At 35.3% G+C, this 57,671-nt stretch carries 44 protein-coding genes (2 of these 44 cut by a window edge); 38 read left to right on the top strand and 6 right to left on the bottom strand.

Translation table 11 applies throughout. The features are described from left to right. From HMPREF1252_RS08445 to HMPREF1252_RS08420, 6 genes are all read left to right on the top strand, one after another. Window positions 1–5,469, top strand: the 3' portion of a protein-coding gene (locus HMPREF1252_RS08445; protein ID WP_023060101.1) for an Ig-like domain-containing protein. The gene continues 1,986 nt to the left of window position 1, outside the view; 5,469 of the gene's 7,455 nt are visible here — the last part of the coding sequence; its start codon lies beyond the left edge, outside the window; its stop codon occupies window positions 5,467–5,469. 61 nt (window positions 5,470–5,530) lie between these two features. Next, window positions 5,531–10,426 carry an S-layer homology domain-containing protein gene (locus HMPREF1252_RS09380; protein WP_023060126.1) on the top strand — a complete coding sequence of 1,632 codons (4,896 nt, stop codon included), beginning with the start codon at window positions 5,531–5,533 and terminating at the stop codon, window positions 10,424–10,426. A gap of 667 nt (window positions 10,427–11,093) precedes the next feature. Next, the gene (dnaX, locus tag HMPREF1252_RS09375) at window positions 11,094–12,863 is read left to right on the top strand and encodes a DNA polymerase III subunit gamma/tau (protein WP_023060209.1); all 1,770 of its coding nucleotides are present in this window, start codon (window positions 11,094–11,096) and stop codon (window positions 12,861–12,863) included. A 13-nt stretch (window positions 12,864–12,876) separates the two neighbouring features. Next, the gene (locus HMPREF1252_RS08430) at window positions 12,877–13,209 is read left to right on the top strand and encodes a YbaB/EbfC family nucleoid-associated protein (RefSeq protein ID WP_008902583.1); all 333 of its coding nucleotides are present in this window, start codon (window positions 12,877–12,879) and stop codon (window positions 13,207–13,209) included. 1 nt (window position 13,210) lies between these two features. After that, window positions 13,211–13,801 (top strand): recombination mediator RecR, encoded by a 591-nt coding sequence (gene recR, locus HMPREF1252_RS08425; RefSeq protein WP_023060216.1) that lies wholly within the window; start codon window positions 13,211–13,213, stop codon window positions 13,799–13,801. Window positions 13,802–15,508: 1,707 nt separating this feature from the next. Next, complete coding sequence (locus tag HMPREF1252_RS08420; protein ID WP_023060113.1) at window positions 15,509–21,682, top strand: S8 family serine peptidase; 6,174 nt, start codon at window positions 15,509–15,511, stop codon at window positions 21,680–21,682. A 965-nt stretch (window positions 21,683–22,647) separates the two neighbouring features. Here HMPREF1252_RS08420 and HMPREF1252_RS08415 read toward each other — a convergent pair. Continuing rightward, window positions 22,648–22,890 (bottom strand): glutaredoxin family protein, encoded by a 243-nt coding sequence (locus HMPREF1252_RS08415; protein WP_023060104.1) that lies wholly within the window; start codon window positions 22,888–22,890, stop codon window positions 22,648–22,650. A gap of 84 nt (window positions 22,891–22,974) precedes the next feature. Here HMPREF1252_RS08415 and HMPREF1252_RS08410 point away from each other — a divergent pair, with 84 nt between their 5' ends. Genes HMPREF1252_RS08410 through smpB form a run of 6 tightly spaced genes read left to right on the top strand, consistent with a single transcriptional unit; the run spans window position 22,975 to window position 29,377 of the window. Then, a complete protein-coding gene (locus HMPREF1252_RS08410; protein ID WP_023060165.1) occupies window positions 22,975–23,370 on the top strand; it encodes a hypothetical protein in 396 nt (131 codons plus the stop codon). After that, window positions 23,367–24,137, top strand: coding sequence for an alpha/beta fold hydrolase (locus tag HMPREF1252_RS08405; RefSeq protein ID WP_023060125.1), 771 nt, complete (start codon window positions 23,367–23,369; stop codon window positions 24,135–24,137). The genes HMPREF1252_RS08410 and HMPREF1252_RS08405 overlap by 4 nt, the downstream gene beginning before the upstream one ends. After that, on the top strand, window positions 24,130–25,662 hold the full coding sequence (locus HMPREF1252_RS08400; RefSeq protein WP_023060208.1) for a UDP-N-acetylmuramoyl-tripeptide--D-alanyl-D-alanine ligase: 1,533 nt from the start codon (window positions 24,130–24,132) through the stop codon (window positions 25,660–25,662). Before HMPREF1252_RS08405 ends, HMPREF1252_RS08400 begins: the two co-directional genes overlap by 8 nt. A gap of 1 nt (window position 25,663) precedes the next feature. Then, entirely contained in the window at window positions 25,664–26,839 is a 1,176-nt protein-coding gene (locus HMPREF1252_RS08395; protein ID WP_023060172.1) for a D-alanine--D-alanine ligase family protein, read from the top strand. Further along, window positions 26,836–28,953: a ribonuclease R gene (gene rnr, locus HMPREF1252_RS08390; protein WP_023060108.1), complete on the top strand. Its 2,118-nt coding sequence runs from the start codon at window positions 26,836–26,838 to the stop codon at window positions 28,951–28,953. Before HMPREF1252_RS08395 ends, rnr begins: the two co-directional genes overlap by 4 nt. Next, window positions 28,925–29,377, top strand: a complete 453-nt coding sequence (gene smpB / locus HMPREF1252_RS08385) for an SsrA-binding protein SmpB (protein WP_023060106.1) — start codon at window positions 28,925–28,927, stop codon at window positions 29,375–29,377. Before rnr ends, smpB begins: the two co-directional genes overlap by 29 nt. Window positions 29,378–29,541: 164 nt before the next feature. On the opposite strand, the gene HMPREF1252_RS08380 is transcribed toward smpB, so the two are convergent. After that, window positions 29,542–30,066, bottom strand: a complete 525-nt coding sequence (locus tag HMPREF1252_RS08380; RefSeq protein ID WP_023060187.1) for a hypothetical protein — start codon at window positions 30,064–30,066, stop codon at window positions 29,542–29,544. Between the two features lie 180 nt (window positions 30,067–30,246). Between HMPREF1252_RS08380 and HMPREF1252_RS08375 the strand changes: the two genes are divergently transcribed. From HMPREF1252_RS08375 to HMPREF1252_RS08355, 5 genes are read left to right on the top strand one after another with little or no spacing between them, the layout of a single operon-like run. Continuing rightward, a complete protein-coding gene (locus HMPREF1252_RS08375; protein WP_023060198.1) occupies window positions 30,247–30,510 on the top strand; it encodes a Veg family protein in 264 nt (87 codons plus the stop codon). 44 nt (window positions 30,511–30,554) lie between these two features. After that, entirely contained in the window at window positions 30,555–31,391 is an 837-nt protein-coding gene (gene ispE, locus HMPREF1252_RS08370) for a 4-(cytidine 5'-diphospho)-2-C-methyl-D-erythritol kinase (RefSeq protein WP_023060223.1), read from the top strand. Beyond that, entirely contained in the window at window positions 31,384–32,061 is a 678-nt protein-coding gene (locus HMPREF1252_RS08365) for a hypothetical protein (protein WP_023060150.1), read from the top strand. The genes ispE and HMPREF1252_RS08365 overlap by 8 nt, the downstream gene beginning before the upstream one ends. Window positions 32,062–32,113: 52 nt before the next feature. Then, window positions 32,114–32,752, top strand: a complete 639-nt coding sequence (pcp, locus tag HMPREF1252_RS08360) for a pyroglutamyl-peptidase I (RefSeq protein WP_023060201.1) — start codon at window positions 32,114–32,116, stop codon at window positions 32,750–32,752. After that, a complete protein-coding gene (locus tag HMPREF1252_RS08355) occupies window positions 32,752–33,069 on the top strand; it encodes a rhodanese-like domain-containing protein (protein WP_023060154.1) in 318 nt (105 codons plus the stop codon). Before pcp ends, HMPREF1252_RS08355 begins: the two co-directional genes overlap by 1 nt. Window positions 33,070–33,596: 527 nt before the next feature. Here the strand turns inward: HMPREF1252_RS08355 and HMPREF1252_RS08350 are convergent. After that, window positions 33,597–36,479, bottom strand: a complete 2,883-nt coding sequence (locus HMPREF1252_RS08350) for an insulinase family protein (protein ID WP_023060182.1) — start codon at window positions 36,477–36,479, stop codon at window positions 33,597–33,599. Between the two features lie 90 nt (window positions 36,480–36,569). On the opposite strand from HMPREF1252_RS08350, the gene HMPREF1252_RS08345 reads away from it, so the two are divergent. The 10 genes from HMPREF1252_RS08345 to HMPREF1252_RS08300 all read left to right on the top strand — a co-directional run bounded on the left by HMPREF1252_RS08345 (window position 36,570) and on the right by HMPREF1252_RS08300 (window position 47,274). Then, the gene (locus tag HMPREF1252_RS08345) at window positions 36,570–36,836 is read left to right on the top strand and encodes a hypothetical protein (RefSeq protein ID WP_023060162.1); all 267 of its coding nucleotides are present in this window, start codon (window positions 36,570–36,572) and stop codon (window positions 36,834–36,836) included. After that, the gene (locus HMPREF1252_RS08340; RefSeq protein WP_023060227.1) at window positions 36,833–37,888 is read left to right on the top strand and encodes a Xaa-Pro peptidase family protein; all 1,056 of its coding nucleotides are present in this window, start codon (window positions 36,833–36,835) and stop codon (window positions 37,886–37,888) included. The genes HMPREF1252_RS08345 and HMPREF1252_RS08340 overlap by 4 nt, the downstream gene beginning before the upstream one ends. 2 nt (window positions 37,889–37,890) lie before the next feature. After that, complete coding sequence (gene cls / locus HMPREF1252_RS08335; RefSeq protein ID WP_023060140.1) at window positions 37,891–39,483, top strand: cardiolipin synthase; 1,593 nt, start codon at window positions 37,891–37,893, stop codon at window positions 39,481–39,483. 479 nt (window positions 39,484–39,962) lie between these two features. Continuing rightward, on the top strand, window positions 39,963–42,491 hold the full coding sequence (gene mgtA, locus HMPREF1252_RS08330; RefSeq protein WP_023060143.1) for a magnesium-translocating P-type ATPase: 2,529 nt from the start codon (window positions 39,963–39,965) through the stop codon (window positions 42,489–42,491). 208 nt (window positions 42,492–42,699) lie between these two features. After that, window positions 42,700–43,431, top strand: a complete 732-nt coding sequence (locus HMPREF1252_RS08325; RefSeq protein ID WP_023060188.1) for a TraX family protein — start codon at window positions 42,700–42,702, stop codon at window positions 43,429–43,431. Between the two features lie 105 nt (window positions 43,432–43,536). Beyond that, a complete protein-coding gene (locus HMPREF1252_RS08320) occupies window positions 43,537–44,202 on the top strand; it encodes an ABC transporter ATP-binding protein (RefSeq protein ID WP_023060131.1) in 666 nt (221 codons plus the stop codon). Then, window positions 44,199–44,912, top strand: coding sequence for a hypothetical protein (locus tag HMPREF1252_RS08315; protein ID WP_023060095.1), 714 nt, complete (start codon window positions 44,199–44,201; stop codon window positions 44,910–44,912). The genes HMPREF1252_RS08320 and HMPREF1252_RS08315 overlap by 4 nt, the downstream gene beginning before the upstream one ends. Further along, entirely contained in the window at window positions 44,903–45,544 is a 642-nt protein-coding gene (locus HMPREF1252_RS08310; protein WP_023060155.1) for a hypothetical protein, read from the top strand. The genes HMPREF1252_RS08315 and HMPREF1252_RS08310 overlap by 10 nt, the downstream gene beginning before the upstream one ends. Before the next feature lie 64 nt (window positions 45,545–45,608). After that, on the top strand, window positions 45,609–46,712 hold the full coding sequence (locus tag HMPREF1252_RS08305) for a hypothetical protein (RefSeq protein WP_023060134.1): 1,104 nt from the start codon (window positions 45,609–45,611) through the stop codon (window positions 46,710–46,712). After that, window positions 46,684–47,274, top strand: coding sequence for a response regulator transcription factor (locus HMPREF1252_RS08300; protein WP_023060211.1), 591 nt, complete (start codon window positions 46,684–46,686; stop codon window positions 47,272–47,274). Before HMPREF1252_RS08305 ends, HMPREF1252_RS08300 begins: the two co-directional genes overlap by 29 nt. Before the next feature lie 25 nt (window positions 47,275–47,299). Here the strand turns inward: HMPREF1252_RS08300 and yaaA are convergent, their stop codons facing one another. Continuing rightward, a complete protein-coding gene (gene yaaA, locus HMPREF1252_RS08295) occupies window positions 47,300–48,019 on the bottom strand; it encodes a peroxide stress protein YaaA (RefSeq protein ID WP_023060195.1) in 720 nt (239 codons plus the stop codon). Between the two features lie 66 nt (window positions 48,020–48,085). Here yaaA and HMPREF1252_RS08290 point away from each other — a divergent pair, with 66 nt between their 5' ends. The 3 genes from HMPREF1252_RS08290 to HMPREF1252_RS08280 all read left to right on the top strand — a co-directional run bounded on the left by HMPREF1252_RS08290 (window position 48,086) and on the right by HMPREF1252_RS08280 (window position 49,879). Next, the gene (locus tag HMPREF1252_RS08290; protein WP_023060121.1) at window positions 48,086–48,526 is read left to right on the top strand and encodes a hypothetical protein; all 441 of its coding nucleotides are present in this window, start codon (window positions 48,086–48,088) and stop codon (window positions 48,524–48,526) included. Between the two features lie 707 nt (window positions 48,527–49,233). Continuing rightward, complete coding sequence (locus HMPREF1252_RS08285; RefSeq protein ID WP_023060176.1) at window positions 49,234–49,638, top strand: GNAT family N-acetyltransferase; 405 nt, start codon at window positions 49,234–49,236, stop codon at window positions 49,636–49,638. A gap of 10 nt (window positions 49,639–49,648) precedes the next feature. Then, the gene (locus HMPREF1252_RS08280) at window positions 49,649–49,879 is read left to right on the top strand and encodes a PF20097 family protein (protein WP_023060105.1); all 231 of its coding nucleotides are present in this window, start codon (window positions 49,649–49,651) and stop codon (window positions 49,877–49,879) included. Between the two features lie 53 nt (window positions 49,880–49,932). Here HMPREF1252_RS08280 and HMPREF1252_RS08275 read toward each other — a convergent pair whose 3' ends face one another. Further along, complete coding sequence (locus HMPREF1252_RS08275; RefSeq protein ID WP_023060235.1) at window positions 49,933–50,787, bottom strand: DUF4300 family protein; 855 nt, start codon at window positions 50,785–50,787, stop codon at window positions 49,933–49,935. Between the two features lie 176 nt (window positions 50,788–50,963). Between HMPREF1252_RS08275 and msrB the strand changes: the two genes are divergently transcribed. After that, on the top strand, window positions 50,964–52,097 hold the full coding sequence (msrB, locus tag HMPREF1252_RS08270; protein WP_023060146.1) for a peptide-methionine (R)-S-oxide reductase MsrB: 1,134 nt from the start codon (window positions 50,964–50,966) through the stop codon (window positions 52,095–52,097). 40 nt (window positions 52,098–52,137) lie between these two features. On the opposite strand, the gene HMPREF1252_RS08265 is transcribed toward msrB, so the two are convergent. Next, window positions 52,138–53,193, bottom strand: coding sequence for an enoyl-CoA hydratase/isomerase family protein (locus HMPREF1252_RS08265; protein WP_023060145.1), 1,056 nt, complete (start codon window positions 53,191–53,193; stop codon window positions 52,138–52,140). Window positions 53,194–53,295: 102 nt separating this feature from the next. Between HMPREF1252_RS08265 and HMPREF1252_RS08260 the strand changes: the two genes are divergently transcribed. The 7 genes from HMPREF1252_RS08260 to HMPREF1252_RS08230 form a co-directional block, all read left to right on the top strand. Next, the gene (locus HMPREF1252_RS08260) at window positions 53,296–53,697 is read left to right on the top strand and encodes a NusG domain II-containing protein (RefSeq protein ID WP_008901890.1); all 402 of its coding nucleotides are present in this window, start codon (window positions 53,296–53,298) and stop codon (window positions 53,695–53,697) included. Continuing rightward, window positions 53,694–54,212 carry a Gx transporter family protein gene (locus HMPREF1252_RS08255; protein ID WP_023060183.1) on the top strand — a complete coding sequence of 173 codons (519 nt, stop codon included), beginning with the start codon at window positions 53,694–53,696 and terminating at the stop codon, window positions 54,210–54,212. Before HMPREF1252_RS08260 ends, HMPREF1252_RS08255 begins: the two co-directional genes overlap by 4 nt. After that, entirely contained in the window at window positions 54,200–54,781 is a 582-nt protein-coding gene (locus HMPREF1252_RS08250; RefSeq protein ID WP_023060124.1) for a nucleoside triphosphate pyrophosphatase, read from the top strand. Before HMPREF1252_RS08255 ends, HMPREF1252_RS08250 begins: the two co-directional genes overlap by 13 nt. Further along, window positions 54,771–55,508: a DNA repair protein RadC gene (gene radC / locus HMPREF1252_RS08245; RefSeq protein WP_023060147.1), complete on the top strand. Its 738-nt coding sequence runs from the start codon at window positions 54,771–54,773 to the stop codon at window positions 55,506–55,508. Before HMPREF1252_RS08250 ends, radC begins: the two co-directional genes overlap by 11 nt. Then, window positions 55,505–56,542, top strand: coding sequence for a ribonuclease E/G (locus tag HMPREF1252_RS08240; RefSeq protein ID WP_023060107.1), 1,038 nt, complete (start codon window positions 55,505–55,507; stop codon window positions 56,540–56,542). The genes radC and HMPREF1252_RS08240 overlap by 4 nt, the downstream gene beginning before the upstream one ends. Continuing rightward, entirely contained in the window at window positions 56,532–57,590 is a 1,059-nt protein-coding gene (gene sfsA, locus HMPREF1252_RS09370) for a DNA/RNA nuclease SfsA (protein ID WP_023060171.1), read from the top strand. Before HMPREF1252_RS08240 ends, sfsA begins: the two co-directional genes overlap by 11 nt. A gap of 76 nt (window positions 57,591–57,666) precedes the next feature. Further along, window positions 57,667–57,671, top strand: partial view of a TetR/AcrR family transcriptional regulator gene (locus tag HMPREF1252_RS08230; RefSeq protein WP_023060212.1) — the beginning only. 565 nt of this gene lie beyond the right edge of the window; the window shows 5 of its 570 coding nt (coding positions 1–5); it begins with the start codon at window positions 57,667–57,669; its stop codon lies off the right edge, out of view.

The raw sequence follows: 57,671 nt of genomic DNA, 5'->3' as shown, positions 1-57,671 counted from the left end.
TTCCCTGTAAGCTTAGACGGCGCACTTGTAACCATTAAAAAAGGCAACGATGTATTAAGCAGAACACTTGCTAACGCAGATGGTTCCTTTGTAGCAGGGGTAAAAAACCCACTAATTGCAGGCGAAGACATCAGCGTAGTAGTAACCCTACCTAAATCAAAAACAGAATCAGCTCCAGTTACTGAAAAAGTTCAGCTAAACCCAGACAAGCTTAACGAAATAATTCCAACAGGAAAAGAAGTGTTTAAGAACTTTGACGGTAAAAAAGGCGTTAACCAAGATTTAGTAAAGAAATTAAAAGCTGCTCTTGATGAAGCTGATAATTTATTTGATGATAAAGGAAAGGTTATATCAACTGTAACAGTTGATGCAAATGGCCAAGGCAAACTAAATACAGCCTATGAAAACATCAAGAAAGCTATCGAAGCACTAACAGGCAACACTGCACCTAAAGTTGAAGGCACTACAAGCCACAAAGAAATCTTTAAAGACGATACCCTTAACTTAGAAGAAGGCATCACAGTTACAGATGCTGATGGCGAAACTGATATTGCAAAGGATGGCGAAAAAGCCTTCACTTATACAGTTCAAAAAGTTGATGCTAAAGGAAATAAAACAAAAGTTACAGATACTTCTACTATTAATCAAACAGCAGGCACTTACGAAGTAACTTATACTGCAAAAGATAAATCTGGAGCAGAAGGAACCTTCGTTATGACTCTAGTTGTTAAAGAACCGGTTGTAGAAATAAAAGATAACTTCCCAGAAGTTATTCCAGAAGGCTATGTAAAAGTAGAATTCAAAGAGGGCGATCACGGTAAACTTGAAGGAACGACGAAATTCTTAGTTAAAGATGGTTCTGCAAAGACTGTACTAAACGCTCCAACAATTAAACCGAATGCAAACTACGAAGCTAAAAAGGATGCAAACTGGGATCCAGCTATTCCTGAAACATTTACAGGAACAGAAGAAAACAACAAGAGCTTCACATTCACAGCTCAATACACTTATATTGGCAAGGACGTTGTTGAACAAAAACCTGGCGACAAAAAACCAGATGTACCAGACAACTTTGTAAAAGTTGAATTCAAGAAGGGTGACCATGGCGTAATCTCTTCAGAAGAAACAACTATTTACTGGGTAAATCCAGATAAAAACAAGACATTAGCTGATATCCAAAAACCAGCAGTAACAGCATTAGAAGGATATAAGTTCACAGGTTGGGACAAAGATGATACAACAGCTATAGGAAAAGAAGGACTAACAGTAACAGCTCAATATAAAGCAAAAGTTGTAACGGAAGATCCTCGCGATGCAGAAAACTACGCAAAAGTAGAATTCTTACCAGGCGATCAAGGTAAATTTGAACAAATCGATGGTAAAGATCAAGTAAATACTTTCTGGGTATGGAAGGGCGAAGAAGTAAACTTCAACGCACCGAAAGTAACTGCTAATGATGGCTTTGTATTTAACGGATGGGATCCAGCTGTTCAAACAAAATACGCTGATAATCAAACTCATACTGCTAAGTATGAACCTAAGTCAGATATTTCAGATAAACCTGTAGCAGGCTTCCAAGAAGTTAAATTCATGGCAGGGTCTGACGGAAACTTCGGTAAAAATGGTGAAACTCCTATTACTGAAAAATCAGTATGGGTTAGACCTAATGTACAAGTTGACCTTACAACAAAGGCACCAAAGGTAATAGCTAATGAAGGTAAAGTTCACACAGGATGGAAACCTTCACTAATAGGAACATTTACTAAGTCAGACACAGCTACAGAAATCACGGCTCAATACAAAACTGACGCTGATAACAATGGTATCGCTGATGAAGACGAAAAGACACCAGCACCAACAGCTAAAGCACTTAACGTTGGCAAAGATCCAAAATCAACAACTATTACAGGTAAAGCAGTACCAGGAGCAAAAGTTGTAGCAAAGGTTGGCGAAACAGTAGTTGGAGAAACAATAGCAAATCCAACAACAGGCGAATATACTATTGAAGCAACTAAGAATGGCAAGACTGGTCAAGAAAGCGCTGGAGCTCTTGATATAGATACAAAAGTAAATGTAACTGCAAAAGATGGAGAAAAACAAGAGTCAAAACCAACAGAAGCTATAGTTAAAGAAGATAAAGACGGCAACGGTGTAGAGGATGACAAAGAAAAATTCAACATCAAGAAAGCTACAAAAGTTGAAATAATCAAGAATCCAGACAAGATGGATTACTTGGTTAAAACAACAGATGGAAAAGCTAAGTTCGAAACAAAGGGTTTAGTAGTTAAATTTACTGACGACTCTGGAAAATCTGCAACATACACAGCAGAAGAATTAGCTAAGATGAATGATGTAACTATCAAACCAGCTAACAATGAAGAAATTGGCTTGACACCTGAAGGCAAAACTAATAAAATGGACTTAACAGTTACAGTTACAGGAGCAGAAGCTACTGACAAACCAACTGTTAAGGCAGATAAACAAGTAGTGGTTCAACTTGACGCTGACGGAAACAAAACTGCTGACGAAGACGAATTCTCAGCCACACCTGAAAATGTTAAGGCTATGAATCAAAACACTGAAGAAGGTGATCCTAAGAAAGTTACTGACAAAGAAAAAACAACAACTACAGTGACTGGTAAAGTAAAACCAGGTGCAACAGTTAAGATTACTTCAGCAGATGGTAAGACAGACTTAACACCAGCGGGTGGAGTAATAGTTGATCAAGATGGCAATTTCACAGCTGAAATTACTAAGCAAGCAGTTGAAACTGAAATCAAAGTTACAGCTACAGAAGAAGGTAAGAAAGAATCTAAACCAGCAACAGCTAAAGTATTTAGAGATTCTGATAACGATGGAGAAGACGACAGCAAAGCAGGTCAAACAGAAAGACCGGCAGCTATCGCATCAAACGTAGGTAGCAAACCAACATTTACAACTATTAAAGGTAAAACTGAAAAGGGTGCAGTAATCACAGTTACTATAAAAGTAAATGGTGAAGAAAAACCAGTTACAGTTGAAAACTTGAAAGTAAATGATGACGGAACTTACACTCTTGAAGCTAAATACAACAATAAACCATTAGACAATGGTGCAGAAATCTTAGTCTATGCAACAAACGCACCTAAGACAATATCTAAACCACAAACCACAACAGTATTCAACGACTTCAACAACGACGGCAAACCAGACGGTGGCAAGGTTGATTTAACAGATGTTAAAGATATCCAAGTTATCGCACCTGAAAAAATGTCTTACACTCAAGGAGAAACACTAGTTGGAACAGGTCTAAAAGCTGTTGTAAGGGACAACAAGGGTGGCATCGAAATCTTTGACTACGACAATGAAACAGGCAAATTCAAAAATGCAGATAATGAAGAAGTTGCAGACATCAAAGCAACAGTTGATGGAAAAGCTATTAAAGATCTTGAACTAACAGAAAAAGATCACGATGGCAAGGCTATCGATGTAAAAGTTGGAGAAAAAATCGGTTCAACAAATCAAAAACTTGAAGTTAAAGAGCTTCAAACACCAACTCCAACAATCGACTTTGCAGCTAACCAAAACACTGTGGGTTCAACTGGACAAGCAACACAAACTGCAAAGAATAAGACAACTGTTAAATTCACAGTTAAGAACAAGCCGACAACAGTTTATGTAAAATATACTGTAAATGGTGAAACAAAAGAAGAAACTTTTGAAATCGGAGCAGGTGATGACGCTACTAAGACTGTAGACCTAAAGGTTAAGCTTCCAGTTGGAGCAGATGTTGAAGTCAAAGCAAAAGATGCTGACAAGACTCTATCAGAAGCAGCGACTGCAAAAGTAGTAAGAGATGCTGATAACAACGGCACAGCTGACGACAAAACTGAAGTTGGCAAGGCTATAATCGACTCTATAAAAGCTGAATCTAAAAACATTACAGTTAAACCAGCAGACAATGCTACAGAGCTTGTAATCACAGAAACTGACAAGAGTGGCAACACTCCAGAAGGTTCAACACCAATTACTGTTAAAAAAGATAGCAACGGTAACTGGACTATTGATGGAAAACCAGTTGAAAAAGATGAAGAAACTGGAAAACTTACAATTCCAACAGAAGGTAAGTTAAAACTTGACGAATACAATGTTGTTGAAGTTGAATCTAAGGGTGACCCAGATACAACTACACCATCAACAGCTAAAGAAGTAGTTGGTCAAGCAGCAGATACAGAAGCACCAGCAAAACCAAAAGTTGATCAACCAGTTGACGGCGACAAAGACATCAAGGTTAAGACACCTACTGAAAAAGACGCTAAGACAATAACAGTTGAAGTTGAAGTACTAGCTAAACCTGGCGAACAACCTACAAAGAAAACTGTAGTTGTTGAAAAAGATAGCGATGGTAAGTGGAAGACTACTGATGGAAAAGAAGTTACTGAAGAAAATGGAAAACTAGTTATCCCTGTTGACCCAGCTGTTAAGACTGGAGATATGGTAACAGTAGAAGTTAAAGACGAATCAGGTAACGGAAGCAAGTCAGACCCACAAACAGTTGTAGAAAGACAAAAATTACCAGAGCCAACTATCAATCCAATTAAGATTGGTGAAAAAACTGTAGCTGGTACAGCAGAAAATGCTTCAACAGTTGACATATATAAGAAGAATGCTCAAGGTGGATACGACCTTATCAAGGAAGGCGTAGGAGTAAACTCTGACGGAACTTATAACTATCTAGGTACAACAGAATTCAAAGACGGCGATGTAATTAGAGTCGTAGCTAAGAAGCCAGGTTGGACTTCTAATAATGCTGAAACCACAGTAGGAGTAGACACTTCTGGTTTAGATAAAGCAATCCAAGATGGTAAAGACGCATTGGATAAGACAAATGACGGAACACCAGAAGATAAAGCCTTAGAAAAAGCAATTCAAGATGCAGAAAATCTTAAGAAGAGAACTGATCCTACACCACCAACACAAGAAGAGTTAAACAATGCTCAAAAAGAAATCGAAAAAGCTATTGAAAATAAGAGAAAGACAGACGAAGAAAGACAAAAGCTTAAAGATATTATTAAAGAAGCAGAAGAAGAAACTCAAAAAGAAGGTTACAAGGATAAACCAGGTAAGGACAGAAGAGAGCTAGAAAAAGCTATCAAGGAAGGAAAAGAAAACCTAAAGAATAATACTAAGATTACTGAGTCTACAACTAAAATTGAAAAAGCCTTAGAAAGAATAAGGAAAGAAACTATAAAAGTTGGTCTTAAAGACCCTAGAGTTGGTGATCAAAGGATAACTATTACGACATACCCAAGTTATTGTGATGTTGAAATATTTATTAATGATATATCAATAGATACTATTAAAACAAATGGTTTTGGAACATACAGTTATAGATTGGGAGAAAAAATAAAACCAGGAACTACCATTGAGTTAAAGGCTACAAAGAAAGGTGAATTTAACGAAGGAAAGTTCTGGGTTAAGATTAATTAAACCTTATATATTAGGGGGATTCTGTCCCCCTAATATATAATAATTGAAAGGAAAATAGATAATGAATAAAAGAATAATATCTTTTTTACTTGCTTTAGTAATGATGATTGGAGTTGTAATTAATCCAGCTTCTGCAAATTCTAATACATTGACTGTAAATAAAGAGGTAAAGTACACAACAAAAGACATAGACGGTAGAACATATAAGGTCTACAATGTTTCTGATTTAGGATTAAAACATCCTGAAAAACTTATAACACCTAAATATAGACTTAGAGCAGCTGGGGATCCATTAGAAGATTGGATTAAAGTAAAAGTAGAGGCAGCATTAGTTGATATGACTCTAGATAATGACTGGGACATTGATGTTTATGTAGCTTTGAGAGAAAATGATCTCAAAATTGGTCATGCAAAGATTACAGGAGAGGGTGTTTTTACATTTGTTGAAACAGAAAATTATGATGAAACCAACCCAGATCATAAAGACCCGGATAAATGGCAATTAATAGTTTCACCTTCGTTTCAATATGATATAAGGATAGAATATGGACAACAAGGTTCTTTTGATGCAGAAAATGTTACAATAGTAGTCGCTCAAAGAGCAAATCCACTATATAAAGCAGTATGGTTTACAAATAAAAGTAATAGACCAGAAGTTACTGCTAGATTTAATGATATAAATGATAGAGATAATTTTGTTACATTAAATACAGAAGATTATCCTGAAAATGAATATAAATCTATTTCTGCAGTAGGTGGACATCTTTATATAAATGGTAAACTAGTAGAAGTTAAAGATAAAAATAAAGGAACATTGCCGAAGGATTATTTTCTTATTAGTGATATGAAAGGTGCAGTAACTTGGTATCTAGAAATTGTTCAAGATGGATCTCGTAAAACTAAGGGTACTATCGAAGATGGAGATACTAAATATCACTACAATATAACAGGAGACTTTAAAAATCCTTTCATTGCTACAATGAGAGAAGAACTAAAAGTTAAATTTGATCCAAATGGAGCTACATTTGACCAAGCAGTTAAGACTGAACAAGCAATTGGACACTCTATGAAAATTGGAGAATCTTTTGGAGATTTAGCAGCTGTTACAGTTCCTACTAAAGATCAAATCTCAAACATTCCAAAAAAAGACAACAAAGATCAAAAATTTGTTGGTTGGGTCGATGATGTAGAAAATAAATCCTTGGATTATAGTAACAATCAAAATCAAGATAAACTTGTAGATCCAAATGGATATGAAGTTAAGAAAAATGTAACTTTCTATGCAGTTTACGCGCCAGAAGCACAAGGTAGAGTTGCAGTTCAATATGTAGATGCAGAAGGTACTGCTATTTTAGACAAGTACAAAATTAAAGATGAAAAGTATCCTGATCATGCCGAAGGTAACAAAGGTAAACCAGTAGAAGCATCTAAGATTAAAGAGCCTAAATTTATTGGCTACAAGAGAACTGCAGACACAATAGCAGATGCTGTAAAAAATAAGACTTATGAAACAGAACATATTCAAACTGTTGAAGTTAAGTATGAAAAACTTCCTGACATTATTCCAGAAAAGAAGAATGGTCAAGACAATCCAGATGTAACTCCAGAGGTTAAAGAACATTACGCTAAAGTAACTTTCCAAGTTGCTGCAGCTGATGCCGAAAAAGCTAAGCTACAACTTGATAATGCTGATGCAACATCACCACTTGTTTACTATGTAAATCCATTAGAAGGAAAAACAATTGCAGACGTTGCAAATGTAAATGTTCTTTCAAAAGATGACAATCTTTACAAGGTAAACGCTAATGATATGTGGACATATGACCCAGAAACTATCACAAGTACAAACCAAGTAATTAGCCAAGCGACCGATAATGAAGGCAATGTTGTTAAAACAGAAATTACTTTGACAGCTAAAGTTGCTCAAACTATAGCTGAAAAGTTTGCAGGAAAACTAGACCCTAAAGATATTAAAGTTTGGGTTGAAGATGACATCGATTGGAAGAAGGGCGTTAAAGTTAAGGGTGTTGCTGAAGACAGCGACGAAAACAAAGCTCTAAAAGCTGAATTAGATAAAGCAAACGCAAAAGTAGAAGATCTTGGTGAAAACGGAACAGTTGCTCAAAAGGGAACTTTAAGAAATTCAGATGCTCAAAACTTGCCAGATGGTAAGAAGGGTAACTTATTAGTTACATTTAATGATGGTTCAACTCTAGTAGTTAATGATCAAACACTATATGTAGCTGATAAAAAGGTTGAAGTAAAACCACAAGATGATCCTAAATACATTGATCCAGAAAAGCTACCAGACGACAAGGTTAAGGTAGAAATTAAACTTGGTGAAGGTGTTAAGGAAGCTAAACAAGGCGGTAAAGTTGGTAACGCAGCTAACCCTGTTGTTATCAAGACTTACTATGTAAAACCTGGTACTGGTTTAGCAGCAGATGACTTCCCTACAACAACTGGAAAAAATGCTGAAATTGTAAAACAAGCAAACTACAAAAACACAATAACTTGGAATCCAAGCGAATTAACTCAAAATTGGAGCAAAGATGGTGCTTATGTAGCAAGTGCAGAAATAGCTGTATGTAAAGATAAAGATGTTGTAAAAGCAGAATTTGAAAAAGCTATCGATCCTATGTTTGAAAACATCAAGAAGAAAGATGGTGTTTACCTAGGCAAGTACGATAAAGAGAACAAGACAGTAACAGTTGCTATAATGGACAAGACAAAACCATTTAGCGAATTAAAGGGTACAGGTCTTGTAGCTGGAATTAAGGATTTACTAAAGAATCACAACTTAATCAAGTATCAAGTTGGAACTCAACCAGCTAAAGACTTAAAAGCAATTGAAAAAGCAAGCGGAACTGAACAAGATTTAGTAAATAACCTTGCTCAAGCAGTTGGCTTTGACATAGGTATTGAAATAAATGGACAAGGTAGTAACATCAATACACTTGCTGACTTTATCGGTAAAAAAATTACTCTTAAATTAACAGTACAAGAACCTGACTGTGAAGGAAATGCAGTTGAATTAACTTACACAATCGAAGGTAAAGAAGCTGTTTCTTCAATACTAAAAGATAAACTTTCTCCACAAGATATCAAAGTTTGGAAAAAAGACCCAATCGATTGGGAAAAGGGTGTTAAGAAAGATGAAAATGGATTAACAGTAGCTCAAAAAGAACAAATCAAAGACGAATTCTCAACTTATGACAATGATGGAAAGAAGACTAATGAAGGTAAGGCTAAGTTTGAAGACCAAAATGGAAGAAAGTCAGACACAGCTAGTACTAATCCATTCATTGGAAATATCAAGGTAACATTCAGTGATGGTAGTGAACTATTAGTTGAAAATCAAAACCTATATGTATCTGATCATGTTACTGGTAAAGATAACAATAATGCACCAGCAGATGCGATAACAGTTCAATTCCTACTAGGAAATGGAGTTAAAGCTAAAAAAGGTAATGAGGATGTTGAAGGTCCAAAATTATATGAAACTTACAAGGTAAAACCAGGTACAAACTTGGACGAATATAAATTTGTAACAAACCAAACAATATTTGATAGTATCAATCCTGAATCTATGAATCCTGCTAAATTCAAAAATATAGTATGGACTCCAACAAACCACGTTGCAACTAAGACAAATAATAAGTTTACTGCTACAGCAACAGAATCATTTATCATGAAGCATACATTCAAGCTACTTGATAAGGATAATAAAAATGCAGAAATATCTGAATTACCACAAGTTTTAAAAGATAAACTTGCAAAATTAATTGATAAAGAGGTAGCAAAAGGTAAAACTTATAAACCAGAAAACTTAGCTCCTATTAAAGAAGTTAAAGAAGCGGATAACAATTTCTACGATTATACTTTCGTAAAATGGGAACCAGAAGAAGCTAAGGACGAAGACAAAACTTTTGTAGGTACTTGGACAAGAGAACAATCTACTTCTAAAAAACCTATAATAAATCCTGTAAAACCAGAAGATAAAAATATCACTGGTAAGGGTGTTCCAGGATCAGAAATTGAAGTTACAATACCTGGAGTTAAAGATCCTATTAAGACAACAGTTGAGCAAAATGGCGATTGGACAGTAAAAGTTCCAGAAGATAAAAAATTAAAGACTGGCGAAGAAATTGTGGTAACTCAAAAAGAATTAGGTAAGAAACCAAACTCAGATAATACTAAGGTTGGTGAAGAACCTAAACCAGAACCACAACCACAACCAATGCCAACTCCTGAATACAATCCATGGTGGCCAATTTGGTTCGGTTCAACTAAAACTGAAGTTAAACCAGAACCTAAACATCTAGAAAGACACGAAGAATATATCGCTGGATACCCAGATGGAACTGTAAGACCTGATGGCAAGATCACTAGAGCTGAAGTATCTGCTATATTTGCAAGATTAACTGAAAATAGTGCTCCTGCAAATTATTCACCTAAGTTCTCTGATGTTCGAGCATACGATTGGTTCTGCGACAGCGTTATGAAGCTTTCTAACAAGGACATCATCAAGGGATATCCTGATGGAACATTCAAACCTAACAAGAGCATAACTAGAGCAGAATTTGCAGTAATTGCTTCTAAATATATTAAGAATCCAAAAGCTGCAGATGAAACATTCTCAGATGTTCCAATGAATCATTGGGCTAAGGATGCAATCGCTAAGGTTAAGGCTGAAGGTTGGATCTCAGGATACACTGATGGAACATTCAAACCAGATGCTCCTATCACTAGAGCAGAAGCAGTATCTATCGTAAACAGAATGTTCGATAGAGCAGCTGACGGTGAATTCGTAAGAGAACATGGTTTTGAAATCAAGAAGTTCAACGACTTGACTGATAAACACTGGGCTTACTACGAAATCATGGAAGCAGTTCACACTCATGACTATGAAAGAATAGACAAGAGAGCTGAAAGATGGGACAAGATCGTAAAATAATTAAATAGTTTTGTATTTAGTAATTAAATATGTAAATATTTAGTTATGATATATGAATTACAAAGACCGGAGGATTGCCTCCGGTTTTTGTTTTTTGGTGGGGTGTGTTTGGATGATTATATGTTTTGTAGCGGAAGCATTTTGCTTCCATAGCCGAGAGGCTCTATTGAGAAAGAGTATATTGGATGTATGACATAATGTGAGGTTATGTTTGGAAGATAATAGTTGAAGGATAATTTTAATATTTTTTGGATTATATGGGTTAAATATAGGTCAGATCCTTCGACTTCAAAGGCTATCGCCTTTTCCGCTCAGGATGACAAGTTGGAATGGTTGTCTCTCTTGTAGGGTGACTGCAATTGGTAGGACTTTGTAGCCTCTCGGCTGTGGAACCTAGAAGGTTCCGCTACGGGTGTGAATAGGAATTTATGTTGTCGTACGGCTTCGCCTGAGTTTAGAGAGTTTAGTAAAAAGTTTGATGGAAGCAGATTGCTTCCGCTACGGTGCAGTTGCAGAGACTAGGGCTGTGGAGGTTATACCCGTTCGACTCGGAAATAAATTTCCTCGCTCAGGGTGACTGTAGTTGGTAATGATTAATCTTAAATTACAAAACATTATTTTTTATTTTTCCGTCTTGGTCCTATGTTATAATAGATTTAGGTGAATTATGTATCAAGCTTTATATAGAAAATACAGGTCGAGGACTTTTGACGAGGTTGTCGGTCAAGACCAGGTTATAAATTCAATTAAATATCAAGTGAAGAATTCCACGGTTTCTCATGCATACATTTTTTCGGGCACTAGAGGAACGGGCAAGACTTCGACGGCAAAGATTTTGGCGAGGGCGGTTAACTGCGAGCATCCTATCGATGGCAATCCTTGCAACGAGTGCGAGACTTGTAAATCAATCCTACGGGGCACGAATCTCGATGTGGTTGAGATGGACGCGGCTTCTAACAATGGTGTGGACGACATCAGGGATTTGCGTGAAAAGGCGTTTTATCCGCCGAGCACTTCGAAGTACAAGGTCTACATCATAGACGAGGTTCACATGCTTTCTAAGGGCGCTTTCAATGCACTTCTTAAGATTTTGGAAGAGCCTCCGAAGCATCTCATATTTATTTTGGCGACGACGGAGATTGAGAGGGTGCCTCAGACGATTCTTTCGAGGACTCAGAGGTACACTTTTAAGAGAATTTCCATTGACACGATTTCTAAAAATATTTCTGAGATTTTGGCAAAGGAAGGCAAGACCATCGACGAGGCTGGAATTGATTTAATCGCACAGATGGCAGACGGCTCCATGAGGGACGCTGTGTCTCTTCTCGACAGGGTTGTGGCTATTAACGATAATAATATCAGCTACGACAAGATTATCGAGGTGTTGGGTGTTACCACGGAGGATACTCTTTTTGAGCTTGCCACTTCGATTTTAAATTCTGATGCGTCAAGTATCATTATGTCCGTAGCAAACCTTGCTGATGATGGCAAGGATATGATGGTTTTAATCGACGGTATTGTGTCATTTTTTAGAAATATTTTGATTGCAAAGAATTTAAGCGACCCTAGAAAGATCATTCGTGTTAGAGATATGGACAGGTATGTCGCTATTGCCAATGCTTTTTCCAATTCTGAGATTTTAAATATTATCAAGATTTTAAGCGAGACCAAGGCGAGGTCCAGGTATATTACCAACAAGAGGACCATGCTTGAGGCGGCGCTTCTTGAGATTGTGGCATCAAAGCAGGACGATATTTTAAATCGTGTGGAAAATCTGGAAAGGATGCTAAGTTCTGGAGATTTGTCTGGGCTCAAGGCTCCTAAGAGGGAAAAGTTTGAGTTTAATTTTGCGAAGAAGGAAAATCCGGTTGCAGTTGAAAAACCTCTTGCTAAGGAAGTAGTTTCTGAAATCATTGACAATAAAGTTTCAAATGAAACCAAAGAAAATGTTGAAAAAGAAATCGAAAATGATATTCCAAAAGATATTCCAGAAGTTCCTGTGGATGATCATTCTGACATGAGTGCAATCGAGAAAAGCCAAGAGGATGCGGCTGAAACAGATATAAATGCGGTTGAAACCGAGGAAACAATGGAAACCAAGGCGGATATAGATTATTCTGACAATGAACTGCAAGGCATATTTAATCGTGCAATTTCAATCTTGAAGGAGCGTTCTGAGAGGATCATCTCTGGTATGCTTGTCATGGGCAGGCTCGATTCCTTTGAAAATAATGTGGCTACCATCGCATTTGAGGAGCAGGGCAGAAGTTTCTACACTACTCTTAACAATCACGAGTCCATAGAAAAGATTGAGTCGGTGTTAAAAGAACTGACAAATGATAATATTTCAGTGAAATTTGTGGTAAAATCTAATAGTAACGTCGATTCTATTAAGGATAGGATTGAAAATTTATTTGGAAAAGATTCAATAAAATAGAAAGGAAGATATTATGAAATTTGGAGGATTCCCAGGCGGGGGAAATATGAACAACATGATGAAGCAGATGCAAAAGCTTCAAAAACAAATGGAAAACCTTGAAGAGGAACTAAAGAACCAAGAAGTGACTGCTAGTTCTGGCGGTGGCGCTGTGGAAGCGACTGTCAATGGTAAAAAGGAACTAATTAGGATAAAAATCGATGAAGCGGTTGTGGATCCAGAAGACGTGGGCATGCTTGAAGACCTTGTACTAACAGCGGTTAACAGTGCCATGGACGAAGCGGACAATATCGCAAACAAGAGAATGGGCAAGCTTACAGGCGGACTAAATATCCCTGGACTATAAGATGAGTAGGCCATTAGAAAATTTAATTTACGAACTGACGAAATTACCTGGAGTGGGGGACAAATCTGCAGAGAGAATCCTTTATTATATTCTTGAACAGGATAAAGAGGAAGCGCGAGGTCTGGCAAAGGCGATAGTGGATGCGGCGGAAAACATCGAAGAATGTTCCATCTGCCACAACTTCACCGATGATGACCCTTGCGACATATGCACCGATGAAAGTAGGGACAGGACCACCATTTGCGTGGTGGAAAGACCGAGGGATGTGGCTTCTATGGAGAAGACCAACAGTTATCATGGACTTTACCATGTGCTTCACGGAACTGTGCAACCGACGAGGGGAATATTCCCTAGTGATCTTAGATTTGATTCATTGGTGAAAAGAGTCAAGGACGGCGGTATCAAAGAGGTGATCATCGCCACAAATCCAACCACCGATGGGGATACCACTGCCATGTATATTCAAGAAGCGCTTAGGGATACTGGAGTGCTTATGACGAGAATCGCCCACGGAATTCCAGTGGGAGGTAACTTGGAATATTACGACGAACTGACTATCGAAACAGCCCTTAGAAATAGGGTAAGTTACTAGGTTTGGGATTATATGATAGAAAATTTATATGATTTAAAGGATGAAGACGGTTTAGGACCGTCTTTTTTTATTGGGAAGAAATTTTTATAAAGATAATCGGAGGAAGACAGTCACCCTACATCCTGGTGGGGTTATGTTTGGATGAATCACTTGCTAAGACTTGACCTGTGGAGGTTATACCCGTTCGACTCGAAAATAAATTTCCTCCCTCAGGGTGACGACCACCTACAGACATTATTTCAAGAATAAACCGAAGGAAGGCAGTCACCCTGAGCGAACGAAGTGAGTCGAACGGGTATAACCCTGGTGGGGTCAAATAAGGATGACTAAGTGGCATGGTTCCTGCTCGATAGGTATTAATTATTTGCAAGTTTTAAAGATTTCACGCCTTCGGCTGTGGAACCTGGATTTCCGCTACGGGTATGAATATGAATGCATGTTGTCTTACGGCTACGCCTGAGTTGAGAGAATATAGTATTAAGTTTAATGGAAGCAGATTGCTTCCGTTACGATGCAGTTGCAAGGACTTGACCTTCGGAGGTTATACCCGTTCGAAGCCCTAGCCGAAATCTTAGATTTCGCAGCAGGTCTCGTGCAAAGAGTTCCAAAGAAGCCGAATAAAATGAAGGCTGATTTGTAGAACTCGACTGCCTCTCAGGGTGACTGTAGTTGGGTAGGTATTTTATTATATTTTTTGGAATATACGGGTTAAATATGGGTCAGATCCTTCGACTTCAAAGGCTGACGCCTTTTCCGCTCAGGATGACAAGTTGGGATGGTTGTCTCTCTTGTAGGGTGACTGCAATTGGTAGGACTTTGTAGCCTTCGGCTGTGGAACCTAGAAGGTTCCGCTACGGGGATGAATTGAAATTTATGTTGTTGTACGCCTTACGGCTGAGTTGGGAGAATGTAGTATCGAGTTTAATGGAAGCAGGTTGCTTCCGCTACTAGACCTCACACATGGTCATCCTGAGCGGAGACGGGTACCGTCGGAGTCGAAGGATCTAAACTTGATGGGGTTATGTTTGGATGAATCACTTGCATAGACTTGACCTTCGGAGGTTATACCCGTTCGACTCGGAAATAAATTTCCTCGCTCAGGGTGACGACCACCTAGATACTTATTAAAAAAATACCCACCACCTGGTCATCCTGAGCGGAGACGGGTACCGTCGGAGTCGAAGGATCTAAACTTTGTGAGGTTGTCGCATGCCTGAAGGATGTTGAGATAATGCAGTATCAATTTGGCAGGAAATATAGGTTTATTATTATTTAATTCCAATTAAAAGAAAAATTTATTTTTCATATTCGTTATTATGTTATCCAAATATCTGCTTAAATTTAAGAATATTTTTATAATTTTATTTTTTTTAAGTTCTGTAAAATAGTATTTTTTAATATATTTTTCAAATTTTTACCTTTATTTTTATAAATTTTTCTCTTATCATACTCTTGTTTACTATACATTATTTTTATTGTTACTATTGTGTGTTATCTATGTGAAAACTATAGCAACAAATTACCTCATTATATTAAAGATGATAAAACCTTGTAAAGAACAGTGTTATATCTACATATAAAATAAATTTTAATTTTATAGATTTCACATTTCTTTAACATTTATTACACAAATTCTATTTAATTGCTTTACAGTGCAAAACACATATGCTATAATTTTAGTATCGTTTGCACAACAAGGAGGTATTTATGAAGAAACGATTGTTAGCTTTATTTTTAGCTTTAGTAATGGTGGTGACTTCTATTCCACTAGCTGGTTTTGCAGCTAATAGTAGTCAAACTGCCCTTGCAGAGTTAAAGGCTCAAGCGGAGGACGCATTAAAGGGTGATAATGGTGTACATACTTTTATCGTTCAAGTTAAAGATCCTGCTGCTTTTCAAAACAGTAGAAGACAGAGTAGAAGAGCCCAAAATTCTACTTCTAGGAATTCTCTAAACCGTGCTATTGATGCTAGACTTGCATCTCAAGACAGGGTTTTGGATGCTATTCTTGGTACTCAAGGTGGCGATTTTCAACCGAGAGCACGTATGTCAACTTTTTTCTCAGCTAGTAATGCTGGTAGAAAAACTATAAGCACTCATAATGATAGAGATGATATTAGGCGTTACAAGGCTGTCATTAACGGATTTTCTCTTAGAATGACATATGCTGAAGCTAAAAGAGTGGCTTCTCTTCCAAACGTTGAGAGAGTTTCTCTTTCTCTTGATTATAAGATCACTCCATCTATGAAGCATAGCCGTGATATTGTTCACGCTCAACTTGCTAATAAAAAAGGCTATGATGGTAAGGGTAGAGTAGTTGCTATTCTTGATACTGGTATTGATTTACTTCATCCGGATTTGAGACTTGATGACGGCGCAGAAAAATGGGTTAAATATTCTGAAAAAGATATGAATGATGCCATTCGTAACAATCGTTTGATGGGTAAATTCGGTAATCTTAAGGTTCCTTATATCTACAACTATGCGGATAAAAACTTCGATATGGCTACTAAAGATGCTAATCATGGTCAACATATTGCTGGTACTATCGCTGGTAATGGACTTAAAAAAGATGGTCCTGTAGATGAACAAGGTGTGGTAGGTATCGTACCTAATGCCCAAATCTTAGCGATGAGAGTGTTTGGAGCTGGGGAAGGGCTTACTGGTACTGACGTTTATGTAAGTGCAATTGACGACGCAGTTCTACTTGGAGCTGATTCTATAAACATGTCCCTTGGATCTTATTCTGGTCCTGCTAAGGGAGATGCTGTTATGGATGATGCAGTAGACAATGCAAATGCTGCTGGTTCTATCGTTGTATTTGCTGGTGGAAATGACGGTTTTGCTATGTCTGGAATTGGCGAAACTGGAGTAGATATGCTTGACTATGCAACGCTAGGTTCACCGGGAGCATCTAAGAATGTATTTACTGTTGCTTCTTTTAACAACTCAAATATTATTCAAGATCCATATAAAGTTGTTTTAGGGGATAAGGAATTTGATGCTTATCCTTCAGAACCTTACAATAGATCTGATTTTGAATTTGGAAAAGAATTCGACGTTGTGGACTGCGGTCTAGGAATTATAGACCCTAAGAAAAATATAGATGATTTTAAAGATAAAGATTTAAATGGCAAGATTGCTCTTATTCAAAGAGGTGGAGCAGATTTTGCATCTAAGATTAAAAATGCTGCAGATAAAGGAGCTATTGCAGTTATAATGGGTAACAACTCCGACAAAGATGCTGGCAGACCATTTACCATGTCACTTGGAGAATATACTCCTACTATTCCTTCTGTTCTAATTCACCTAAGTGAATATAAAGAAGTAAAAGAAAGTATTAATAATGGAAAAAAAGTTGCTATTAAGAGTATTGGTAAAAAATATTACAATGCTCCTCACGCTGGCAAGATTTCTGACTTCTCATCCTGGGGACCTACTCCAAACTTAGGTTTAAAACCTGAAATCACAGCTCCTGGTGGAGATATTAGATCTATAGATAATACTTCAAAATATGAAGGAAAAAATTACACATACATGAGTGGTACCTCAATGGCGACTCCTCATGTAGCTGGTGGAATACTTGCTGTTAATGCTATGCTTAAAGAGCATCCAGAGATTAAATTTACAAAGGAAGAAAAAAGTGCTCTTATAAAGGCAATTCTTATGAACACTGCAACTTTGATTGAAGTTCCTGGAGCTGATGGCAAATTATTCTCTGTTAGATTACAAGGTTCTGGACTTATGGATCTAGATCGTGCTACCAATCCAAATGTAGTTACAGTTGTAGATGCTAAATCTGATAGCAGTTCATACAATGAACCTAAGGTTGAATTAAAACAAATAAAAGAAACTAAACTTCCAATTAATTTAAATCTTAAAAATTACACTGGTAGCAATGTATCTTATGACGTAACCTATGTGGTTCAAACAGATTTATTAAAAGAAGATGGTAAACTTTCACAAGATACCAAGACTTACAAGCCACATGAGATTGCAAAAGGAAGTCTAGATAGTGTAACTGTATCTGCAAATAGAACAGTTAATTTTGCAAAAACGATAGATTTTAGCAATGGTGATCTGCCTACAAAATTCCCTAAGGGATACTTTGTAGATGCATTTGTTATATTTACTCCTAAAAATGGAGATTATCCTGTGCTTTCAGTGCCAGTACTTGCATTTAAAGGTAACTGGGAAGAAGATGTAGCTATTTTTGAAGACTATATAGATACATTTAAGCTTGATGAAAAGAGACCTTTCTGGGTGGAACAAGAATTTACAAAACTTGACAATGATAAAAAAGTTTTAGATAAAGAAAAACTAGATAACTTCATCGGTGATGAAATCAATGCAACTATGCTTGTATCCAACGTAGGGAACAAGATTTCTAGAGCTCTTCAAATAGATACCATCGGTAGAAATATTGAAACTCGTGAATTTACAGGTAATTTTGCATTCAGTCCAAATGGAGATAGTATCCAAGACTCCGTGACTTTCAAGGGAGTATTCCTAAGAAACTACTCTGATTTCAAAATTGAAATTTTAGATGGAAATGATAATGTTATAAAGACTATTTCAAATGTATACAGATCAGACGGTAGAAAGACTGCTGGTACTGTAAACATGAGTCCTGAAAAATATGCAAAATCTAGAATGGAAGGACGATGGACTTGGGATGGCACCAATGAAGCTGGAGTAAAAGTTGCAGAAGGAAACTATAAATTTAAAGTTTCTGCAAGAATCAACGACAACGAAAAGGCTAAACCACAAAGTATCGTAAGAGATATCAAGGTTGACAACACCAAACCAGTGGTTACAGACTTAGCATCAACTTATGCAAATGGAAAGACCAAGGTCTCAGTTAAGGCAACAGATGCTGGTTCAGGACTACAAACTGTAATTTTAATTAGTAAGGGTCAAGATAAAGACGGCAAGGAAGTAACATATGTTGATCTACTTGAAGCCAATAAAAATGGAGAGTATAGTGTAGACTTTGACGGACAAATTAATCTTGACGGGGCATATATAAGAGCATTTGACTGGGCAGGTAATACGACTGATGTAAACTTCGTAGACGTTAAAAATGTAGGCAAAGTAAACATAGTTAAAGCAAATGCAGAAAATCCAACTGATATACCTACAAATGAAGTAGAAATCTACGCATTGGATAAAGAAGGCAAAGTAACTGGAAAGGCACTTGATGCAAATAACCTACCAGTAGGTAAGTACAAGGCAGTTATGAAGAATTATCCAGCTGGATATGAAGTAACTATTGAACCAGAAAAATTTGAAATTACAGCGGATGCAAAGGAAGCAACAGTAAAAGTTAAATTCAAGAAGATCGAAGAAACAAAAGAATATGGAAAGTTACAAGTAACTCTTAATTTCCCTGCAGATTACGACGGAAATATAAGACTTGTAGCAGTAGATAAAGATGGCAAAGAATACGCCCTTGAAAAACAAGTTGGATGGGGACTATTCTCATATGGAGCTAATCTTCCAGCGGGAGTATACAATATCAAGGCTATTGGAGAAGGAGCAGACCCAGTACAAGTAATAGGACCTACAGTGGTAGAAATTGAACCACAAGGAAGTCACTATATTACGCTTCAAGTTGCTTTTGTTGGATCACTTACTATTCCAATCTATATAGTTTCAGCAGATAAAGAAGCTATCGAAAAATTCATAGATCCAGCAGACATAGAAGTTGTAACTTATGACGGTGGTGAAGATATCGTAATTAAGAATATCGACAAATACTTTACAATCATTCATAAAGCTACAGGTCAAGAGCTTAAGGATATGAAAGTAAATATAATCGATAAAATCAATACAGCGTATAGAACTTTCTACGATATAGATGAAAACTCTAAATTAAAAGAAATTGACTTTAAGATACCAGCTCCAGCAGGAGAATATATAGTTGAAGTTAAGAATAGAGATTTTGAAAAATATCTAATTCTAAATGACAGTATAGATACAAAATCTGTACCATGGGAAAAGTCAAATGAACAAGCTAACTTCAAAGGTTCAGAGATATTAGTAAAAGATCCATACGTATATGGAACTATAAAAGTAACTCAAGAAATCGTAGGAACAGATGATAAACCTACAAACCCAGTAGAAGTATACGACTCAAAAGGAAGATTAGTAGAACCAACTGGAGAACTAACTTGGACGGGATTAAAAGAAGATGACTATGAAGTAGTAACCTATGCAAAGGACGGAGTAACTCCAGAAACTAAGAGCTCTAAAGTTAGCATCTATAAAGACAACGAAAATGAAGAAGTGCACTTTAGATATAGTGATCTAAATAAACTTCCTCATCCAAAGAAGGCATCCCTAGCGATAGGAGTATATGGAGATGAACTTCCAAAAGATGGAGAAATAAAATTTGTTCTAAAACCAATAGTAGAAGGCAAGGAAACTCAAACCATAACCCTAACTGCAGAAGAATTAAAATCTCCAGTTCAAAAATTGATTGAACAAGGTGGATACAATGTAGAAGTAGTTCTACCAGAAGGATATGACTTAGAAGCATTCTATTTCAGCGGAGAAGACTTTAGAGATATATCTCCGAGATTTACAGACAATAGAACCAAGGTTGATTTAACCCTTAATGGTGGGTTTATAGAATTCGAGCTTTCTTTAGCTAAGAGAGAGAAGATCTTAAACAGTGTGGAAATCAAATCTACAGGACTACCAGAAGGCAAGATGGTCAAGTACACATTGACAAATTCAGCTGGAGACGAATTCACAAGCGTAACTGGAATCTTCAAAGGACTAGAAGCTGGTGAATATAAACTTACAGTAGAAGCACCTGCAGGATATAAAGCTGTAACGCCACCAGAAAAAATAAATGTTAGTAGCGGTACTGCTAAGCTAACAGTAGTATTTGAACCTGTTGAATTTGCAAAAGTACCAGATCGTAAGATAGATAAGAGAACTCTTGAAGCAGAAATAAATAAAGCAGAAGATGTAGTAGCATCTGACGCTTATAAGTACGCAAAAGAAGAACTACAAAAAGCTTACGATCAAGCACTTAAAGCAGCTAAGGCTGTGTTAGATAGCGATGATGCAACACAAGCAATCGTAAATGATGCAACTAAGAGACTTTCAGATGCGAGAGAAGCTCTAAACGGTGTTAAACCAGCTGAACCAGAAAAACCAATCGTACCTGGACCAGTTCCACCAGCAGGTGGGGATTGGATATATCCACAATATCCACTAATAAATAACTTCATCAGCACCGACAAAGCACCAACTAAGAAAGAAACTAAAAAAGTCGCACCAGGAGCTAAGTACGGATTAGAAATAGCAGAACCATACCTAAATCCTAAATTCACAGACGTGCCAGAAGAATTAAAATCAGCAGTTGAATACTTGGCAACAAGAGGAATCATGGTTGGAACAAGCGAAGATAAGTTCAGTCCAAAATCATCCATGACAAGAGCAATGGTAGTAGCGACCCTTTATAGAATTTCAGCAGATAAGAACTTCACAAAAGTTGAAAAAGCATTTACAGATGTGAAATCACCAGACTGGTTCTATGAAGCAGTGCTTTGGGCAAAGGAAAATGGAATAGTTGCAGGATACGAAGAAGGAGACTTCAGACCAAACAAAAACGTATCAAGACAAGAGTTTGCAGTAATCATAATGAAATTCTTAAAAGACCATGGAATCGAAATGCCATCATTAGAAGAATTTAAATATAGTGATGAAAAAGAAATACCAGAATGGTCAAAAGAAGCGGTTGAATTAATGAAAAAAGTTGGTTTAATCGGTGGAAAAGACGATGAAAACTACAAACCATATGGAGAGTATAGTAGAGGAGAACTAGCAGAAACACTTTACAAACTAATCCAATTTGCCACTAAATAAGAAAAATAAAGAGACGGCAGAGATGTCGTCTTTTTGTGTTTTGGATGAGGTGAATAATTTTTTTAAGGAGTATTAGGGAAGACAGTCACCGTATTTAGAAATGATCGTTTTAGCCTTCGGCTGTGGAATCTAGATTTCCGCTACGGGGATAAATTGAAATTTATGTTGTTGTACGCCTTACGGCTGAGTTAAGAGAATGTAGTAATAAGTTTAATGGAAACAGATTGCTTCCGCTACTAGACCTCACACATGGTCATCCTGAGCGGAGACGGGTACCGTCGGAGTCGAAGGATCTAAACTTGATGGGGTTATGTTTGGATGAATCACTTGCATAGACTTGACCTTCGGAGGTTATACCCGTTCGACTCGGAAATAAATTTCCTCGCTCAGGGTGACGACAGTTGGGTAGGCATATTATTATATTTTTTTGGATTATATAGGTTAAATATAGGTCAGATCCTTCGACTCCAAAGGCTATCGCCTTTTTCGCTCAGGATGACAAATTGGCAGGGTTATCGCTATTTCAGGGTGACGATCACCTACAGACATTATTTCAAGAATAAACCGAAGGAAGACAGTCACCCTGAGCGAACGAAGTGAGTCGAATGGGTATAACCCTGGTGGGGTCAAGTAAGGATGACTAAGTGGCATGGTTATCGCTCGATAAGTATTAATTATTTGCAAGGTTTAAAGACTTCACGCGTCGAAGCCCTAGCCGAAATCTCCGATTTCGTTGCAGGTCTTGTGCAAAGAGTTCCAAAGAAGCTGAATAAAATGAAGGCTGATTTGTAGAACTCGACTGACCGGCTGTGGAACCTGGAAGGTTCCGCTACGGGTGTGAATTGAAATTTATGTTGTCGTACGCCTTACGGCTAATTTAAGAGAATATAGTATCGAATTTAACCAAAAAATAAAAATAGCCTTGCTTACAAGGCTATTTTATCATTCTTTTTATTTTACAATACTTATCTTTCTCCATGTTCTTTTAGATAGTTTATAATATCTAATGATTCATAGAGATATTTGTCATCGTACATTAGGCAAGGTACTTGTCTTTTGCCACCGAATTGGATAAGATGGTCTCTTGCTTCTGGGTCGGTATCGATGTTTTTAATTTCTACACCTTTTATGCCATTGTCTTCGATAAATCTTTCTACTCGTTTGCAGTAAGGACATATTGTACCTACATATAGTGTAAATTTATTCATGCTCTCACCTCGATTTATTTATACCCATTGCAAGATAAATTTAAAAATATTAATAAGTTTGATATAATAGTCTAGAGGTGTTTAATGAGTTTATTAGATGATTTAAAAATTAATTTTGAAAATTTAAATAGACAACTAACTGAGGCGAAGAGAGTGATTAAACTCAAGTCTTTGGATATAAAAGAAACTGCATCTATTAGATTGGAAATTTTGAAACAATCTAGGGCACTTGACAATCTTTACAAGGATCTTGGCAAGAGGGCTTATGATGCGAAGAAGGAAGATGTAGATATCCTCTATGGTGACTATATCGAAAAGATTGACGAGGCTACTGCACGCCTTCATGCCTTGGAACTTTCTCTAAAGATTGAAAATGTAGACAGTCAGAGATTTGACGATGCGTACAGTGGAAATTTCTCCGAGCCTACTAAAGAAGACAGAGAAAATTATATCTATATCGATGAAAAGGATCTGAAATGAAAAAAGATTTTAAGATTATAGATGGCATTAAGACCGCCTACATACGTAGAGAGGGCGATGGCATACCTGTTGTGATTCTTCACGGATGGGGTGCAAATATTGAGTCTATTATGCCCATTGTAAATTCAATTCCTGGACGTCCATTTCTTGCATATGATGCTCCAGGTTTTGGAGATAGCGATGAGCCGACGGGTGTGTGGTCCACATATGACTACTCGGATTTTTTGTTGAAGGTCTTAAAGGAATTTGAGATTGATAGAGCGATATTTATCGGACATTCCTTCGGCGGCAAGACATTAACTTGTTTTGCTCCAAAGCATGAGGATATGGTTGAGAAACTTGTCCTTGTGGATGCTTCCGGGGTACTTCCAAAGAGAAAGATGAGCTACTATTTTAAGGTTTATTCTTTTAAATTTCTTAAAAATATGTACAAATTATTATTTTTTTGGAAAAAGGATTCCCTCGAAAAATTCTACAAGAGATTCGGTTCAGACGATTACAGGGATACTTCTGGTATCATGAGATCGACATTTGTAAAGGTGGTCAACGAATCTACGGAGGAAGAGTTTTCTAAGATAAATTCAGATACTCTACTCATCTGGGGTGAAAGAGACGACGCCACTCCAGTGTACATGGGTAAGATTTTTGAAAGCAAGATTAAAAATTCAGGCTTGGTAGTGCTAAACGGGGGCCACTACAGTTATTTGGATGATTACGGTACTTTCTGTGCCGTTATAAATTCGTATTTAGGAGATATTGATGGATAAGACAAAATTAATTATAGAATTTGTTGTGTACCTTGTGGCTTATATAGCTTGGAGGGTGCTTATCACCGCAAAGGCGAAGTACCATTTGAATATAATTCAGCTAAATGAATACAACAACAATAAGTATAGAGATTGGATTAAGAATAATTTTTCTAAGGCATACAGTCCTGTGAACGAAAAGACGGATTCCAAGACGCCGCTTGTTATGACTGACAGGGCAAAGAGGCTTCTTGCAACCTATTTGAATATTTACAGAGGTCTCGTAACAGTTGTGATACTTGCGATTTTGTGCTTTACAAATTACAGAATCTCAATCTATGCAGGGATTATATTTTTACTTATAGCACTATTTATGCAACCACAGATGATGATAGTTGCAAATGCTATAAATCTTCCAAAGGAAAAGAAAATCAACATGGGATTTTATACCAGCGCCCAAGAAAAAATCAGAAGACTTAAAGCTGAATCTGGGCTAAAGGTCATAGGAATCACTGGATCTTTTGGGAAGACTTCTGTAAAATTCTTCACAAGCACCATGCTTGATGAGAAGTTCAGAGTGCAAAATACTCCATCTTCCTACAACACACCTATGGGACTTTCAAAGGTTATAAATAACGAGCTTGATAGTTCTAGGGAGATTTTCTTGGCGGAGCTAGGTGCATACAAACCTGGTGAGATTCACGAAGTTGCAAGTCTTGTGCAACCAGATATCGGGGTTATCACTGCAATCGGTCCAACCCATATGCAAATGTATAAAACCATTGAAAATATAATGAAGACCAAGTACGAGCTTATTGAAGACCTGGATGAAAATGGAACTGCAATCTTTAACTACGACAATAAGTACGTGAGAGAACTTGCGGACAAGACGACGAAGAAGACTATAAGGTACGGTACCAAGGACTTTATGAAGCTTGACTACTATGCAAAAGACATAGAAGTTTCCGAAAGGGGAAGCACATTTACACTGGTTTCCAAAGAAAAGGGATCTATAGAGTGTACTACTAAACTTCTCGGAGAACATTCTGTGCAAAATCTGCTAGCTTCTGTTGCAATCGGTATGGAACTTGGAATGAGCCTTGAAGAAGTAAAGGATAGAATCGAAAAGATTGAAAGCGTGGAACACAGACTTAATCTAATCGAAGGTCAAGGTGGAGTCATCGTTATAGATGATGCTTTTAACTCCAACCCAGTTGGATTTAGAGCGGCTCTTAAGGTTCTATCACAGTTCAAAGATGGCAAGAAGATCATCGTAACTCCTGGCATGGTTGAGCTTGGAGAAATGGAAGAGGAAGAAAATTATAAAGTTGGTAAGGAAATTGCAAAAGTATGTGACTATGCAATTTTAGTAGGTATAAAGAGGACAGAACCGATTAGACGCGGACTGTTGGACAGTAAATTTGATGAAGGTAGGATTATCTCTGTGAGAAGTTTAAACGACGCAACGTCTGAACTAGGCAAGATTACAGCTCCTAGGGATGTGGTGCTCTTTGAAAATGATCTACCTGATAGTTATGAGGAGTAATATGAAGAATATAGCAGTATTATTTGGAGGAGTCTCAGTTGAACACGAAGTGTCTGTCATAACTGGGATGCAAGTTGTAGAAAATATGGATAAGACTAAGTACAATCCAATCCCTGTACTAGTTACAAAGGAAGGTAAGTTCTTATCTGGAGATGCAATAAAAGATTTTGGAAATATAAAGAGAAATAAACTTGAAGGTGCGAAGAAAGTATTTTTCAAACCTGTAAGGGGAGATTTTAACCTATATACAGAGGAAGAACAAGGTGGAGGTCTCTTCTCCAAGAAGACTTCTGGCACAGTTGTCTTTGCAAAGATTGACGCAGTGTTCGTAGCACTTCATGGGACTTTTGGAGAAGACGGTGCAGTGCAAGGAATCTTGCAATTCATTGGTATTCCATACACAGGTTGCGCAGTTAATGCAGCAGCAGTGGGAATGGACAAGGTAATCATGAAGGATGTGTTTAAATCACAAAATATTCCTATGACTGATTACTTCTATTTCTACAGAGATTTCTATAAATTTGACGATGTTAAGGGGGAAGCTGAAAAGATTGGCTATCCGGTATTTGTTAAACCTGCAAACCTCGGTTCATCCGTTGGGATTTCAAAGGCAAAGAATGAAGCTGAACTAAAAGATGCTGTTGAAGTTGCAATGCACTACGACAGGAAGATCATCGTTGAAAAATCTGTAGAAAAACCTAGAGAAATAAACTGTGCAGTATTGGGATATGAAGATGATCTACAAGCTTCTCTTACAGAAGAACCAATCACCTGGGAAGATTTCCTAACTTATGATGACAAGTACAAAAGCGGTGGAAAAGGTTCAAAGAGCGTCGGCATGAAGAATCAAAAGAAGAATCTACCTGCAAATATTCCTGATGAGATGACAGAAGAAGTTAAGCGTCTTGCTAAGCTTGCATTTAGAAGTATAGATGCGATGGGAGTTGCGAGAATCGACTTCCTAGTAGATGAAAATGAAAAAGTATATGTAAATGAAATCAACACCCTACCAGGATCAATTGCTTTTTACCTATTTGAACCGATGGGAATTTCATTTAAAGAACTTATAGATAGACAGATTGATCTAGCATTTAGAAGAAGCAAAGAATTCGAAAAAAATATATATTCCTACGATACAGATCTATTTAATAGCACCAGTTATGGAGCTAAACTATGATGATTGAAGATGCGATTTTAGAATATATAAATTCGAACAAAGTTGTAACTATAAAGACCATCCTCAAGGCATTTGAAGTGGACAAGTACAGCAGAGGTCCATTTATAAAGACTTTGGAAAATATGAACAGGGACGGGAAAATCTATGTGGACCGCAAGGAAAGGATCCACGCCATAGACAATATTTCCTACGCAGTGGGAGAGATTGCAAAGAATGAAAAGGGATTTGGATTTCTACTTATGGACGATGGGGAAGATGTGTTTATTCCATCGGAATTCATGGGTTCTACCGTCAACAAGGATACTGTCCTTGTAAAGATAGACAAGGTTAGTTCTGGAGAAAAGCGTGAAGGAAAAATCCTTAGAATTATAAAGAGAAATGCTACTAAGTTCGTCGGCACATTCCAAAGTTCAAGAGATTTTGGATTCGTCGTTCCTGACGATAAAAAGGTGGGCACCGATATATTTATCAGAGGAGAAGATATAAACGGTGCAGAAGATGGACAGAAGGTAGTTGCAAAGATTAAAAAATGGGCAGAAAAGGATAAGAAGCCTGAGGGAGAGATAGTAGAAATCCTAGGGTTTCCAGAAGATCCATACGTGGATATAGAATCCATCGCCAAGAGTTTCGATATTCCTACTTCATTTCCAAAAAAAGTTTCAAATGAAGCGAAGTACATGCCAGAGGCACCGACTGAAAAGCAAATGGAAGGCAGACATGATTTGACGGACATGGTTATCTACACCATCGATGGAGCGGATTCGAAGGATTTTGACGATGCAATTTCTTTGGAAAAAGTGGGAGATAATTACAGATTGGGAGTGCATATTGCAGATGTGAGTCAATATGTAAAAGAGGATTCCTACTTGGATAAAGAAGCATTTAAAAGAGGAAACTCCTACTATCTTCAAGATAAGGTATATCCGATGCTTCCAAAGGAACTATCCAACGGAATCTGTTCTTTAAATGAAGGAGTAGTTAGACTTACCCTTTCAGTATTTATGGAAATAGATAAGAAGGGCAAAGTCGTGGAACATAAAATCGAAGAGTCATTTATAAAATCCAAGAGAAGGCTCGTATATGACAATGTGTCCGACTATTTGGAAGAAGGCAAGAAACATCCGAGTCTCGAAGGTCTCTACGATTCATTAGATATGGCAAAAGAACTTGCAGAAATTCTCATGAAGAAGAGGTATGACAGAGGGTCTATCGATTTTGATTTCAAAGAACCAGAAATTATAACCGATGAAAATGGAGTGCCAATAGATATTTTGGTTAAGGACAGAAGAATTGGAAATAAAATCATAGAGGAATTTATGATTTGCGCCAACGAAATCGTAGCAGAAGAATACTATTGGTTGGAACTTCCGTTTCTATATAGAATTCACGAAGAACCGGACGAAGAAGATGTGGAGAGATTAAATTCAGCAATTAGACATCTTGGACTTAGCATCAATAATTTTAGAGAGCTACGCCCTGTTGAATTTAGAAATATCATCGACAAGGTGAAGGGAACATCGGAAGAATTATTCGTATCCACACTGCTTCTAAGATCTCTGCAAAAGGCAAGATACTCAGAAGTAAATGATATCCACTTTGGTCTAGCGTCTAAGTATTATTCCCATTTCACATCGCCAATTAGAAGGTATGCGGACCTATTTATCCATAGAATTATAAAGGCAAATCTAACGGGATTACTAAGCAGAAAGAAGATTGAATACTACGAAGAACTATCCCACATAGTTGCGGAACAGACTTCCAAGATGGAAAGAGTTGCCCAAGCCTGCGAAAGAAAAGTTGAATCTGTAAAGATGGCTGAATATATGAAGGACAGGATTGGCGAAAAGTATAGCGGAATAATCGTATCCATTACTTCGTTTGGAATGTTTGTGCAACTGGAAAACTTGGTAGAAGGACTAGTTCCATACAAGACTATGGATGGATTCTACGAAATGGACGAAAATAACTACACCGCCGTAGCAAATGATAGGGAAGAAGTATATCGCATGGGCGATATGGTGAATGTAGTGGTAGTTAATTCAAATATAACTACTGGAGAGATTGATTTTGAATTGGAGAGTATAGATGGAAGAGAAGGTACTTGCGACCAATAGAAAGGCAAGGCATGACTTTTTCATAGAGAAATCTTACGAAGCGGGCATAGTCCTAGTGGGCACTGAAGTTAAATCCATACGAAGAGGCAAGTGCAATTTAAAAGATGCCTATGTTGAAATCAAAGACGGAGAAGTATTCGTTGAAGGTATGCATATAAGTCCATATGAAATGGGAAATATATTCAATGTGGATCCACTTCGAAGAAGAAAACTCCTACTTAACAAGGCAGAGATTAGAAAACTTGCAAGAGATGTAGATCAAAAAGGATTTACCATTGTGCCACTAAAGGCGTACCTGGTGAGGGGAAGAGTAAAACTTGAGATCGCCCTTGCAAGAGGTAAGAAACTCTATGACAAGAGGGATGCAATGGCAAAGAGAGACTCTGATATGAGAATCAGAAAGGCTCTAAAAGATTATAATTAAATAATTTAAATGGCAAAGGCATTGTAAAATGCCTTTTTTTATATTTGTAAAAAAATAATTTAAATAATTAGTAGAAATAAAATTTTGTTTTAGAAGTTAAAAAAACTATGTAAAATTTAAAAATTAAAAAAGAGGCTTTCGCCTCTAAATTTTTACCATTTTTATTATTTAATCATTTCACCGATTTTTTGTTCGATAAATTCCATATAAGGAACTCCGTCGATATTAAATCCACCTGCAAAATCTGTAGCAAGACAGAAGAAGTTGATAGTTAGTACATTGTCTTCGATGTAGTAGATATCGAAATGTCCTGGGACAAATCTCACTTCGATGTTGTCATACTTATAGGTATTTTCATATTTTTTTCTAATATTTTCAAGATTCATAGTCTTTACAGGGTTAACCATGCTTCTCATGAATTCTAGATCTTCTGTCATCCACATATTGTAGTTCCAGAATCTAAGTTCTTTCTTAGTTGCACCGTTTAAGATTTCTCTATTTACGATTGCAGAGAGCACTCTTCTTACAGAATCTACTTCGAAATCATCGCCGTAAAGAGGTTTCATCTCTGGACGATTTGCAAGTTCAATCATGTAGACTTCTGCAACTTTATCTCTAGCTACCACAGATTCCCAATAGAAAAGCATCATTTCTATGACTTCTGTGTTTAATGTAATTTTATTTAACATTCCTACCTCCAATAAAATTATTTCTAAAAAATATTATACCACAACCAGAAATTCATAAAAATATTTTATTTAAAAGGTGATTAAACCTTGGGAAAATGGGAAAATTGACAAATAACTATAAATATAGTATAATACTTAATGAAATGATACTATAACTTCGAAAAATTAAGGGGGACGCCAATGAATCAGATGGAAATGATCAAAAGAGAGTTGGAGCAGTATATAGGTAAAAGAGTTATTCTAAGAGCCAATAAGGGCAGGAAGAGATTTGTAACTCGCTTTGGAGAAATAAAGGCTGTTTATCCCAGCTTATTTGTAGTCGAAGTTGAAAATGGAGATGAAATGACCACTTCTTCATATACTTATTCAGACGTTCTAACATCCACAGTAGCAGTAACTGTTATTGAAGATGAAATAGAATTTGAAGATGTTCAGATTATATAAGAAGGCTTAGCCTTCTTTTTTTTATTGAAAATTTGGAATTAATAATGGAAATCACAAAAGTAAAATCAAAATCAAAGATTAATATAGGTCTAGATGTAATTTCAAAGAGAGATGATGGCTACCACAATATAAAGACCATCATGCACGAACTGAATCTGTTTGACGAGATGGAATTTTCTACCGATGCACAAGGATTTGAAATTATATCAGATCTAAATATAAAAAAAGAGGACAATTTAATATACAAAGCTTACAGAGGATTTTGCGACTATGTTGGAGAAGATTTAAATTTAAAAGTTAGACTTAACAAACTTTTGCCAATGGGAGCAGGCATAGCTGGAGGCACATTTAACGGAGCGGAGACCATAAAATATTTAAATAAAGCCTACGGATACAATATGAAACTTGACGAGCTGATCTCTTTTTCAAAGAAAATTGGAGCAGATTTTCCATACTGTTTGACTGGCGGGAAATGTTTAGCAGAAGGCATAGGAGAAATCTTAACTCATGTAAATTATAGCGACCCTTACGTGCTTCTTATAAATCCAGGATATGAAGTCTCCACCAAGGAAGTTTACGAGAATTTAAATTTGAGTGAGAGTAGGGTTGACTTTGACAAGATATTAGAAGCTCTACAAAATAAAAATATATCGGAACTAAGTCATTACCTTAAAAATAACATGGAAGACTATGTATTTAAAAAGCATAAAGAACTTGATATAATTAAGGATAGAATGGTTAAGTTTGGTGGAGCATCCGCCATGAGTGGGTCTGGACCGACTATATTTGGGATATTCTGTGACAGAGATCTACTTATGGATGCGTACAAATATTTTAAAGATAGATATAAAAATGTCTACCTAGGTGGTAATTATGAATGAAATAATAATTTACGACGACTCCTATGGCTCTATAGAAACAATCAATAGACTAGGGGAGGAGTTTAAAAAAGAAAAATTCATATATTTTTGCGACGATTTGGCATATCCATTGGCTATGAGGAAAAATTCAGATGAAATCATAGAAGTAAGACAAGAAGAACTAACAAAGATGGATCCGAAGATAATTGCATATCCAAACCTTGGAAGGATTGTAGTCTATCCAAAATCTGAAAATAGAGTAATAAATTTAGATCTGGATGGATTTAAAAATATGACTGTATTTGGGGATTCTAAAAATTATTATGGATTTACAGATTATATAGATTCTCAATTTCTTGTAAATCAAGGGATGAATAGAAACGAATATATTTTAAAAGAACTAGTTAAAGAGTATTTAAAAGAATCTAAAGAAAAAGTATTCTTAAATAACACCACCTTATGCTTATTTAGAAAATATTTTGAAGAGTTAAAAGGCGATAGAGAAATATACTACTTAAATGATTATTTTTATGAAAAATTAGTAGAAGTGATAAAAGAAAATGAGTGGATAATCAAATTTGGAGGCAAAGTAAGCTGTTGCGTAACAGAAAACAGGCTTAAATTTGCTGAAGTATTTGAAGAGTTCACAGGCAAAAAAATCTACCCGAGTCTATACAGAGAAAGGGATTAATCCTATCGAGAGATGGGATTTTTTAAATGGAATTAGGACAAAAGGAGGACCAATGAAAATATTAGTGACAGGCTTCGATCCATTTGGAGGAGAAAAAATAAATCCTGCAATAGAAGCAGTAAAAAGACTTGAAGATGAAATCTTAGGAGCAGAGATAATAAAACTTGAGATACCAACCTCAATCTCAAAATGCGATGAAATTTTAAAAGAAAATATAGATAGGCATAGACCAGATGTAGTGGTGTCAGTAGGACAAGCAGGAGGAAGAGCAGGAATAACCGTTGAAAGAGTGGCTATAAATATCGACGACTTTGGAATAGACGACAACGATGGCAACTCACCAATAGATGAAAAAATCTGCGAAGGTCCAGATGCGTACTTGTTGACCTTGCCAATAAAAGCGATGGTTTCTAAGATAAGAGAAGCTGGAATTCCAGCATCAGTTTCAAACACTGCAGGCACATTTGTATGTAATCACGTGGCATACTTCGTGGCAAACCTTGCAGGTAGAGACTATCCTCACATGAAGACAGGATTCGTTCACATACCATACTTGCCAGAACAAGTTGCAACTAAGGAAGAAGTGGCGTCCATGAGTATCGAAAATATTGTGAAAGCACTGAGCCTAGGAATTGAAGCGATAGTAGAAAATAGAGAAGATTTAAAGATAACAGGAGGCAAAACCCACTGATGAGTTGGTTTTTTAGAAAGAAATTGGACATAAACAAAGAAATTAAAAAGTACGAAGAAACAGAAAATGCAGTCCTCATCGATGTGAGAAGAAAAGAAGAATATAAAACAGGATATATAATGGATGCAATAAATGTTCCATTAGATGAAATAGAAAGAGTTGTGGATATCATAAAGGATAAGGATACACCAGTCTTTGCATACTGCCTCGGCGGAGTGAGAAGCAGAATGGCACTAGAAAAGATGGCAAAGATGGGATATACCAATCTTACCAATATCGGCGGCACCAAGGATTATAAGGGAAAGTTTAATAAGTAAAATGAAAGGTGGAGTATTATTTATGCTCTGCCTTTTTTGTTTTGATGAAGTCTAAAGAAATATATAAATTTGTAGCGGAAGCAATCTGCTTCCATAAACTTTGGTACTAAATTATTTTTAATCAGTCAAAATCCGTACAACTATCATTCCTACTATTTTATTCTTGTAGCGGAAGCATTTTGCTTCCACAGCCGATAGGCTATTTTAAACATAGAAAGTAATTAACACCAATCGAGCAACAATCCACCCAACTACCATCACCCTTACTTGACCACACTAGGTTTATACCAGTTCGAAGCCCTAGCCGAAATCTTTGATTTCGTAGCAGGTCTCGTGCAAAGAGTTCCAAAGAAGCCAAGCAATGCGAAGACTGATTTGTTGAACTCGACTGCCTCTCAGGGTGACTGTATCCTTTGGATTTTCTTTTTAGTATTGATGTGAGGATGACTGTAGTTAGGTTATTCTATAAAAAAGGTAGTGGACCTTGTAAAGTACACTACCTTTTCTAATTTAATTTAATTTTAATTTTATCTTTGTAATGGCATGATTTCACCGAATAATTCTTTGTGTTCCATGATTTTTTCTTCGTTTCCGATTACACAGATATATTCTTTTTCCATTACTTTTTCTACTACTTCTGCGTAGTTTTTCAAATCTTCTAAGGTTGTTTTTAGACATTCTTCTTTGTTCTTTGCAACTTCTTCTTCTGTTAGGTCTGTAATATATCTTGACATTGCTAGTTCGCCTTTATCCTGTGGTGATAGGTTTGGATCGAAGGTGTTGATTGAACCGATGATTGCGTCCTTTAGTTCCTTATCTGTTAGTTTAAGATTTTTTAGATATTCTGGAATTTTATCGTAAACTTTTAATGTGTTTGTGATATGTGGATCTCTATATGAGGTTGCTACCATATCTCCATCTTGGTTTACTAGTAGTCCTTGTCCGTAAGCACCGCCCTTTGCACGAATTTCTGTGTAGAGGTAGTCGGAGCCTACTAGGTTTTTAACTACTGCGATATTTCCGTTGTATTCTTTTCCAACTTTATTGTAGGAGTAACCTTTTGCAACGTAGTTTACATTTGCTGATGATGTGTAGGCTACGTTTCTTGGATTTTCTTTGAATTCAAATGGACTTAGTACCACTTCTTCGTCGATTAAATGGTCGATGAATTTCTTTACTTCAGAAATATTATCCATGTAGTTTTCTTCTTGGGTCACACTTACTACCATGCCACGTCTGTTGAACATCTTAGATGCAAATTCTTTTAATTTTGCTATTAATGTGTCCACTTCTGCGTCAAAGTTTTCGATAAAGTCGAATAGTCTATTGTAGAAGATAAATCCACCTATTACTTCTTGGTAGTAGGAATCTTTTGAGTAGTAGGATTTAACTACATTTGCTGCGGCGATATGTCCCATTTGGATGACACGACTGTCCATGTCGCTTTTGAGTTCAAGTAGAATATCTTTTATTCTCTTCTTGTTTTCAAATTTAGTTCTAAATAGTACTTCTTCTAGAATTTCAAATGATTTTTCCACCTTGTCTGATAGAATTCGCATGGTTACTTTAAATTTAGGCATCATTTCCTTTGTCTTGCTGTGGGTTAGTACGATGGACTTGGAATTGATTCCGCCAGTGTTCATGTTGATTATATTATCCAGTTCTTGGTAACTATAATTTTCTGTATTTAGTTTGGTTAAGAATGCATCTAGTAGTGAATAGTAGAATAGATCTTCTTCTTTTACAAAGGAACTGTCAAACATAAAGTTTAAGAATGTTATTCCATTTGTAGGTTGGTCGATCTTTAAAATTTCAGAGTTTTTATATTCTTCTACTGAAAATTCTGTATGTTCGATCTCTGGTTTTATATCGGTAAGCTCTAGTGTTGGTAAAGTTGCCTTGTCTTCATCAGAGTCTTCCTTGCTTAAGAATTCATTGAAATCTTTGGTATCTTCGATTAGTTTTTCGATTTCTTCGTCACTAAGTGATGCTTTGTATGCGCTTAGTTTATCCTTTAGTTCCTTGGCTTCTTTTTCATTCTTAGTTGCTGATGGAGTAGCAACCATAACTACAGAGTCTTCGTTATTTAGGAATTTTTCTTCTATATATTTTTCGAAATAGTCGGTGTCTATTTTATCTCTTATGAAATTAATAGTCTTTGAGAAATCTAGACCTTCGAAAGGTGTCTTACCGTAGTGCCAGTTGGACATTGCCCAGATAAATCTGTAGATCTGTGCGTTTGCTCCGCCACCTTCTCTTATACCAAATTCAACTTTGTTTAGAGTTGCTCTTAGTAGATCCTTGTCGATTCCATTTTTAACTAGATCTCTAAGTGTGCTTTCGACGGTTTCTACGAATTCATCTTTTCTATCGCGAGATGTATACTTAGAGAAGATATTGAAATCTAAAACTAGTCCTTCTTGGGTGATAGCATATACATCTTCACCGAGACCTTTGGCAACTAATGCTTCTTTAACTGGAGCCGCTTCTGAATCTATAAGAAGTTCGCTCATGAAGTTTGCCATGAATGAATCGATTTTGTCGTCGTATCTTCCAAGATTGTATCCGATTGCCAAGTAGTCTTTGTTCTTTTCTTCCTTAGCAGCTGCGTATTCATAGTTGAATTCTTCTCTCTTAGTTCTAGCTGGAGGAAGAATTATTTCTGAATCCACATCGAGATAGTCGAACTTAGATAAGAAATCTCTGTCGATAGTTTCTAAAGCTTCTTCCATGTCAAGATTTCCAGAAATGTAGATATATGAATTAGATGGATGGTAGTATTTTCTATGGAAATCTAGAAATTCTTCGTAGCTTAAATCAGGAATATTCTTTGGATTACCACCTGAATCTATGCCGTAGGTAGAATTTTCAAGAAGTTTAAGTCTTATTCCATCGTAGATTTGTTCGTCTTCAGATGAGTAGGCACCCTTCATTTCGTTGTAGACGATACCATTAATAGTTATGTCGTCTTCTTTGTTAAGAAGTTCGTAGTGCCAGCCTTCTCTTAGGAAAATATTTTTGCTCTTATAGATTCCTGGGAAAAGGACAGAAGTCATATATACGTCTAAAAGATTATAGAAATCTTTTTTATTTTTTGATGAGAAAGGATAGATGGTTTTATCACAGAATGTCATCGCATTTAAAAATGTTGCCACAGAAGTTTTGATTAGGTCAAAAAAAGGTTCCTTGGTGGTATATTTTTCGTTGGTTCCAAGGACACTGTGTTCAAGTATGTGGGCAACACCTGTGGAATCTTTAGGTGGAGTTTTAAATCCGATTCCAAATGCCAAGTTATCCATATCATTTTCAAGAGTTACTACTCTTGCCTTAGTCTTTTCATGTTCATATAGACTTACTTCTGAATGGATATCTTCAATATATTTTTTTTCGATTAATTTGTAATTTTTCATATTGCCTCCTTGCTACAATTATAACATACAGGGTAATTATTGTCTTTAATACAAATTTTCAATATGCTACAATGTACTTGGAGGATAACTATGGAATCTAATGTAAAAATATCTTTTATAGATGCGGATAGCCCTGTAAATTTAAAGATGCAAAAGATTACTATCAAAGGCACTACATACTACTACATGGACTACGACAAATCTACCTACGAGATAATCAAAAATTTGAAGAAGGCTCTCGTAACTTCTTACGAAGATGGAAGAGAAAAGTTTGAAGCAAAGGACGCAAAATTTGTAAATTTGGATGAGGCTTTGAATAAAAAAGTCATAGCAATTGAATTAGAAGGTGAAAAATGATTAACAAACTATACGAAAAATTAAAAGAAACAGATTTAGACACTCTTTTAATAACAGACGGAGTGGCTATAGATTACCTAACTGGCATTGAAATAGATCCAGGTGAAAGGATGTATGTCCTAGTTATAAAAGATAATAGTGCAAAACTATTTTTATCCAAACTATTTAATGTGGACGGAAATAAATATGTAGAACCAATCTACTTCTTGGATACAGACGATTACGTAGGCATGCTTAAGAATGAAATCAAAGATTCTAAAAAAATCGGCGTAGATAAATTTATGGATGCTAGATTTCTACTTCCAATTATGGATGGAAAAAAGGAATTCGTCGTTGCATCTAATCTAATAGATGATATAAGAGCGATAAAAGATGCAGAAGAAGTGAAACTTATGGCAGAAGCATCAAGATTAAACGACCTTGCCATGGGTAGAATGGAAGAATTTCTAAAAGAAGACTACACAGAAATGGAAATGAGAGAACTTCTTCTAAAGACATATAAAGATTTAGGATCAGAAGGATTTTCCTTCGAACCAATCGTAGGATATGGAAAAGCTTCATGGGATCCACATCATGTTACAGATGACAGCAGGAAAAAGGCAGGGGACTCCATAGTTGTAGACATCGAATGTATCAAAGATGGATACTGTTCAGACATGACAAGGACATTCTTCTACAAGGAAGCTTCCGAAGAAGCAAAGAAGATTTACGAAACTGTAAAGCTTGCCAATGAAACAGCAATCAAAAAGGTTGCTCCTGGAGTAAAATTAAAAGACGTGGACAGAGCAGCTAGAAAGATAATAGAAGACGCAGGCTACGGAGAATACTTCACCCACAGAACAGGACACTTCATCGGAAGAGAAGTCCACGAAGCGGGAGATGTATCTCAAAACAACGAAAACATTTGTAGAGTTGGAAACATATTTTCAATAGAACCAGGAATCTATGTACCTGGAGTATGTGGAGTTAGGATTGAAGACTTGGTAGTAGTTACAGAAGACGGATGTCAAGTCTTAAACAAATATCCAAAGGACTTTAAAATCATAAAATAAAAATGGGAAAGATAATATCTAAGAAGAAAAAAGAGAATTTAAAAAAGAAATACGAAGAATGGGCGAAAATCCTATCTAAAAAGTACAAGGACAGACCAATGATACTGATCATCGTCCTTGTACTGATCCAACTCGCGTTATTATTTGTAATCTACACCAAGTTCAAATCATATCTAAAATATTTTACGCCGGCTATGACCATAATAACCATAGCGATGATAACACACATCATCGATAAGGACATGAACCCAGCATTTAAAATATCATGGATGGCACCGATATCTGTGTTTCCAGCATTTGGAACCATGCTATATCTATTCCTTCACACATTTCCAGGAAACAAACTTGGAATAAATTCACTAAAAGAAAACATAAAGAAGACGAAGCCATACCTATTTCAAAACAAGGACCATCTAGGTGAGATGGAAGAATATGCCAGCGAGTTCAAAGGCTTAGCAGACTATGTTCACAAAATGGGACCATATCCAGTGTACAAAAACACAAAAGTGGATTACTACGAAGATACTGTTGAAGGATTCGAAGCATTATTTTCTGCCATGAGACAGGCGAAGGAATTTATATTTGCAGAATATTTTATTCTAAAACCAGGCAAAATCTTAGATGAATTTGTAAGCATCTTGGAAGAAAAGGTAAAAGAAGGGGTGGAAGTCAGATTTATGTTTGACGCCATCAGTATGTTTAACCTTCCAAAGAACTTTGAAGAAGAACTAAAGAGCAAAGGAATAAAGGTAAAGATATTTGCACCGGTATCACCATTTCTTTCAACCTATCAAAACAACAGAGACCATAGAAAAGTGCTTGTCATAGACAACGATTTGGCTTTCTCCGGCGGAGTTAACCTAGCGGATGAATATGCAAACCTAATCGAAGTATACGGACACTGGAAGGACAATGTCATACGCATACGGGGCGAAGCAGTTAAGAGCATGACTGCAATATTTCTTCAAATGTGGAATATATTTGCAGACGGAAAAGAAGATTATGACAAATATCTAGCACCAAGGGACGGATTCTTTCCAAACAGTGACGAGTACGTCATACCATACGCAGACGCACCGGGAGATGGAGAATCCCTTGCTAAGAATGTGTACCTCTACATGAGCTACGAAGCGAAAAAATATATACATATCATGACCCCTTACCTTGTCCTCGATAACGAAGTGTTAACAGCATTAACATTTGCGGCGAAGAGGGGAATCGATGTTAAGATTATCATGCCACACATTCCAGACAAGAAGATACCATTTGCAGTAGCAAGATCCTACTACAAGGATTTAATACCAGAAGGAGTAAAAATCTATGAATACACACCGGGATTTGTCCATTCAAAAGTGGTAATAATAGACGGAGAAGCAACCACAGTCTCAACAGTTAACATGGACTTCAGATCCATGTATCTAAACTTTGAAAACGGAATATTTATCCATGGAAAAGAAACCACAGAAAGCGTAGAAGAAGACTTTCAAAACACATTGTCAGTAAGCCAAAGGATCGATATAGAATACTACCAATCATTTCCAAGAAAATATAGATTTTTCGGCGCATTTATGAGAATATTTGGCCCGTTAATGTAAAAGAAAATAAATAAAATTTTAACTCATGCTAATGGATTAGAAATAATAGATAGCTTAGAAGCACTTAACATAGTTAGGTGCTTTTTGATTAAAAGTTTACTAAGATTAGTAAAGAAAAAATATCTAAATATCAACTTTAAGAACGTATTCATTTGGGTGTCTTCGGCTGTGGAACCTAGATTTCCGCTACGAGTGTGAATATAAATTGTTATTGTCACACGCCTAACGGCTGAGGAAAGACAATTTAGAATTGAGATTAATGAAATCAGCTTGATTCCGCTACAATTTGCTCGCTCATGGTCAACGCGGTTGATAAAATTTTCCACTCAGGGTAACGACACTCCTCAGGTCATATCTATGGAGAAACGAAGATTCTACTTACAGAAAAATATTGATAATTATTAAGATTATTTTTTTGTTTTTGATTTCGTATTGAAACTTTGGGTATTTACTAATATATTTAATGTATGGAGGTTGAAATGAAAGATTTTTGGTCTTATGACGTTAATGATATTTTAAATAGTTTAAATACAAGCTCTGATGGTCTATCTAATAAAGAGGCAGAGGATAGGATAGATAAGTTCGGTGAAAATATTTTTGAAGAGAAGAAATCTACTTCGAAGTTTATGATTTTTATTAATCAATTTAAAAATCCTATTACTATGATTCTTATTTTTGCGGCAATTCTTTCTATTTTCCTTAAGGATTATTCTGATGGAATTATTATTTTAATCATCATTATGATTTCTGCTTTTTTAAGTTATAGACATGAAAGCAAGGCTAGTGATGCGGTTAAGAAGCTACTGTCTTCTGTTAGTGTTACGTCTGCTGTCTTAAGGGACGGGAAGTTTCAAGAGATAGAAAATTCTAAGTTGACTGTTGGCGATATTATCAGTGTAAAGACTGGGGATATGATACCTGCGGACTGCCTTCTTTTAGATGTAAATTCTCTTTCTACTGATGAGTCGAGTTTGACAGGGGAGACTTTTCCTGTTGAAAAAATACTTGGAAAAATTCCTGCAAACACTGTTTTATCTCAAAGAAATAATTCTCTTTGGATGGGTACCCATGTCATCAGCGGCTCAGGAAAAGCTGTGATTGTTAATCTTGCAAAAGATTCTGAGTTTGGGAAGATTACTTCTTCTCTAAGCAGGAAGGATTCTGATACAGATTTTGAAAAGGGCATAAAAGATTTTGGGAATTTAATTCTTCATGTGACGACGATTTTAATTGGTTTAATTTTTATTTTTAACATAGTTCTAAATAAACCTTTTTTAGAATCTTTTATGTTTGCTTTGGCACTTTCAGTTGGGCTTACTCCTCAGATGCTGCCTGCTATTATAAGTGTCAATCTTTCTCAAGGTGCTAAGAGGATGTCGGAACAAGGTGTAATTGTAAAGAAGTTAAATGCTATCGAAAATTTCGGTTCCATGACGATTATGTGCTCTGACAAGACAGGAACCATCACCAAGGGAAAGGTGAAACTCGATTCTGCTATTGATTATGCAGGTGAGAAGTCAGATAATTTAAAGACTCTTTCTATGATTAATTCATATTTTCAAGAGGGCTATAAAAATCCGATTGACGAAGCTATTTTAGAAGGGTGCACAAAAGATTTTTCTAGTTATAAAAAATTATTTGAAATTCCTTACTCTTTTGAAAATAAACTTTTAACTGTAGTTGTGAAGACTGACAGTGAGTTTTTAAATAAAAATATGATGATCACAAAAGGTGCATTGGAAAGCATAATAAAAGTCTGCGACAGATACGAGAAGTCAGATGGGAGTACTGGAAGCTTAGATGAAGTTAAGTCTCAGATTTTTAATCTCTTTGACAATTATTCCAGTAAGGGTTTCAGAGTGCTTGGCCTTGCATACAAAAATATTGAAGGTACGGATTTTAAAAATGAAAAAGCGCAAAATTTGATCTTCAAGGGGCTACTTCTATTTATAGATCCGCTTAAAGATAATATAAAAGATGTTATTGAGAGAATGAATAATCTCGGCGTTGCCCTTAAGATGATTACCGGTGATAATCGTTTGATTGCGAAAAATATTGGAAGTCAAATTGGTCTTGATCCTGAGAAAATCATGGTTGGAGAAGAGCTCGATTCCTATTCTCTAAGTCAACTTAACAAGAAAGTACTTCACATAGATATTTTTGCAGAGATAAGTCCAAATCAAAAAGAAAAAATAATCCTTGCATATAAACAAAGGGGCGAAATAGTCGGCTACATGGGCGATGGAATCAACGATTCTCCTGCGATAAAACAGGCGGATGTCGGGATTTCTGTAGATACTGCGGCTGACACTGCAAAAGATGCTGCGTCAATAGTGTTACTTAAAAATAGTTTAGAAGTTTTAGTCTCAGGGATAAAGGAAGGCAGAAGAACTTTTATAAACACTTTGAAGTATATTTTTGTAGCAACCAGTGCAAATTTTGGAAATATGTTTTCGATGGCAGGTGCAAGTTTATTTTTAAAATTCCTTCCACTACTTCCAAAACAGATTCTACTTACAAACCTACTCACAGATTTTCCATCCCTTCAAATCGCATCCGACTCAGTGGATGAGGATTGGTTAAAGAAACCGGTTAAATGGGATATGAAATTCATAAAAAGATTTATGATTATTTTTGGAATAACTTCTTCTGTGTTTGACTACATTACTTTTGCGGTGCTACTATTATTGTTTAACGCCGACGAAAAATTCTTCCAAACTGGATGGATGTTGGAGTCAGTCATTTCCGCTGTGGTGGTTATGCTAATAGTTAGAACGGCAAGACCATTCTTAAAGAGCAAACCAAGCAAAAAACTTCTCCTTGCAATAGTTGGAATTGTAATTTTGCTAATTGCCATAGCATATAGTTCAATGAATGTATATTTAGGACTCATTTCACTACCATTTAAAGCATTTGCATCGTTACTTGCGATTTCATTTGTATATGCGGTAACTGCAGAACTATTAAAGAAAAATTTTTATAGACACAATTCATTTTCAAGAAAATAAATAAAAGATTTTTGATTTTATTTAAAAATGAGAGTCATTCAACAGTCCATAAGAAGTTTTGAGCCTAGATAAATTGCTTAAATCTTTATAAGACTCAAAATTTAAAATAAAAAATTTATGAAACCGTAGTGAAATTGCTACGGTTTTTATTGTAAAATTTTAAATTTAATTGTATTATTAAATCTACTTATTTTTTCGAGGAGATTTTATGGATTTAAATAGACGTTTTAATAGAGAAAATTTAAAGAAATTTCAGATTTTAAATGGAGCGCAGCTCAAGTACATTGCATTTCTTTCAATGCTAATAGACCATGTAAACAACGGGATAGTTACACCGCTTTTAGATGGCAAGGGTCCGCTTCTATACATTTCAAATATATTTTCGATTCTAGGAAGGATTGCCTTTCCAATATTTATATTCTTCGTTGTGGAAGGATTCTTTAGGACCAAGAGTAGGAAAAAATATCTTATAAACTTAATTTTATTTGGAATTATTGCAGAAGTGCCCTTCGATATGTTCACTTCAAAAGTATTTTACAATCCAAATTGGAACAATATGATGTTTACCTTGAGCTTATGTCTTGTGACGGTTTGGATAATCGATGAGCTTAAAGGGAAAATAAAAGATAAATATCTTTGGTATGGAATTTCCATTGTAATCGTCATGGCGTTTGGACTTCTTTCTATGTTACTTAGCCTTGACTACGATTACCATGCAATTATCCTTGCCTATGTGTTCTATATTTTTTACGATAGACCCGCTCTTGGTGCTGCTGTTGGATATATTTCTATAATCAAGGAGTTATATTCATTCTTAGGTTTTGCCATGACCATAACTTACAATGGCAAGAGGGGCAAACAGTACAAATGGTTTAACTATCTCTTCTATCCAGTTCATCTTTTAATACTTGGGATTATTCGCTTTTATTTTAATCTCTAAATGCCGCAGTTATCTGCGGTTTTTTTATGCCTAAAATTTGCAGTAATTACTCATGAGATTTGATTTTAATATATTTACAATTAAATTAAATCGAAAGGAGTTATTATGAAAAATATTATAAAGATAAAAAATTTAACCAAGAATTTTAAAGAAAAGAGTTTGTTCAATGATTTTTCATTGGAGATTGAAGAAAACTCTGTCCATGCATTGGTAGGTCCAAACGGATCTGGTAAGACTTCGCTACTTAGGATAATGACAGGTCTTTATAAGAAAAATTCTGGAGAAGTGGTGGTGGGTGGAAGCTATGGAATGCTCCTAGAAAATGACTATCTTTATGAAGATAAAACTGGTTTTGAAAATATAAAGTTGTACGGACTTTATTTCGGATTTGAAGCCAAGGGCTTTGAAAAATATTCGGACCTACTTGAAATTACTGGAGATTTAGATAGAAAGGTGTCAACTTATTCGAAGGGTATGAAGCGTAAACTATCTCTAATTATAATAACTATGATGAATAGAGAAATTATATTCCTAGACGAGGTTACAAGCGGTGTGGATCCTATTTCTCGAGTGGAAATCAGAAAGCTTATTAAACTTCTAAAAGACGAAGGTAAGACGATCATAATCACAAGTCACGACCTTTCAGAAATTGAAAAAGTGGCGGACAGAGTCTCCATGATTAAGGGTGGCAAGCTTCTATTTACAAAAAATATTTCTGATATAAATGGAGAGAGCCTAGAAGATATATTTTTAGAAGAAGGTGCAAAATGAAAAATAAAATGAATTTAAACAGAGCTTGCAGGTACTACTTGCTAAGGGACATGGACGTAGTATTAAGTATCATCGGATTTGTACTATTTATTATTGGATTTAATTACTTGCTCTACAGAGGTGTGTTTAATTCTAGGGGAGATGGATTTATAATTTTGGTTACATACACCATGATGATTGGATTTTATATGATACTATCCAATTCGATGGTGGTGAACCTAACTGTTAAGGATAAACTTAATAAGAGGATAGAATTTGTCCTTGCATCGGGAGTTAGCATAAAGGATTTGGTAAAAGCATACGCAATAGAAATGTGGCGAATATCGTCCATAGCACCTTTTTTATTATTCTATTCAACCTACGTGCTCTATGATTTTAAAGTTGATTTTAAATATATCGGGGCAATATTTGTGACTATGATACTTATGCTCTACTTCGTGGTTCTCTCCTTAAATATATTCAGTCTATATAGAAAGAATTTTAAATTTTTTAAAAATTTGTTATTCTTCTTTACGACCTTTATGATCTACATGGTTGGAAATTTTTCTGATGAAATTTTAAATTTTCTAAATAGATTTGGAATAGATGTTGTATGTTTAATAATTTCTGTTAATTTTGTATTACTCTTTGGATTTGCAGGATTCTCTATTATTAGTCTTAGAAGAATGAGCAATGAATCAGTCATCACAAGGGAGGGAACATGGTCATAGATTTAACTAAAGAAGATTTAAAGAGAATTTTGGATAAGAATGCAATCTTCATGAGCATTTTGGCTGTAATATTTAATTATACAGCTATATTTTTCGGCGCAGGAAGCGAAACTAATAATGGATTTGGTTCTATCTTTAGAGTAGAGGGAATTGTTATAATATTTTTAATATACGCACTAGAATTTGCAAAGGTAACTTTGACTATGGATAAAATTACAAAGAAGATTGAGTTTCTACTTGCAAATGGAGTAAAAGCTGGTTTAATCATCGCAAAATATATTCTAAGTCTCTACTTTGCAACATTTATTGTACTTATACCAACAATCATAATTACTTTTATAAATTTTAGAATCGAATTTATTTTAATTTTAAACTTGGTTTTTAGTAGTATTCTGTTCACGATTTTAATAGTCTATTTAATTCTCTTCACAAGAAATATGAATCGGGTAAATGGTCTGCAAATTGCCATGATTATTTTTTCTATTATCATTAATTTAATCGCCATAGAAGTGTATATGCTTACGAATATGGTAGAATTATATTTAGCAGTTAAGATATGTATTCTCATGATATGCATCGGATATTTATCATTTAAAACGAGTGGAGAAAGGATTGTAGTTAGCTACTATTGACATGTATAAAAGATTAATTAGAATTTTAACTTTTCACATTTTAATAATTATATTTTGGGGAGTTTTGTTCGACTTTGGAAAACTTGCAGAAAATTTGAAGATTGTGGAGCTTGCGTTTTACATGCTCATGGTTACGATGCTTGTGATTTTCTACACAGAAATCTCAAACAAAGATAAAACTTCTGTTGCCATTTTATTAAATATTATTTCTCTTGGGGCGATTGCTGCTATTCCAATTAAATGGATAGAGTGCAAAATAATTCTAATCGCTATAAGTTTAATTTCAACTGGGATCTATATTAAAAAATATTTTATCTATAAAAATATAAAGGGCATAAATATCATTCCAATTTCTAATAACTCAGTCTCCATATTTGCGGTAGTAATGGGAATTTTAATTGGAACTCTTGCATACTTATTTGACATCGACAGATTATCCGTCGGAATTATTTACAATATTTTGATAATAGTATTTGAGATGCTACTTATATTTTCCATTAGAGAAAGAGAAAATAACTACGAAAAAATATACAAGATGTACTATCTCTCAGACTACATTTCCAAGGAAAGGGACGTGTTTGCAAGAGTTATTCACGATGAAATCATCCAGGACATATATGCTTCGAAGAATTATCTTTCGCTAAAAGAGCCAAATATTCCTTTGACGAAGGAGGTACTCACAGACCTTGAGATTAAATCGAGAAAGCTTATGAAATTCTATCAATCGAATATTTTTGAAGGCGGAAGCATTGATATTTCTTTAGAAGAAGTGGTAGAAAATATAAAAAGTCTATATAGAGATAAAAATCTTGAAGTGAATGTTGAAATATCTGATGAAATCAAAAATCTAAAGAACGAAAATATAAAGAGGCTAATTCTTATAATCACAAGGGAGCTTGTAAATAATGTGTACAAACATTCTAATGGCTCTTATCTAAATTATAAAATATTTAAAAATGGAAAGGATATTTGTATAAATTTAGAAAGTAACGGCGCAGATTCAAAAGATATTTTAAATATTGAGAAATCAACTAGAGGAGTGATGGTTCTAAAACTTTTGGTGGAGTCGAACTCTGGAAAGATTCTTTATAATTTGGAAAAAGATTTGCTATCAACGACGGTTGAGCTGGAGGTGGAAGATGAAAATTCTATTGCTAGACGATCATAAAATCCTAGGACAATCCATAAAGATGCTCTTGGAAGAAGAAAGCGATGTAACCTGTGATTATATTTCATCTTCGGAAAATTTAATGGAAGCGCTAGAAAATAGCTATGATATTTTGCTTTTGGATATAAATTTAAAGGCGGAAAAGACTGGGCTTGATCTAGTAGAAGAAATCTTGAAGAGATATCCTAAACAAAAGATAGTTATATTAACATCATATGATTTGGTAAATTATAGAAAGGTTGCCTTTGATCTTGGAGTAAAAGATTTTATAAATAAATCTGTAGAAGCGAGTGAACTAGTGAATAGACTTAGGTCTGTAAATGGTGGAGGAAAAATTAAAAATTCTCCGCAAATTCTAGAAACACTAACGGAAAGAGAAGTAGAAGTACTTAGAGAAATGATAAAGGGCGAAAATAAAAAGGACATCGCCAAGAAATTATATATAAGTGAGAGAACTCTCTACAATCATATCTCAAATATATACGAAAAACTCGGTGCGAAAAATATTGTCGAAGCATACAATAGAGCCATGGAACTGGGATATATAGATCCAGTAATGTAAAAAAAGAGCTACGAGAATAGCTCTTTTATATTGTCTTTAAAAATGTAAATTTTGATTCTGTTGAGAGTTCTTCTGCAAATTCGAATCCTTCTAGGTTGAAGTTTTTTAGATCTTCTAGGTTTTCGATTTTATTCTTGCAGATGTAATTTAGCATGAGACCTCTAGATTTTTTAGAAATGGTGGAGTGGGATTTTAGTTTGCCGTCCTTTTTTTCGAAGAAGTCGAAGTCGTAGATTTTAAATTTTTTTCTATCTATTAAACTTGAAAATTCATCAGAAGCTAGATTTAAGATAATTTCTCCATCTTCAAATGCGCTATTAAATTCATCTTTCCAAAAATTTTTAAGACTTAGTCCATCGATTTTAATCCCTACGTTCATGTCGAGACGATAGGGACGGACGAGTTTCTCTGGATTGATCGGTCCATAAAATGCTGAAAGGATGACGAGATGTTCGTCTAGGTAAGATTTTTCATCGGGATTTAAAGAATCCATGTCGAACTTCCTAAAGGCGAGTCCTGTATACATTTCTATGGTTCTGTAACTTTCTTCGATGTAGAAATTATCTATATAATTTAAAACTTCATCTGCAACTTTGTCAGAAATTTTGTAGATGTTTTTTATTTCATCTTTATTTAAATTTTTAAGTTCTGATATTATTGTTTTTGTTTTGTCCGAGTAGGTTGTAGCTTCTTTATAAGGACTTTGAAAGCTCATTTCTTTGCTCGGTGAGAATATTATTTTCATAGGTACCTCCAATAATATTATAGCAAATGATATAATTTATTTATTAATATTATTTCGAGGTGGAAAATGGCAAAATATTTAAGAGAAAAGCCTTCGAATTTTAAATTTAGTCTTCATGATGCGAAGATTATAGATATTGATTATGATTATGGCGAAAATAGATTGATTTTTAAGACCCAAAGCGGTTTTATCGATATAGAAAGAAATGAAATGGTGGACGGGGAGATCATTTTGGAAGGTGTGTCCTGGGATGATTCCTATGTATACATCATGGAATATAAAAATGTTCTAACAGGAAATGTGGGCAGTTTCGTCGGAGAGAAGATGTACCTTAGTAATTTTGTCGACGCATTTTATTCTAAATTTGGAAGTTTCGATGTGATGAGTGAATATGATTCTTACATGACATATATGTTAAGTGGTTTTTTGAAGAGAGGAAGCGAAGAATTAGAGGCGAATATTGAAATTTTCTATAATGGTGATATTATTTATAATGTGAGAGGGTAAAATAATTTAGATGCTATCCGGATAGCGTGATAATAAATATCATATACCTAACAAAAACCTATTCTTTCTCCTTCCAATTTTCTTTTACGAGGGAGAGGGAGGCAATTAACGTCTCTCGAAAAAACCTTCGGTTTTCTCTTCGAGACTCGCAGTTTCCTCCCTTCTCCCTCGAGCTCCCTCTACCCACCTCGCATTGGGGAGGTTTTGGTAGTGATTTTCTTATTCGGCTAAAATTTTCCAAACTCGCTTCGCTCAAACAGTGGAAAATTTCTTAACGCCGAAAGCAAAAATCACATGTGGCGGTATGGTCTTAAATATGTATAAGGTATTGATTAAGGATTCTATGAGATGAATTAGAATTTATATTTTTGCACGCCTAACGGTTGAGGGAGAAGAATTTAGTATTTAGGTTAATGGAAGCTGATAGCTTCCGCTACGGTGCAGTTGCATGGACTAGGTTAAATATAGGTTATACCCGTTCGACTTCAGAGCCTACGGCTCTTTCGCTCAGGGTGACTGCAGTTGGGAGGTTAATCTGTGCAGAGATCCTTCGACTCACTACGTTCGCTCAGGATGACTAATTAGGTAAGTTTTCGCTCGATAGGTGTTAATCATTATTCTAGTTTAAAGACTTCACGCCTCTTGGCTATGGAACCTGGATTTCCGCTACTAGTGGGACATAACAATATTTAATATAAGGAGTTTTTATGAATATAATATTTAAAGAAGACTGCATTCCTGAAATGGATGCTATTTTAAAACTATATAATGATGTTGGTTGGACTGCATACACCGACAATCCAGAAGAACTTTTGAATGGAATTAATCATTCTTTAAAAGTTTGGACTGTTTGGGACGGAGATACTCTCATTGGTCTTGCCCGTGTGGTTGGAGATGGATACACCATCATCTACATTCAAGATATTTTAATTTTAAATAAATATCAAGGAAATGGAATAGGCAGCAAACTTATTAAGCTTATTCTAGAAGAATACAAGGATATTAGACAGGTGGTGCTTCTCACTGAAGACAGCGAAAAAACTATTGGATATTATACAAAGAATGGTCTCACAGATGTGAGAGATTTAGAGTGCACAGCATTTACAAAATAGGAAAAGCAAAATGAAATGTTTAAATTGTAATAATGATATGATAAAGGGAACTGTAGAAGGAGTAGGTCAAGGCGCTGGATCTTTCTACGAGTTTACCGCAGATGAGGAGAAGAAAAAAACTGGAATAGTTGGCTTCTTTACGAGAGAGACCGTTTCAATCTCAACCACCATCAAGGAGCAGGACGCTTGGTACTGTCAAAAATGTAAAAAGGTCTTGATGTGGATGGACACAGATGAATAAATAATACAAAAATACCATCATTGATTAAGTGATGGTATTTTTTGATTTAAAATTTAATTTTTATATTCATCAAGCTCAATTAATTTGTCATTTTCCATTATAAATGGATGGGAAGTGGTTTCAGATTTGTAGTCCTTGTACTTATCGTAAAGATATTTAAAACAATCTTCTTTTGTAGCAAACTTGATAGCTTGATAAGGCTCTTGGAAACTTATTTTTTCAATCCAAAGGTAGTGATCATTTTCTTTAGCGAGCACTCCAACGTGACCAATAAATAGTGAATCATAATCCAAATCATCGTGAATTACCACAGAAACCATGGAAATATTATCGCTAAAATTTAAATTGAAATTGGATAGATGCTCTTCCATTTTCTTTCCATGAACTTTATAATCCTTGGTCTTTTCTGTCTTTATCTTGGAAAATATACTATAGAAATTTTCTTTTTCAGAATCATTTAAGATTTTGCTATTATCAAGAGCACTCATGTCGAAGGCTAGATCTTCGTTGTCGTATGGGATATTTTTAGAACCAATACTGTTCTTTAAAAGTACAAATGTATTTATTCTACAATTTGTCCCGATAAACTCACCCTTTTTAGAAGTCCAAAGCTTATCTATCTTTTCAAAATCATATTCTGGATTTATTTCTGGCTTAAATTCTCCATGTAGGGATGTATTTTCGATTGTTTGATTATAATCTTCTACAAGAGAAGCAAACTGATCTACATCTTCTTCTTTTAAATATTTTTTAAGAGTTTCTGTAATTTCTTCTAAACTTTCTTTGGAACTCATGTTGGACATGGTAGGTTCCTTTGGATTAGTGTTATTTTTCGCTCCGACATCAGTTTTATTTTCACATGATATTAGAAAGAATAAACATGTAAATAATATAAGTATTTTTTTCATATTTCCTCCTACATTTATTATATTTTATCAAAGTTAAATTCTCATGGTAGAAAATTTTATAAATTGTTCACGAATTGTTTAATTAACTATTCGATTTTTTAGTTTATTTCGGGTAAATATTTTAAAACATTAATTTTCATTAACAATAAAATAAATATTTGTAGAAGGAGAAATAGATGCGAAAGTCCATCATATTAATTATTTTTGCTTTGGTTTTATTCATGACTGGATGCACCAGTTTAGGTGAAAACAAAGAAAGAACGAATGGCAAAGATATAATTAAAAAGATAAATGAGATAATAGAAAATGAAGAAGAGAAAAATATAGGCACTAATCCAAACGATGGAGTGGATTATAAAGATTCTGATTTAAAGACAATCTACTTGGCGGGAGGTTGTTTTTGGGGCTTAGAGGCGTACATGGAAAGGATCTATGGAGTAGCTGATGTTGTAAGTGGTTATGCAAATGGCAAGACGGAGAACCCAACTTATGAAGATGTTTCTCATAAAAATACTGGTCATGCTGAAACCTTGGAAGTTAAATATGATCCTAGTAGATTAAGTCTCGATGAACTTCTTAATTATTATTTAAAGGTAATTGATCCTACGAGTTTAAATAAACAGGGAAATGACGAGGGAACTCAATATAGAACCGGAGTATATTTTACAGACGAAAAAGATAGGGAAATAATTGAGAAAAAGCTAGAAGATGAACAAGAAAAGTACAAGGATAAAATCGTCGTTGAAGTTAAGAAATTGGAAAATTTTTACAAGGCAGAGGAATATCACCAAGATTATTTAGACAAAAATCCTTACGGATACTGCCATGTTGATTTAAGAAAGGCAAATGAAATTATAATCGACAAGGATAAATATAAAAAGCCAACCGATGAAATTTTAAAAAAAAGACTAACGCAGCTTCAATATAATGTGACTCAAAATAGCGACACTGAACAACCTTTTTCTAATGAATATTGGGACAATGAAAAGAAAGGTATCTATGTAGATATAGTTACGGGAGAACCACTATTTGTTTCAACGGATAAATTTGAATCAGGTTGTGGTTGGCCTTCATTTTCAAAGCCGATTTCTAAGGATGTTTTAAAGTATAGTAGCGACAGCAGTCACAATATGGATAGGGTAGAAGTGAAAAGTCGTTCCGGAGATTCACATTTGGGACATGTATTCGAAGACGGACCTAAAGAATCTGGTGGTTTAAGATTTTGCATAAACAGTGCAGCATTAAGATTTGTTCCATTGGAAGAAATGGACAAAGAAGGCTATGGATATTTAAAACATCTAGTTAAATAAAAATTTGCAAATAAAATCCCCTTAATTTAAGGGGATTATTTTAATTATACTTAGTTTCTCTTTCGTGAAGTACGTGGTGAATTTCATTCATATCCACATCTTCCAAAGTTTTATGCTTCCAATTTGGATTATTGTCCTTGTCAATTAAGACTGAGCGGATGCCTTCTTCAAAGTCGCCCCTCAAACTAGAGTCCAAGATATACATCCAATCTCTCTTAAGAGTTTCGACTCTGTCCCAATTTTCTCCAGCCTTTAGCTTTTCAAATTGTAGCACCATGCTATATGGACACACCATCTCAAGTTCTTCTAGACATGCATTAGCAAACTCATCATCTTTATTTTCTTTAAGTGCACTTACTATTTCAAAGACCGTATCCTTGTCGTAGTACTTCTTTATATTTTCTTCGTTGAAGGAGAGATCTGTCTTTTTAGTTGGAAGGTCGTAATCTTTTAGCACATCTTTAAAAGCTGTTATTATATTTTCTGTGGATTTATTCTCCCTTCCTAATTTGAAAAGTTCCTCCAATAGTTCATCTTTATTATTTTTTTCTACAAGGTAGTCGACTATTCCAAGATGTTTTATGTCAGAGGCAGAAATAATCTTTGAGTTTAGGGTTATATAGTTTGCAGTCGGTCTATCAATCTTAGAAAGAACAGTTCCGACTCCTACATCTGGGACGATTCCAAGTTTTGTCTCTGGCATAGCAAATCTCACTGTTTCATCTGCAATTATTATTTCTGAATGCATTGAAAGTCCTACACCGCCACCCATGGAAACTCCAGTCCAAAATGTGATGGTTGGTTTCTTGGTAGTTGCTAGAAATAGATCTAGGTCGTACTCCTTTGTAAAATAACTCATAAGACATTTTCTGTCCTTGCACTTTGAAAAAGATTCATATACTTCCTTTAAATCTCCTCCTGCGCAGAAATCTCTTCTATCTGAATTTAAAACGACAATCTTTACATCGTCATTATTTTCTAAATCTCTATAAATTTTCAAAAGATCTTCGAGCATCTGTGATGAAAGGGCGTTTAGACCTCCTTCTCTAGATAGAGTCACCACTGCTATGTGATCTTTTATATAATATTTTATCATCCAATTCCTCCTAAATCCTGTTTATTCTTTGTTATTATACCCAATTTGATATTTGTTTTTATAATTTTGCTACTTAAAATAAATCTATGTTAAAATGTACTTATGAAAGAATCATTATTTAAAGAAAAAGTTTTTAAAATTGGAGATTTAATCGTAATCATATCCATCGTTTTAATCGCTTTTGTAATATTATTTTCAACTAGAAAGGGAGCTTTCGTTGAAGGTTCTACAATAAACATAAAGGTAAATGGAAAGGTTGTAAAAACCATCAAGGTGGATGGCAATATGGAAGGCAAGGTTGAGCATATTCACACTGAGTTTGGGGACAATGAAATTATGTTTACAAAGCATGGAGTTAAGATGGTTGAATCAGATTGCAAGGACAAACTATGTATGAAGATGGGCGAGATCACTTCTAAGGGAGAGTCAATAGTATGTCTTCCAAATAGATTGGTGATTGAGATTGAGCCTGGAGAAGACGGATTGGATGTGTTATTACATTGAAAGAGACAAAAAGATTATTATTCATATCACTTTTAGTGGCGCTAGGAATAGTGCTCGGAACATTTGAATCACAAATTCCACTTCCTATTCCGGTACCAGGGGCGAAACTTGGACTATCAAACATGGTGGTTTTGGTAGCTATATATACGCTAGGTTACAGAGAAGGATTTTTAATTATGATTTTCAAATCCATCGTGCTCATGCTTGTAACTGGTGCAGTAAGTGCATTTATATTTTCTGCAAATGGGGCACTGTTTTCATCCATAGCAATGATTCTCTCCCACAAATATCTTAGAAAGTACCTAAGTCCAATCGGAGTTTCTGAAATCGGATCTGCATTTCACAATTTCGGTCAGATTGTAGCGGCGATATTTATTTTAAAGAGCAAGACACTTATTTCATATCTTCCATACTTACTTTTGATGGGGATATTTACTGGTTATTTTGTAGGTCTTGCAAGTTACTATATTTCAAAAAATGTTTCAAAACATAAGGAGATAAAATGGAGAAATTAATACTGGCCTCCACTTCGCCAAGAAGAATAGAAATTTTAAAAAATGAGTTTGAAATCGAAACTGTGAAACCACAGATTGAAGAGAAGATTGGATTTGTAGAAGATCCAATTTCCAATTGTATTTCTCTTGCCTTTGAAAAAGCTGCGTCAGTTGCAGAGGATTATAAAAATGAAACTATTTTGTCCGCAGATACAATAGTGGTACTAGATGACAAAGTTCTCGGTAAGCCAAAGGATAGGGAAGATGCTTTTAAAACTTTGAAGTCTCTTTCTGGCAGGGAACATAGAGTCATAACTGCATTTGCAATTATAAATTTGGATAGAAAAATAAAGTATACTGACTACGTTTCAAGTTCTGTTACTTTTAAAGATTTAAGTGACTCTGATATCGATGAATATTTAAATACCGGTGAATACGTGGACAAGGCAGGCTCCTATGGCATTCAAGGAATAGGCAAAGTCTTAGTTTCTCACTACGAAGGAAGTTTTCTAAATATAGTTGGGCTACCACTAGAAGAAGTTAAATCTGTAATCAAAAAGATAGATGAGGGAAGATTAAATGGAATTTAATGAGAGTTTAAAAAATTTAGAAAAAATTGAAAAGATTGATGTGGCTAAGAAAACCATCAAGGATCTTCCAATAGAAGATCGTCCACAGGAAAAACTATTTGCGGAAGGAGAATCATCTCTTTCAAATGCAGAGTTAATCGCCCTTATAATTAGGACGGGCACGAAAGAAGAAACTGCTGTTGAACTTTGTCAAAAACTTTTAAATGCCTACGGTGGAATCGGTGAGCTTACAAAACTTCGTCCATCGGATATCATGAAGATTAAGGGGTTTGGACCGAGTAAAGCTGCCATGGTATCTGCAGCTCTTGAACTAGCAAGACGAATATCTACAGTTTCTAAATTTGAAAAACTCCTTCTAAATAATCCAATGGCAATATATGAATTTCTAAGCCCACAGATGAGCCATCTTCCATACGAATCATTCCGCGTGCTTTCACTTGATACGAAGAAATGCCTCATAAAATCTAGCGAAATTTCTAAAGGAACATTGGATGCGACCGTGGTCCATCCAAGAGAAGTATTTAGAGAAGCTATCGAAGTAAATGCCCATTCAATAATCATAAGCCACAATCATCCGTCGGGAGATCCTGTTCCTTCCCAAAAGGATAGAGATATCACAAACATACTTTTAAAAGCTGGAGATATTTTAAATATAGAACTTGTGGATCATATTGTAATCGGAAGAGGAAAGTACTTCAGTTTTAGAGAAGAGGGGATTTTATTTTGATTTATATTGACTCAAAATCTGAACAAATTTTTATATATAGAGATAGGCTCGAAGAAATATTTGAATTTGGAGAGAAAAATATCCTAGATAATATTTATTTGGGAAGGGTAGTGGAATACAATTCGTCCCTAGAAGCCTACTTCGTGGATATTGGAAGGACCAAGGTCTATCTCAAGAAGAGTGACTCTGGTCCTTTAAATATAGGTGATAAGACTCTCCTACAGATAAGTAAAATGACAGAGGATAAATTTCCAAAGGCGGTGGTGGACTTCACTATTCCGGGAAGGTACATGGTTAAAATAGGAGGAGAAAATAAATTTTCTAAGAAATTATCCAAAGAAGAAGTAGAAGATTTAAAGAAATATAGTTTTGAAGGAGTGCTCTTTAGAACGGAAGCTAAATCTGCCACAGAAGAAGAACTTTTAAATGAATATGAAAAATTAAACTCCATCTACAATATGGTAGGTTATGAAAAAGATTTTGAACCTGCACCTAGACTTTTGTACAGAAGAGATGTGGTGGAGGAAGTGGTAGGTCGCAACGACGAAGACATCATAACCAACGACAGAGAAATCTACAAAAAATATAAAAATAATTACAAAATCGAATACGACAAGAATTTTGAAATCAAGTATTCGAAGATTTATCTCGACTATTTAAAATTATTTGAAGAAAAAGTTGAACTGAAATCTGGCGGAAATATCATAATAGAAGACACCACAGCCTTAACAGTCATAGATGTAAATTCTGATAAAAACTGGGATACTAGCATGAAAAATTTAGCCTTATCAACCAATAGAGAAGCCATAGAAGAAATTATGTGGCAATTAAAACTTAGAAATATCTCCGGAATAATCATTGTTGATTTTATAAATATGAAGGACCAAAAAGATAGGGAAAAGATTCTAAACTTTGCAAAAAAATTAAATAGCACCATGAATCTAAAACTTAGTATCCACGGATTTACGAAACTAGGCTTACTCGAAATTTCTAGACAGAACATGGGAGAAAGAAGAAAGTTTAATGAAGTATAAAAGTATTGTAAAGGCTAAATTTATAAGAAAACTAAATCGTTTTGCGGCGGAAGTGGAAGTAGATGGAGAGATTAAGCTTGCCCATCTTCCGACCACTGCAAGACTTAGAGAACTTTTGATTCCAGGAGCGACCTGCTACTTGGAGGAAGCTACAAATAAAAATAGAAAAACTCCCTACACAATTACATCCATTGTTAAAAATGGAGAGATTTTAAATATTGTCTCCACAGTTGCCAATGATTTGGTCTATAACTCCATAGTAAATGGAGAAATCCTAAGCAATTTAAAGATAAAAGATTTGAAGAAGGAAGTTAAATTTTCTCATTCTAGATTTGACATGGGATTTACGACAGAAGATGGAAAAGAAGGATTTATAGAAGTAAAATCTGTAAATTTAAAGAGAAATAATATTGCTATGTTTCCGGGCTCACCGACACAAAGGGGAAGAAAACATCTAAAAGAGCTCTCTCATGCGAAAAGAGAAGGAAAGATTGCTGTCCTTGTCATAGTGGTACTTTTTGAAGACATGGACTACTTCACCGCAAATATTGCAACGGATCCGGAATGGTCAAAGGAGCTCTTAAATTCAATCGGTGAAGGTGTAGAAATATATGCCTACAACTCTAAAGTAAAAGAAGATTCGATAGAGATAAAAGAAGAAGTGAAAGTAGATCTAGGATATTCAATAGAAAAAGGCGATGCAAAAAATAAATTTCTATTTAAAAAAGATGAAGATGTCCTAGGAAGGTTTAAACTTACAAAAGTAAAAGAGGCTTTAGAAAATAATTTTACAAGAAATGAAGCTGAAGATTATCTACTACTCTCAGAAGTAGAAATATTAGATAAATCTGTAAAATCAGTGGAACTTATGATTTCATTTGTAGAACAGTTAACTTCAGATAAGAAACTCGATATTTTAAAGATTGAAACAAAAGAAAATAATAGAGATAAATTTTTAGAAGAAATACTTATAAAAATCGGATATGAAGAATTAAATTTAAAAGATAATAACAGCAGGAAAATATTTAAAAAATTTGTCGATAAATAGATTATCGTTTCCTATTGACTTTAATTCTCAATATGATACTATATTAAATAGAAGAATATGTTGAGAGGAGAATGGTATGAA

This window comes from Peptoniphilus sp. BV3AC2 (assembly GCF_000478945.1).
Lineage (GTDB): Bacteria > Bacillota > Clostridia > Tissierellales > Peptoniphilaceae > Peptoniphilus_B > Peptoniphilus_B duerdenii.
This window is presented reverse-complemented; position numbering and strand designations above follow the sequence as displayed.

Excerpts from the sequence above, each read along its gene's own strand:
- rnr (WP_023060108.1), top strand. The coding sequence starts at position 26,836 with ATGATGATTGAAGATGCGATTTTAGAATATATAAATTCGAACAAAGTT.
- HMPREF1252_RS08375 (WP_023060198.1), top strand. The coding sequence starts at position 30,247 with ATGAATCAGATGGAAATGATCAAAAGAGAGTTGGAGCAGTATATAGGT.
- HMPREF1252_RS08420 (WP_023060113.1), top strand. The coding sequence starts at position 15,509 with ATGAAGAAACGATTGTTAGCTTTATTTTTAGCTTTAGTAATGGTGGTG.
- pcp (WP_023060201.1), top strand. The coding sequence starts at position 32,114 with ATGAAAATATTAGTGACAGGCTTCGATCCATTTGGAGGAGAAAAAATA.
- mgtA (WP_023060143.1), top strand. The coding sequence starts at position 39,963 with ATGAAAGATTTTTGGTCTTATGACGTTAATGATATTTTAAATAGTTTA.
- HMPREF1252_RS08355 (WP_023060154.1), top strand. The coding sequence starts at position 32,752 with ATGAGTTGGTTTTTTAGAAAGAAATTGGACATAAACAAAGAAATTAAA.
- HMPREF1252_RS08410 (WP_023060165.1), top strand. The coding sequence starts at position 22,975 with ATGAGTTTATTAGATGATTTAAAAATTAATTTTGAAAATTTAAATAGA.
- HMPREF1252_RS08275 (WP_023060235.1), bottom strand. The coding sequence starts at position 50,787 with ATGAAAAAAATACTTATATTATTTACATGTTTATTCTTTCTAATATCA.
- HMPREF1252_RS08280 (WP_023060105.1), top strand. The coding sequence starts at position 49,649 with ATGAAATGTTTAAATTGTAATAATGATATGATAAAGGGAACTGTAGAA.
- HMPREF1252_RS08405 (WP_023060125.1), top strand. The coding sequence starts at position 23,367 with ATGAAAAAAGATTTTAAGATTATAGATGGCATTAAGACCGCCTACATA.
- HMPREF1252_RS08415 (WP_023060104.1), bottom strand. The coding sequence starts at position 22,890 with ATGAATAAATTTACACTATATGTAGGTACAATATGTCCTTACTGCAAA.
- HMPREF1252_RS08430 (WP_008902583.1), top strand. The coding sequence starts at position 12,877 with ATGAAATTTGGAGGATTCCCAGGCGGGGGAAATATGAACAACATGATG.
- HMPREF1252_RS08380 (WP_023060187.1), bottom strand. The coding sequence starts at position 30,066 with ATGTTAAATAAAATTACATTAAACACAGAAGTCATAGAAATGATGCTT.
- HMPREF1252_RS08300 (WP_023060211.1), top strand. The coding sequence starts at position 46,684 with ATGAAAATTCTATTGCTAGACGATCATAAAATCCTAGGACAATCCATA.
- recR (WP_023060216.1), top strand. The coding sequence starts at position 13,211 with ATGAGTAGGCCATTAGAAAATTTAATTTACGAACTGACGAAATTACCT.
- HMPREF1252_RS09380 (WP_023060126.1), top strand. The coding sequence starts at position 5,531 with ATGAATAAAAGAATAATATCTTTTTTACTTGCTTTAGTAATGATGATT.
- HMPREF1252_RS08340 (WP_023060227.1), top strand. The coding sequence starts at position 36,833 with ATGATTAACAAACTATACGAAAAATTAAAAGAAACAGATTTAGACACT.
- sfsA (WP_023060171.1), top strand. The coding sequence starts at position 56,532 with ATGAAGTATAAAAGTATTGTAAAGGCTAAATTTATAAGAAAACTAAAT.
- HMPREF1252_RS08395 (WP_023060172.1), top strand. The coding sequence starts at position 25,664 with ATGAAGAATATAGCAGTATTATTTGGAGGAGTCTCAGTTGAACACGAA.
- HMPREF1252_RS08310 (WP_023060155.1), top strand. The coding sequence starts at position 44,903 with ATGGTCATAGATTTAACTAAAGAAGATTTAAAGAGAATTTTGGATAAG.
- HMPREF1252_RS08345 (WP_023060162.1), top strand. The coding sequence starts at position 36,570 with ATGGAATCTAATGTAAAAATATCTTTTATAGATGCGGATAGCCCTGTA.
- HMPREF1252_RS08260 (WP_008901890.1), top strand. The coding sequence starts at position 53,296 with ATGAAAGAATCATTATTTAAAGAAAAAGTTTTTAAAATTGGAGATTTA.
- cls (WP_023060140.1), top strand. The coding sequence starts at position 37,891 with ATGGGAAAGATAATATCTAAGAAGAAAAAAGAGAATTTAAAAAAGAAA.
- HMPREF1252_RS08325 (WP_023060188.1), top strand. The coding sequence starts at position 42,700 with ATGGATTTAAATAGACGTTTTAATAGAGAAAATTTAAAGAAATTTCAG.
- ispE (WP_023060223.1), top strand. The coding sequence starts at position 30,555 with ATGGAAATCACAAAAGTAAAATCAAAATCAAAGATTAATATAGGTCTA.
- dnaX (WP_023060209.1), top strand. The coding sequence starts at position 11,094 with ATGTATCAAGCTTTATATAGAAAATACAGGTCGAGGACTTTTGACGAG.
- HMPREF1252_RS08365 (WP_023060150.1), top strand. The coding sequence starts at position 31,384 with ATGAATGAAATAATAATTTACGACGACTCCTATGGCTCTATAGAAACA.
- HMPREF1252_RS08315 (WP_023060095.1), top strand. The coding sequence starts at position 44,199 with ATGAAAAATAAAATGAATTTAAACAGAGCTTGCAGGTACTACTTGCTA.
- HMPREF1252_RS08265 (WP_023060145.1), bottom strand. The coding sequence starts at position 53,193 with ATGATAAAATATTATATAAAAGATCACATAGCAGTGGTGACTCTATCT.
- HMPREF1252_RS08320 (WP_023060131.1), top strand. The coding sequence starts at position 43,537 with ATGAAAAATATTATAAAGATAAAAAATTTAACCAAGAATTTTAAAGAA.
- msrB (WP_023060146.1), top strand. The coding sequence starts at position 50,964 with ATGCGAAAGTCCATCATATTAATTATTTTTGCTTTGGTTTTATTCATG.
- HMPREF1252_RS08285 (WP_023060176.1), top strand. The coding sequence starts at position 49,234 with ATGAATATAATATTTAAAGAAGACTGCATTCCTGAAATGGATGCTATT.
- HMPREF1252_RS08350 (WP_023060182.1), bottom strand. The coding sequence starts at position 36,479 with ATGAAAAATTACAAATTAATCGAAAAAAAATATATTGAAGATATCCAT.
- HMPREF1252_RS08290 (WP_023060121.1), top strand. The coding sequence starts at position 48,086 with ATGGCAAAATATTTAAGAGAAAAGCCTTCGAATTTTAAATTTAGTCTT.
- HMPREF1252_RS08250 (WP_023060124.1), top strand. The coding sequence starts at position 54,200 with ATGGAGAAATTAATACTGGCCTCCACTTCGCCAAGAAGAATAGAAATT.
- smpB (WP_023060106.1), top strand. The coding sequence starts at position 28,925 with ATGGAAGAGAAGGTACTTGCGACCAATAGAAAGGCAAGGCATGACTTT.
- radC (WP_023060147.1), top strand. The coding sequence starts at position 54,771 with ATGGAATTTAATGAGAGTTTAAAAAATTTAGAAAAAATTGAAAAGATT.
- yaaA (WP_023060195.1), bottom strand. The coding sequence starts at position 48,019 with ATGAAAATAATATTCTCACCGAGCAAAGAAATGAGCTTTCAAAGTCCT.
- HMPREF1252_RS08400 (WP_023060208.1), top strand. The coding sequence starts at position 24,130 with ATGGATAAGACAAAATTAATTATAGAATTTGTTGTGTACCTTGTGGCT.